We start from the raw sequence: 56656 nt of genomic DNA on the forward strand, positions 1-56656 counted from the left end.
GCTCAGCCCGAACGGATGGGGGAGGCGCCCAGGCTTCGACGGGCTCAGCCCGAACGGATGGGGAGGCGCCCCGGCTTCGACAGGCTCAGCCCGAACGGGTGGACAGGCGCCTGGCTTCGAGGTCGCCCCATCACCTCAGCCCGTGCCCAGCAGGGCGCGCGCCACCGCCTCCCCTACCTTGATCCCATCCACCCCGGCCGACAGAATCCCGCCCGCATAGCTGGCACCTTCGCCCGCCGGGTACAGACCCGGCGTGTTCACGCTTTGCAGGTTCTCGCCACGGCCGATCTTGAGCGGTGACGAAGTGCGCGTCTCCACACCCGTCAGCACCGCGTCGTGCATGTCAAAGCCCTTGATCTTGCGGCCGAAGGCGGGCAGGGCCTCGCGCAGGGCCTCGATGGCGTAGCCGGGCAGGGCGGCGTGCAAATCGCCCAGCGCCACGCCGGGCTTGTACGAGGGCTCCACGCTGCCCAGCTGGGTCGAAGGCTTGCCCGCGATGAACTCGCCCACCAGCTGGCCCGGTGCGCTGTAGTTGCGCCCGCCCAGCACGAAGGCGTTGGATTCGAGCTGGCGCTGCAGCACGCTGCCCGACAGCGGGTGGAACTGACCGGCGGGCAGGGCCTCCACGCCGAAGGTCTGGCCCAAGTGGGTTTCGAATGCCTGGGCGTCCTGCGGGTAGTCGCGCGGGTCGATGCCCACCACCATGCCGGCATTGGCATTGCGCTCGTTGCGCGAATACTGGCTCATGCCGTTGGTCACCACGCGGTGGGGCTCGCTGGTGGCGGCCACCACCGTGCCGCCGGGGCACATGCAAAAGCTGTAAACCGCGCGGCCATTGGCGGCGTGGTGCACCAGTTTGTAGTCGGCCGCACCCAGCAGCGGGTGGCCCGCGTGGCGGCCCCAGCGGGCGCGGTCGATCACGCCCTGCGGGTGCTCGATGCGAAAGCCGATGGAGAACGGCTTGGCCTCCATGGCCACGCCGCGCTGGTACAGCATGGCAAAGGTGTCGCGCGAGCTGTGGCCCAGCGCCATCACCACATGGTCGGCCCGCAGCTCGGTGGTCTCGCCCGTGGCCTGGTTCAGCACTTGCAGGCCGCGCAGGTGGCGCTGCTCGCCTGTGCCTTCGATGACCACATCCGTCACGCGCTGCTCGAAGCGGATCTCGCCACCCAGCGCAATGATTTGTTCGCGCAGGTTTTCCACCACCTTCACCAGCTTGAAGGTGCCGATGTGCGGGTGGGCCACGTACAGAATTTCTTCGGGCGCACCGGCCTTGACGAACTCGTGCATCACCTTGCGGCCCAGGTGGCGCGGGTCCTTGATCTGGCTGTAGAGCTTGCCGTCGCTGAAGGTGCCGGCCCCGCCTTCGCCGAACTGCACATTGCTTTCGGCATGCAGCTCGCGCCGGCGCCACAGGCCCCAGGTGTCCTTGGTGCGCTCGCGCACGGTCTTGCCGCGCTCCAGCACGATGGGCCTGAAGCCCATCTGCGCCAGCACCAGTGCCGCAAAGATGCCGCAGGGGCCAAAGCCCACCACCACGGGCCGCAGGGGCAATTCGGCAGGGGCCTGGCCCACCGGGTGCCAGGCCATGTCGGGGGTGGGCTGAACATGGGGCTTGCCAGCCAGGCGATCCAGCAGTGCGGCTTCGCGTTCGGGCTGGGCCAGCGTGATGTCCACGATGTACACGGCCAGCAGGTCTGCCTTGCGCGCGTCGAAACTTCGCTTGAAGACGTGCAGGTGGGCGATGTCGGCGTCGGTGATCCCCAGGATCTGCGTGGCAGCGGCGCGCAGGGGCACCTCGGGGGCTTCGGCGGCGGTGAACGGCAGCCGGATTTCAGAGAGTCGGATCATGTGCTTCGGGGCCCGTAGTGATCGGGCAGCAGGCAATGCGTGGGGCCCGCATGATACGGGGCGCCCGGTGCCCGTGAAAGCGGGTGGGGCTTCACGGGCTGCGCTCCTGCAAGCAAGATTGCACGGATTGCTAATAAATCAATAGCAAACAATCCTTATACAGTAAGCGGTAAAAGGCATTTTTATGCAGTTTTTTTGGCGCTGGACTGCTGGGGCACCCCGTCGGCGCCGGTCTGCTGGCGCCAGCGCAGCTCGGCCACGCCAAAGGCCATGGCAGCGAGCACCAGCGGGCCGAAGTAGTACAGCGCGCGGTAGGCCAGCAGTGCGGCCAGCACCTTTTCCTGGCCCAGCGCCTGCGTGGTCAGCAGCGCCACGCCCACCGACTCGAGCACGCCCAGGCCCGCGGGCACCCGCAGCACCAACCCGGCCACCGCGCCCAGCAGCACCGTCGCCAGGGCCGCAGGGTAGCTCGCCTGGCCCTGCAGCACCGTCCACAGCGCGGCGCCCATCAGCATCCAGTTGGTGGCCGACACCCCCACCTGCCACAGCGCCACCCGCCAGCGCGGCAGCGGAAACGCATGGCCCCGCAGCGTCAGCGCGCGGCCGCCGCGCACGGCGCACAGCGCGATATACACCACGGGCAGGCAGCCCAGCAGCGTGCCGCCCAGCCGCCACTGCCAGGGTTGCACCCCCCACCCTGCCACGGGCGGCGGCTGCCAGACCCACGCCAGCACCCCGGCCAGCAGCAGATAGCCCACCCAGTTGGTCAGGATGCTGGTACCCACCACCTGGACAATGGTGCCCGGATTCACGCCCTGCCGGTCATAGAGGCGGTAGCGCACGCCCACGCCGCCGATCAGCGAGCCCAGGTTCAGCGTGAAGGGGTAGCTGGTCATGGCGATGCGCAGCGTTCGCGCGCGCGAGAGCGGGTGGCCGGTGCAGTGGCGGCCGATCAGATCGAACGTGCCATAGGTGCAGTGGCTGGCCACGGCCAGCGCGCCCGCCACGGCGAGCACGCTGGCAGGCAGGGCCAGCAGCGCCTGCCACACGGCGGGCCAGTCCACCGTGCGGGCCTGCCGCACGATGAGCGTGGCCACCACGGCAAAGAACGCGGCGGCCAGGCCGCGCGTCAGCCACGGCCACCAGGGCCGCTGCGTGATCCCGCGCAGGCCCCGGGGGCCGCGAGGCCGGCGTTGTGCGCCCGATGCGCCCTGTCCACCCCGCGCTCGCCGGTGTTGTGACTGGGCGTGCTCGGCCGATGCAACCGGAGGGGAGTGGTGGGTGGCGGCCATGAAATCAAGGGCTGGGTTGGAGGCGAGGCTGGCGAGGGAGGGGGCACTGGATGCAGCGAAGGCTTCTGCGCTGCACTGCGCGGGCCCTTCGGGGAACGCTCCTCAGTTCAATTCAGGCCGCCACTCCTGACTCGCGCCGCTCCTGCTGGCGGTGACTGTCGCCGTCTGCGGAGCGCGAGGCCGGGGGCGGTGCATGGGCCCCCGTTTCTTGCTGCGACGGAGGTCTGACCACCGTGATGGCGGGCTCATGGCGGGGCAGCCAGCCGGCCCAGGTGGGGAACCAGCGCATCAGGTGAAACAGCACATAGCTGCGCACCAGGCGCAGGCCGTCAAACCAGCCGCGCGGCGTGGCGTCGATCTGGCGGCAGCTGTGCTCCATGAGATGCGCCAGCCGGGCATGCAGGTGCGCGTTGAAGTCCCGGTCGCGGATGATGACATTCGCCTCCAGGTTCAGCGACAGGCTCAGCGGGTCGAGGTTGCTGGAGCCCACGGTCGACCACTCATCGTCGACCAGCGCCACCTTGCCGTGCAGCGGACGGTCGCAGTATTCGTAAATGCGCACCCCGGCGCGCAGCAGGTGGTCGTACAGCATGCTTGCGGCGGTCTTCACGATCGGCATGTCGGGCTGGCCCTGCAGGATCAGGCGCACATCCACGCCGCGGCGCGCGGCGCGGCGCATCTCGCGGATGAAGCGGTAGCCCGGAAAGAAATACGCATTGGCCACCACCACGCGCTTGCGCGCCGCACGCAGGGCCACGCGATAGTGGCGCTCGATATCGTTCCTGTGGCCCTCGTTGTCGCGGGTCACGAAGATCGCGTCGGCACTGCCCGCGTGCGGGGCTTCCGGCGTCGGCATGTCGGCGGGCTGCTGGCGCCGGGCCTCGCGGGCCTGCTGCCTGCGCAGGCGCTGCTCGCGCTTGCGCTCGGTCGGGCTCAGCACGGCATCCAGCGCAAACTGGCGCATCTGCGCCACGATGGGCCCGCGCACCGCGACGGCATAGTCCTGCTTGGCCTCGGGGCCAAAGTCGGCCACATGGTCTGCCGAATAGTTGATGCCGCCGATAAACCCCAGCGTGCCATCGACCACCACGATCTTGCGGTGCATGCGCCGCAACACGTTCAGCCGCCGGCCCATGAAGCTGCTCCCCGGGTCGAAGATGCGGAACTGCACCCCGGCCTGTGCCAGCTGGCCCAGAAATTCATCGGACAGGTCGGGCGAGCCAAAGCCGTCGACCAGCACCTGCACCTGCGCGCCCTGGCGGGCCGCCTTGAGCAGCGCCTCGTGCAGCTGGCGGCCGATCTTGTCGTCAAACAGGATGAAGGTTTCGAGCAGCACTTCCGAGCGGGCCTGGGCGATGGCCTCGAACACCCGGGGGAAGAACTCCTCGCCGTTCTCCAGCAACTCGAAGTGATTGCCCGGAACCCAGCGCGAGGAGCGCGGCGGCAGTCGAAAGCCTCGCCTCATAGCAAGATCTCCGCCGCCAGGGGGGCGTGGTCCGAGAGCTTGTCCCAGGGCTTTCTGGGCAGGTTCAGCGGCGAATGCACGGAAGCATTGCGCACATAGATGCGGTCGAGCGCCAGCAAGGGCATGGATGCGGGGAACGTGCGCACCGCGCGCCCGCATGCCTGCACGAATACCTCGTGCAGGCCGACCTCGCGGCGCAGTACATCGTGCGCACGGTGGCGCCAGTCATTGAAGTCGCCGGCCAGCACCACAGGCTCGTGCGCCGGAAACGTCCGCACCAGGTCGCACACGCGGCGCACCTGCTGCGCTCGGTGCGACTCTTGCAGGCCCAGATGCACGCAGATGGCATGCACCGGCAGGTGGTGGCCGGGCGGCTGCACCACGCAGTGCAGCATGCCCCGACGCTCGGGGCCGCTGATGGAAATGTCGTGGTTCTCGTAGTGCGTGATCGGAAACTTCGACAGCAATGCATTGCCATGGTCGCCGTTGTCATACACGGCATTGCGCCCATAGGCATATTGCGACCAGATCGTGTCTGCCAAAAACTCGTAGTGCGGAACCTGCGGAAAATTGGCAAACCGGCTGGCATGCCGGTGGTGCGAGCCCAGCACCTCTTGCAGAAACACCAGGTCGGCGGCCACCTCGCGCACGGCATCGCGCAACTCGTGCAGCATGAATCTGCGGTTGAAGCTGGTAAAGCCTTTGTGCACGTTCACGGTGAGCACCTTGAACGCGATGGGCCCGGAACCCGCAACGGGCGCTGGGCCGGGCTGCGAGGCTGCGGCGGTGAAGGGAAGGTCGGTGGCAATGGCGGCCATGGGCAACATCTTTTGGTGTGGCGATGTGCGCCCCGGCGAAAGCGTGCCGTGCGGCAGTGTCGGCCACTGCGGCAGCAGCGGTGAGGGGCGCATGAGCCCATTGTTCTGACGCACGGGCGCGCTGGGTGTAGGACGTTTTGCCGTACTTCTGTGCTGTGCTGCGTGGCCCGGAATACAAAAAGGGGCCATTCGGCCCCTTTGCTGTGGATGGCAGCCGCCGCCCGCGGCGTGCCGCGCGCGGGGGGCGATGCCCCGCAGTGCCCCGTCTTCACGCGGGCAGGAAGCCTTCCACCGAGAGATAGCGCTCACCCGTGTCGTAGTTGAAGCCCAGCACCTTGGCACCCGCAGGCAGCTCGGGCAGCTTCTGCGCAATGGCGGCCAGCGTGGCGCCCGACGAGATGCCCACCAGCAGGCCTTCCTCGCGGGCGGCGCGCCGCGCATATTCGCGTGCGGGCTCGGCATCGACCTGGATCACGCCATCCAGCAGGCTGGTGTCCAGATTCTTGGGGACAAAGCCCGCGCCAATGCCCTGGATGGGGTGGGGCGAAGGCTGCCCGCCCGAGATCACCGGAGAGGCCGAGGGCTCCACCGCAAACACCTTGAGGCTCGGAAACCTCGGCTTGAGCACCCGGGCCACGCCCGTGATGTGGCCGCCCGTGCCCACACCGGTGATCAGCACGTCGATGCCATCGGGGAAGTCCGCCAATATCTCCTCTGCCGTGGTGCGCACGTGCACGTCGATGTTGGCGGGGTTCTCGAACTGCTGCGGAATCCACGCGCCGGGCGTTTGGGCCTGCAGCTCCTGCGCGCGGGCAATCGCGCCCTTCATGCCTTTTTCGCGCGGGGTCAGGTCGAACTGCGCGCCGTAGGCCAGCATCAGGCGGCGGCGCTCGATGCTCATGCTGTCGGGCATCACCAGAACGAGCTTGTAGCCCTTGACGGCCGCCACCAGCGCCAGGCCGATGCCGGTGTTGCCGCTGGTGGGCTCGATGATGGTGCCGCCGGGCTGGAGCGCGCCAGACCGTTCAGCGTCTTCCACCATCGACAACGCGATGCGGTCCTTGATGGAGCCGCCGGGGTTGCTGCGCTCGGATTTCACCCACACATTGGCGCCCGCGCCAAACAGGCGGTTGATGCGCACGTGGGGCGTGTTGCCAATGGTCTGCAGAATGTTTTCAACTTTCATGGCGTCTCCTGTGAGGGGAAGGGAAAAGAGAGGGGCGCAGCCCGTTCAATTGACATAAACCGTTCGGGCTGAGCCTGTCGAAGCCAGGGCGCGGACATCGCCGCGTGACGCGCATTCTGAACCACTTGATCTACGGCGCCGGCTATATGGATATAGGGCATGCCCCTCGCCACCGTCAGCTTTGGGAGTCTGCGCGGGCGAAGGGACATCGACGGCAAAGGAAGAAAAACCAGCCTTGCGCGGTACGACCCGCGGTGCCCAGGGGGCCACGCAGTGCCCCAGCGGTGGGATAATCCCGCCCGTGAAGCACGCCAGACCGCCGCTGGTGCAATCTGGGAAACCAGGCACTGGAGGAACGTCCGGACTGCACAGGACAGCGTAGCAGCTAACGGCTGCCCACCGTGAGGTGAGGATCAGAGCAACAGAGACGAGTCGGAGCGGGCACAGCAAGCCACCAAAGGTGTTCTATCGGTCGTCCGCGCAAGCGGACACGGCTGGCGCAAGCCAGACGGTTTGCGGCGCAAGCCGCAAAGACCCTAGCCACCCGAAGCGGGCGGCACGCCCGCTTCGGGTGAAACGGGCAATCTCTACGCGCAGCAATACCAAGTAGGCCAGCGTTGATGTGGTTCCGCAGAGCTGGCGGGTAGGTAGCACCGAGCCGGGTGGGCGACCCCCGGCCCAGATTAATGGCGGTCACACTGCGGGCAACCGTGGTGCACAGAATCCGGCTTATCGGTGTGCTTCACACTATTAGTGTCGTATTTGATGCGGCACGGTGCTTCGGTTCCCGGTCGCAAATTCTGCTGATGTTGTCGCGCTCTACATTGCTGCTGCCTGCTCCCGCAGCTTTGGCGTCAGGGCGTGATGACGCACTGCAGTGAAGACGCCCGCGCTTTTCCTGCACTGATGTTGAACGAAATGACCGCAGAGGCCACGTCTTCCCCCGCTGCGTGTTTGATCGAAACCGCGCATTGGGTGATGCTGCAACCGCCCTCGATCACATTGACACCCGCATACAGGTAGGCCATGCGCATCGCGAGAAGGTCCTTCACCTTGGCCTGGCCCGATGGGCCGAAGTTGCCATGGCAGGAGGATGCCGCCGGAATGGAATCGTTGGCGGCGGCGAACAAGGCCCGCAGTGCCTTCTGTGTGGACACGGGGTCGGCAGAGCTGCTGGCGACGGTGGATGTCGGCCCTCCGATAGCTGGGGCGATCAATGCACCACCCAGCAGGACGGTTGTGCCAAACGCGCGCAACGGCCGCATCATGGCACTACTCCAAAGTACAAAGAAATGTCGTTCCCGGCGTACGCGCTTCTGAACTTGCTGTGGAAGGCTTCCACCGAGTTGTCGGCCACCACCTTGCTTTGGCTGTTGGAGAAGTTGAACACCATGCCTCCATAGTGAATCCCCACGTGCTTTTGTGGAACGGGCGCCATGAGATTGTTGACCACGTTCTTGGCAGACAGGACAAAGATCAAAAGGCCGTCCGTCATCGCTGGTTTGTTTTCCCATTTGCCCCGCTGCGGCAGCCGGTTGTACAACTCATCGCAGCGGATGGATGCACCTGTTTTCTTCGTTTTGAACGCCATATCGCCACACAGCATTCCCAGCTTGATGCCGAGCGCGTGACTTACAAAATGTGCGCAATGATTTTGGCTTGAAGCGGCAAAACCATTGGAACAAATGCCGGAAATGGGCTTGCCTACATAGGCCTGAAGTGCTGTGAGTGTCGTGCTCATGGAGTTGGAGAGGTGAGGAGAGCTGTGATGAGAGGCAAAGAACAAGGGGCCTGTCTGTAGTGCCTGAGGACGTCTCGACATGGACTCCGTCCCGTCACAACAGCTGGTGGCCGCGAGCCGATAATTCTCTGTATGAAGAGGCCAATGGCCGTTACCTTGTGTCTATTGGGGTAACCAGATTTGACGCACTTTGGCCGAGCACTGTGGATGCCGCTGCAGCAGGCGTTGTTCAGCCTTTGCCGCAATGCGGCGCATGCCCCTGTTCCAGCTCGGTGGCTCGGTGCACGGTGTCGGGATGGCTGCTGAGCAGTGACCACACCGGGTGCGCTTGGGGCTCGGTGCGGTGATTGCTCTTGGAGCCGGGCTCACCGGCAGCGGTGGTGGCGCTGTGCTCCCCCTGGTCCTTCCCCCTCTTCATGCCTTTTTCTTTTTCTTTTCGTTCCTCCTCTTCCTCATCCCGCGCAATCGCCAGCAGCAGCCTCCCCATGGGCGCAGTGGGCAGCGCTGCATGGCGCATGACGGCGATGGCGTAGCAGTCGGCCTCGCGTTCGTGGCTGCGGCTGTAGGCCAGGCCGGTGAGCACCGAGGCGCCGGTGGAGACGATGGCCGAGACGTCGCCCAGCGCCAGGCCGAGGCCGATGTTCAGCACGCCTTGCTCCACCACCATGCGGGTGGTGTGGCGGTGCATCACGTGGCCGATCTCGTGGGCCAGCACGCCCACCAGCGCGGTGTCGTCCATGCCCTTGTCGGCGGCGGCCTTCACGATGCCGTCGGTCATCACGATCTTGCCGCCGGGCAGTGCGAACGCGTTGGCGCCCATGCCGGATCGGAACTCCAGCGACAGCGGCGGGCGGTAGTCGGGGTAGCGGTGCAAGGTCTTGGGCGCCTGCTGCACCAGCGTGTCGAAGCGGGCCTTGAGCTGGTCCTGGCGCTCCTTGGGCAGTTTGCTGGGCTTCAAGGTGCCGTCGTCCATCTGCTGGAGCGCGTTTTCGGCCATGGCGACTTCCCACGACAGCGGCACGAAGCGCGTGAGCTGCGTGGCTGCCCAGGGCGTGCCGTATCGGTAGAACAGCGTGAGGCCGATGGCGGCAGCGACGGTCACGCCCAGCAATACCGGCCAGCGGGTCTGCATGCGCTGGGCGATGCCGGGGCGCTCGCCCGCGGCGGCCAGGGCGGCACGCCATTCGGTCACGGCATCGATTTCCAGGCTGCCTTGATCGCGCAGGTCCACCACCACAAGGCGCTGAGCCTTGCGCTCGTTCCAGGCCTCGGGCCAGCCCACGTCCTTCCACGCAAACACGACAGGCTGGGCGCCCGGCTGCGAGAGCGGGTGCAGCGCGAGCGAGGGGCCCTGGGGCGTGGCCTGCAGGCTCACCATCACGGGGCGGGCCCTGCTGCTCTGGCCGTCGAACCAGCGGCCAGGAATGGGAGATGCTGCGTGTAGGGGGTCGTTCATCTCAGTCGTTCGTCACGTAGAAGGGAGCTCGGTGCCTTCGAAGCTCGCGCCATCCAGGCGAGCAGCCGCCGCGCAAGGTCCGCCCAGCTGCGAATGCAGCGTTGCACTTGCGTGCGCTGGCGGCCTCCCCCTTCCCGAATGGCGTAGCCCTGTGAGAGAGGGGGAAGGCGCGCGGCGCCTCCGGGGGGGATGCCTTACCCAATGAGGTCCAAACCGGCTGCATCGGCCAGTGCGTCGCCCAGCCCGCCCTGCTGCTGGCGCACCATGGCGCCGGCCACCTGCTCCACCCCGCCCTTGACGTGCAGGGTCACGGAATCGCACTTCATGCGGTACTCGCTCACGCGGGCGAAGGGGCGGTAAAAGCCCAGGGTCAGCAGGGTGAGCAGCATGTTCTTGATGCGCAACCACACAAAACTGCTGGTGCGCAGCTGGCACTTGAAGCGGGCCACGTGGCTCACGCCGATGTTGTCCCACATCAGCTGGAACATGCGCGCTTCGCGGTACGCGCGTGCGGGCGCCGAAGCGAGCAGCAGCAAAAAGAACACGCCCACGAAGGCCACGATGATCAGCACGAACAGCCACAGGCCCATGCGCGAGCTTTGCGATGCGATCAGCGCAAACGAGCCACCGGCCAGCGCACTCAGCACCACGCTCAGGCCCACCACGAACAGAATGAAGACGGCCACCGTGGCCAGCCAGACCTTCACAAAATCCATGTACACCGGCTTCCAGCGGCCGCGCTCGGCACCCACCTGGGCCTTGCGCACCAGCAGGCTCTTGTAGTTGAACTCCAGGCGGATGATGCACAACAGCGTGAGCACCACGCCCAGCGCCAGCAGGCCGCCCATGCCGGGCGTGAAGCCGGGCATGGGCGCTTTCTCGCCCTCGTCTTCCACCGCCTCCAGGGCCTGCGCCAGCTCGGGCGACAGCAGCTGCAGGCCATAGAACACGCCGAACCAGATCAGCGCGATGGCAAACACGGGCCAGCTGGCGGTGTAGACCTCCTTCCAGCTGGCGGCGAACTGCAGCCGCAGGCCGCGCCAGCGCGTGGCGCCCAGGCGAAAGCGCATGGCGCTGGCCCAGATGAAGGGCGCAAGCAACGCGCCGCCCAGCAGAAAAAGGCCCACCGCCAGGTCCTGCCCGGTGTTCACGGCAATGTTGTAGGCCAGGGTGATGAGCATCAGCAGCACAAAGCCCACCACCATGCGGCGTTGCTGCGCGGTGAATTCAAGCGGGCTGCCCGCGACCAGGGTGTGGCTGTAGAAATACTGTGCGGTACGGCGCCGGGCCCAGGGCGTGTAGATGCCCAGGGTGACGATGGACAGCAGCACGTTGACGATCCAGACCCGGAAGTATTCGCCCCCGCTGCCGGTGAACTCAAGCGGGTAGGCATCGATGTTCTGCGGCATGAAGGTCGACATTGGCCCGCCTGCGCTGTCTGATGGAACTTGGCTCATCCATTCCCTCCTGTGTGTTTGTTTGCCGCGCAGTGTAGCAGCGCACCGGGGAGCGGCGTTTTAAGCCAAAAATGCCTCTGGCGCTTGCTGGGTAAGCGCTAATAGCTATGTTTTTGGTAGCTTTTGGGCCAGGTGCAACGTAGCTCCGTCGCAGTCACCGAGGCCGCGCAGCGCAGGGCCGTCGGGGCCAACGCTGTCAGAACTTCTCCCACGGCTGCAGGTAGCGCCATTGCCCCTCGGGCACCTTGGCCAGCGGCACGCGGCCGATGCGGATGCGCTTGATGCCCACTACCGTCAGGCCCACGGCTTCGCACATGGCCGGGATTTGGCCGGGGCGGATGCCCTTGAGCGCAAAGCGCAGCTTGGTCTCGTTCTGCCAGCTCACCTTGATGGGCGGCAACGGGCGGGCGTTGAAGCTGAGGCCGTGGCACAGGCGCTGCAGGCCATTGGGTGCGATCTCGCCCTTCACCTCGACGATGCATTCCTGCTCCAGCACCTCGATGTCTTCGGCCAGCTTGCGCGCGATGCGCTTGTCCTGCGTGTACACCACCAGCCCGCTGGCCTCGGTGGGCAGGGGTGTGAAGCATTCGAGTTGCTTGAAGTGGCGCTGCAGCACCCGAATGCCCGAGGCGTCTTCGGGCAGGTGCGATGCCGTGTTGAGCAATGCCATGGCCTGAGGCGCGCCCTGGCTGCGGCTGGCGTGGGCTGCTTGCCCTGTGGGTGCGCCTGGCATGCCCAGGCCCGCGTCAAACCCTGCGGGTTTGTGCAGCAGCAAGGTCACCGGGGTCAGCTCCAGCAGGCTGGCATCGGGTGCCACCGCCACCGCCTGGTCGGGGCGCACGCGCGCGCCGGGAGCTTCCTCCACCCGGCCGTCCACGCTCACAAAACCGCCTTCGATGAATTGCTCGGCCGTGCTGCGCGAGCAGTTCAGTTGCTCGGCCACGCGTTTGGCCAGGCGGATGTGGGTGGGGTCAGGGTTCTTTTCGGTCATGGGGGAAATAGGTGAGCGTTCGCCAAGGCCGCAGATGCGCGGAGGGCTGAAAGCGCGGTGGCAAGCAAGGCGTGATTGTCTACCCTGACCTCAGCCGGCGCTGACCAAAGCCACTGCCACCGTGGAACTGGCTCTGTCGGGTGGGTCACCGGTGGCGGCCCCCTGACGGGGGAGGCGCGCAGCGCCTCAAGGGGGCTTCAGTTGTTCCCGGGCTGGAGCGCGCGGATGCGGTCGACATGCGCCAGCAGTGAGCGCTGGGCCACGGGCCACATGCGCGGGGGCACGTCGTCGTAGGCATGCTGCACCCAGTCCTCCATGGTGCCGTGTGGCAGCGCCTGCATGGCGGCCAGCACCTTGGCCTCGCGCGCCAGGCGGTGGGCCTTGAGTTTGGCGATGGCTCCCCGCGCATTGCCCAGCACGTAGCCGTGCGCGGGCAGGATGAACTCCACATCGTGTTCGGCACACACGGCGTCCAGGCGGTCCAGCGAATCGAGGTAGTCGGCCATGTTGCCGTCCGGTGGGTCCACCACGGTGGTGCTGCCATTCAGGATGTGGTCGCCGCTGAAGAGCAGGGCGTCTTCCACCAACCGCAGGCACAGGTGGTTGGCGGCATGGCCGGGGGTGTGGATGATCTGCAGGGTATGGGTGATATGGCCCTCTGGCGCTTGTCCTTCAAGTACCAGAAGCTCATTATTTTGTAGCGAACGGTCTGGCGTGAACTGGCTGGCGGCACGCGCCGTGGGGGCTGAAGGCAGGCCCAGGATGGGCGGGCGCGCCTTGCCCGCCTGCACGCACATCGCCTGCAGCGGCGCAGCGCCGGGGGAGTGGTCGGCGTGCGAATGTGTGCACACGATCATGCGGATGTCGCCGCCCGCAGCGCGCCAAAGCTTGTCCAGGTGCTCGGCATCGGCCGGGCCGGGGTCGATGGCGATGTAGCCGGTGGCCGGGTCGCCCACCAAATAGCTGTTGGTGCCGGGGCCGGTCATCACGCCCGGGTTGGGGGCCGTCAGGCGCTGCACGTTGCGCAGCAGCGGCACGGGGCGCTCGGTCTGCCAGTCCAGCGGGTGCACGATCTGGCCGTCGGGGCACACCAGCGCCAGCTCGCCAAAGGGCATGTCATCTTCCATGTAGCGCGCCTCCTTGCCGGCCAGCGTGCCGGCGCGGGGGCAACTGACCCACAGGGGCTGTTCGCTGGCCACGGCGTCCAGCACGGCCTGGGCATTGGCAAACTTTGCCAGCCGTTGCAGCGTGCGGATGGTGGGGAAGATCATGAAGAACTGACCCGCCTCGTGCCGCGCCAGCGCGTCGGCCGGGCGCACCCACACGGGCTCGAACTGCTCAGCCTCATCGGCCACGGGCTCCTGGCCCTCGGGCATGCGGGCGACCAGAAACTGCACGTCGAAGCGGCGCGCCAGATCGCGGTCGGCGGTCCAGTGCGCGAGCAGGTAGACGCCGTCGGCCGCCAGGCGCAGGCCGCGTGCATGGCACTGCGCGGCAAAGGGCTGGTGGCGGTCGATGGCGGCGATGTCGCTGGCGTCGGCCATCTGCCCTTTGCGAGGGTCATCGGCATGGCGGGCCAGCAAAATGCCCAGCTCTTCAAAACTCTCGCGAATGGCCGCGATGGCCTGCGTGAGGCGCAGGTCGCTTTGCTGGGGGCGGCGGTCAGCGGCCGCGTGGGTGGCGGGCGCGGCGTCAAGCGCGTCGATGCCGCCGCCGGGAAACACATAGGCGTTGGGCGCAAAGCTCGCCGTGGGCGAGCGCCGTGTCATCAGCACTTCCAGCCCGCCCTCGGCCGGGGCATCGCGCAGCAGCAGCACGGTGGCGGCCGGACGGGTGGCAACAGGTTCGCGGTGGGGGTGCAGTTGTTGGTTGGTGCGGGGCATCGGGCCATTATCCGGCGTTGCCCTGCAGCCTGCCGGCCGGCTGCTTTCGTCAAGGCGGCGCCTGTGGCCCCTGGTTGGAGCGGGGCACGATCTGCCCGCTGCGGTAGGTGCGTTGCATGGTGGGTGGCCTTTCAGGAAAAAATGGGCAAAGCGCTGCCCGCCCGGCGCACGGTGCGTCGGGAGAGGAGGTGCATAGGAGGGGCTGGAAGCGGGTCAGTCCGCCTTGATGCCGGGGGCCTTGATGGTCTTGGCGGTTTCGGTCTTCACCAGTAGGCGATGAATTCCCTGAGTTTGTTGGCTGGCACCGAGGGGTGAGCCGCAATCACGTTGGTGGCTCACGGTGAGCAGGGCCACGGGCGCGGAGTCCTTGGCCTCCCAGGGCTGGCTGGGTGTAAGGGCAGGGTTGCCCAGGTGGTAGGCCGAATGTGACCTTGGTGCCCTCGTCGCTGGGCACCTTGTTCGGACCGCGCGTGGTGTTCAAGGGCCTGGGCGCCAAGTCGCCCCGCGCGGATGTGCATGCGGTGCAACGGCGCGATGACCAACTGGGTGTGGTGCCCGCATTCGTGCGCGTGGTGGCAGGCGTCTGAGGCAGGCTTCCTTGCAGCTTCACGACACCATGTGTCGCTTGCTCCCAGGCCGAGAAATTGGCGCTGCCCATGCCAGGGCTGCCGCGCAAGGGCCGCCCCGCCGCGCTGGCAGTGTCCCCCTTCCCGAATGGCGCAGCAATTCGAGAGAAGGGGGAAGGCGCGAAGCGACTCAGGGGGATGTACCTAATCAATCCCAGGCGGGTGCGAGGCCTTCGGGGTCGACCATGCGGCCGCCCCGGTCCAGCGCAGCGATCTGCGCCATGTCTGTATCGCTCAGGCGCAGCTGCTGCGCCTTCAGGTTGCTCGCCAGGTTATCGCGCCGGGTGGAAGAGGGGATCACCGCGTAGCCCAGTTGCAGCGCCCAGGCCAGCGCCACCTGGGCCGGGGTGGCCGAGTGGGAGCGCGCAATGGCCTCGATCACCGGGTCTTTGAGCACCTTGCCGTAGGCCAGCGTCATGTACGAGGTGATCGGGATGCCCTGGCTCTGGGCGAACCCGGCCACGGTGCGGTTTTGCAGGTAGGGGTGCAGCTCGATCTGGTTCGTGGCGATGGCGCCTGCGCCCACGGCGGCAATGGCTTCGCGCATCAGCGCCACCGTGAAGTTGGAGACACCGATCTGCCGGGTGAGGCCCAGGTGCTTGGCTTCGGCCAAGGCGCCCATGAACTCGGCCACGGGCACCGCGCCGCCTGGCGAGGGCCAGTGGATCAGGGCCAGGTCCACATGGTCGGTGTGCAGCTTGTGCAGGCTGTCCTTCAGGCTGGCCACCAGCTTGTCTGCGGGCAGGTTGTCGGTCCAGACCTTGGTCGTGATGAACAGCTCGCTGCGCGGCACGCCGCTTTCGGCGACGGCCTGGCCGACTTCGGCCTCGTTGCCGTAGATCTGCGCGGTATCGATGGCGCGGTAGCCCAGGTCCAGCGCGTTGCGCACGGAGTCGATCACGACCTGGCCCTGAAGGCGGAAGGTGCCGACGCCGAAGGCGGGAAGAGAGCGGTGAGGGGATGTCATGGCGGTTCCTGTAGTGACGGAGAGTGACAAGGGAAAGATCAGAGGGAAAACGGAAACTAATGCCCCACGGGCACCGGGCCGGCGGAGCGCACGGGGATGCCGCTGCGCCGGTCCAGCACACCGCTCCACTGCGTGAGGGCCAGCGACACCAGCACCACCAGCGCACCGATCCATGGCGTGTGCTGCAGGCCCAGGCGCGTCACGATCAAGCCCCCGGCCCACGCGGCGCCGGCGATGCCCAGGTTGAACGCGGCGATGTTCAGGCCCGATGCCACGTCCACCGCCTGCGGCGTGAAGCGTTCGGCCTGCTTGACCACATACACCTGCAGCCCCGGCACATTGCCGAACGCCACGGCGCCCCACAGCAGCACGGTGCCCACAGCCAGCCAGGGGTGGGGCGCGGTGAACTGCAGCAGCAGCAACACGGCCGCCAGCAGCGCAAAGATGATGCGCAGCGCCGGGATGGGGCCCAGCCGGTCGGCCAGCTTGCCGCCCCAGAGGTTGCCCACGGCCACCGACACACCGTACACCAGCATCACCCAGCCCACGGCGCTGGCGCTGAAACCCGAGATGTCGGTGAGGATGGGTGCGAGAAAGGTAAACGGGATGAAGGTGCCGCCGTAGCCGATGGCCGTCTTGGCATACACCAGCAGCAGGCGCGGCTCGGCCAGCACCTTGGCCTGTTGCAACAGCGAGGCGGGCGGGGTATGCGCCAGGTTGCGCGGCACGAACAGAGCACTGCCGATGAAGGCAGCCACGCCCAACGCGGAGACGGCCAGGAAGGTTTCGCGCCAGCCGAAATGCTGGCCGATGAAAGTGCCCAGCGGCACGCCCGTGACCAGCGCCACCGTAAGGCCGGTGAACATGATGGCAATCGCACTCGCGGCCTTCTCGCGCGGCACCATGCCTGTGGCGATGGTCGAGCCGATCGAGAAAAACACACCATGCGCCAGCCCGGTGAGGATGCGCGCGGCCACCAGCGTCTCGTAGCTGGGGGCCTGCCAGGCCACCAGGTTGCCGGCGGTGAACAAGGCCATCAGCGCCAGCAGCAGCGCCTTGCGCGGCAGCTTGCCCGTGAGGGCGGTGAGCACGGGCGCGCCGATGGCAACCCCCAATGCGTAGAGGCTCACCAGCAGCCCGGCCGAGGGCAGGCTGATAGCAAGGTCCGTCACCACGGTGGGCAGCAGGCCAACGATCACGAACTCGGTCGTGCCGATGGCGAAGGCGCTGAGCGTCAGCGCAAACAGGGCAATGGGCATGGAAACACTCCTGTGGATGTGGGAAGGAGTGTGGGTTTTTCAGCCTTGCAGAAAAAGACGGTTACGCTCCATGGATAGTTGACTGTGAATCAACAATCGTTGGAGGGGTAGCCCATGAAAACCACGCTCGAAGAACTGCAGGCATTTGTGGCCGTGGTGGATGGCGGGTCGATCACGGCCGCTGCCGACGCGCTGGGCCAGACCGTCTCGGGCATCAGCCGCGCCCTGGGCCGGCTGGAGAAAAAGCTCGACACCACGCTGCTGCGCCGCACCACGCGCCGCACCGAGCTGACCGAGGAGGGGCAGGCCTTTTTGCTGCGCACACGCGCCATCCTCGCGTCCATCGACGATGCCGAGGAGCACATGGCCGCGCGGCGCCAGCAGCCCGCCGGCCGCCTGCGGGTGAATGCGGCCACACCCTTCATGCTGCACGCTGTGGTGCCGCTGGTGCCTGCGTTTCGCCAGGCCTATCCGCAGATCACGCTGCAGCTGGACACGGACGAACTCAACATCGATCTGCTGGAGCGGCGCACCGACGTGGCCATCCGCATCGGCCAGCTGCAGGACTCGACCCTGCACGCGCGCCCGCTGTGCACCAGCCGCCTGCGGGTGCTGGCCAGCCCCAAGTACCTGGCGCGGGCTGGCAAGCCCAGGGGCGTGGCCGACCTGGCCCGCCACACGCTGCTGGGCTTCAACCAGCCCGAGTCGCTCAACCACTGGCCGCTGCGGGGCGCGCATGGCGATGCCTGGCCCATCGTGCCCAGCCTGACCGCGTCCAGCGGTGAAACCCTGCGCCAGTTGGCGCTGCAGGGGGTGGGCATCGTGTGCCTGTCAGACTTCATGACCGCTGGTGACCGTGCGCGTGGCCACCTGGTGCAGGTGCTGGCCAAGGACACGGTGGAGGTGCGCCAGCCCGTCAGCGCCGTGTACTACCGCAACACGCAGTTGGCGGCGCGCATTGCGTGTTTTCTGGATTTTCTGCAGGAACGGTTGGGCTGACCCGGGCCGGGCGACCCTGGGCGAGCCTCGTCCAGAAAAGCCTCCTCACCGCAAGGCCCGCAGCTGCTGCAGCCGCTGAAGTACGGCGTCGATCACGGCATCGGCGCTGCGGGGCTCGCAGCTCCACAACATTTCCAGCAATTCGATCAAGGCGATTGCGCTGTTCTCGGCCAGCGCAGCCTGTGAGGCGGCCTGGAGGTCTTGCGCCTCCAGCCGGTCCAGAACGTCAACCATCAAACCCATGGGGCACTCCCTTTTTTTGTGGAGCCCATGGTAGGGGCTGCGGCCCCGTGCCCGGCGCCCGCAGGCTTGAGCGATGTCAAACCGGGGGCAGATAGGCCGCAGTGCCTTGCCTCCGGCGCTATTCAGGTGCGATTCAACCGCGCGCAGGAATGTTCAGTCCGCGGGCCACGGCCGGGCGCGTGACGAACGCGTCCAGCACGCGCTGCACTTCCTTGAACTGGCCGAACTCCACCAAATCGCCCGCGCCGTAAAAACCCACCAGGTTGCGCACCCACGGCAGGATGGCGATGTCGGCAATCGTGTAGCTATCGCCCATCACCCACTGGCGGCCCTGCAGGCGTTCGTCCAGCACCTTGAGCAGGCGTTTGGACTCGGCCACATAGCGGTCGCGCGGGCGCTTATCTTCATAGTCCTTACCCGCGAACTTGTGGAAGAACCCGAGCTGGCCGAACATGGGGCCCAGGCCGCCCATCTGCCACATCACCCACTGCAGCGTTTCGTAGCGCCCGGCGGTGTCGGAGGGCATCAGCTGGCCCGTCTTGCTGGCCAGGTAGACCAGGATGGCGCCGGATTCGAACAGGGCCAGCGGCTTCTTATCCGGGCCGTTCGGATCCAGGATCGCCGGGATCTTGTTGTTGGGGTTGAGCGACAGAAACTCGGGCGAGGTCTGGTCGTTGGTCTCGAAGCTGACCAGGTGCGGTTCGTACGGCAGCCCCAGTTCTTCCAGGGCGATCGACGCCTTCACGCCGTTGGGCGTGGGCAGCGAATACAGCTGGATGCGGTCGGGATGGAGGGCGGGCCACTTGCGGGTGATGGCAAAAGCGGAAAGATCGGTCATGCGAGGTTCCTGAAAAGCCGGTGGTTGGAAGAAGTCTGCCAAGCCTACGCTGGCTCGCGAAGCGGCGCAGGGCCGGGGCCATAATCCCTTCCCATGAAGATTCGCTTCACCAAAATGCAGGGCGCGGGCAACGATTTTGTGGTGCTCGACGAAACCCGGGGCCGCCTGGGGCTCAGCGCCGCCCAATATCGCTTTCTCGCTGACCGCCACTTCGGCGTAGGGGCCGACCAGATCCTTACGGTGCGGCCTTCCCCGGGCGAGGGGATCGACTTCGAATACGTGATCCACAACGCCGATGGCGGCGAGGTGGAGCAGTGCGGCAACGGCGCGCGCTGCTTTGCGCGCTTTGTGCACGACAAGGGCCTGACCGGCAAGGACACGATCCGCGTGCAGACGCAAAGCGGTGTGATTGCCCCGCACCTCACGGCCGACGGACGCGTCACGGTGGACATGGGCCAGCCCGTGCTGGAACCTGCCCAGGTGCCGTTCGATGCCACCGGCCTGATGCCCGTGGCGCAAGGATCAGGCCAAAAATGGCCACTAGCGCTTGCTGGTAAAGCGCTGGAGGCTACTGTTTTGGTAGCGGTGGTTTCCATGGGCAACCCCCATGCCGTGCAGCTGGTGGACAACGTGGACACCGCACCCGTGGCAGAAACCGGCCCCCTCATCGAAAACCACGTGCGCTTTCCGCAGCGGGTGAATGCGGGCTACCTGCAGATCGTGGACCGCGCCCATGTGCGCCTGCGCGTGTTCGAGCGCGGCGCTGGCGAGACGCTGGCCTGCGGCACCGGGGCCTGCGCCGCGGTGGTGTCCGGCATCCGCCTGGGGCTGCTCGACCGCGAAGTGCATGTGGACACGCGCGGCGGCCGGCTCACCATTGCCTGGAGCGGCCAGCCGGCCGACTCCGTTTTCATGACCGGCCCCGCCACCACGGTGTTCGAAGGCCAGATCGACATTCCAGACACCCTCGTATGAGCACCTCCCACATCCCTCCCATCACCGAAGACGACATCGCCCAGTTCCTCACCAACACGCCGGGCTTTTTCGAACGCCACGCCGAGGTACTGGCCAGTGTGCAGATCACCAGCCCCCACGGCGCGCGCGCCGTGAGCCTGCAGGAGCGCCAGGCCGAGATGCTGCGCGAGAAGATCAAGGGCCTGGAGCAGCGCGTGATGGAGATGGTGCGCAACAGCACAGAAAACGCAGCCATTGCCCACAAAGTGCACCAGTGGACGGCCAGCCTGCTGCAGGTGCGCGACCCGTTCGATCTGCCCCAGGCCGTGGTCGATGGCGTGCGCACCTTGTTCGACGTGCCGCAGGCCGCCGTGCGCGTGTGGGAAGTGGCCGCGCCGTACATCGATGCCGACTTTACCCAGGGCGCCAGCGAAGATGCGCGCGCGTTTGCCTCGTCGCTGACCATGCCGTTCTGCGGCCCCAACCTGGGCTTCGAGCCTGCGGGCTGGCTGGCGCAGGGAGAAGGCGGTGGCGCCGAGCCCGCGCAGTCGCTGGCCCTGCTGCCGCTGCGCGCGGGCGCCATCGACAGCGCCACGCCCGCGTTCGGCCTGCTGGTGCTGGGCTCGCCCGATCCGCAGCGCTTTGACGCCACCATGGGCACGGACTTTCTCTCGCGCATGTCCGAGCTGGCCAGCGCCGCGCTGCTGCGCTTGAAGTGAAACACCCCCCTGGGCGGCTGCGCCGCTATCCCCCGCTCTCTCAGCGCTGCGCACTGCGGGCAGGGGGACGACGCCAGCGCGGCGGGGCGGCCCTTGCGCGGCGTCCGCTGGCCTGGGCTGCGCCGGTTGCGTGTGCAGCGCTTCGGTTTTATTAAGGCGGCAGCGCCATGCCTGAGCCGCAACCCGACCCGCAAGCCGACCCCCACGTTCAGCGCTATCTGGAGCACGTGCGCGTCGAAAAGCGGCTGGCCGCGCGCACGCTCACGCTCTACACCCTGGACCTGGAGCGGCTCGCGCAGTGCGCGGCGGGCGTGAATGTGCCGCTGCTGCAGCTCACCAGCGCCCACATCCGCCGCTTTGTGGCGCAGATGCACAGCGGCGGTCGCAGCGGGCGCGGCATTGCGCTCATCCTCTCGGGCTGGCGCGGTTTCTTTGCCTGGGCCGGGCGGCAGGGGCTGGTTGCGCACAACCCGGTGCAGGACGTGCGCGCGCCCAAGGCGCCCAAGCCCTTGCCCAAGGCGCTGGGCGTGGACGACGCCGTGCGCCTGGCCGAGTTCGACAACACCGGCGCCGACCCGTGGCTGGAGGCACGCGACGCGGCCATGGTCGAGCTGCTGTACGGCTGCGGCCTGCGGGTGGGTGAACTGGCGGGGCTGGATGCCGTGCCCAGCGCCGACACCGAGCGCCAAGGGCGGGGCTGGGTGGACCTGCAGGCGGGCGAAGCGCACGTGTTTGGCAAGGGCAGCAAGCGCCGCAGCGTGCCGGTGGGCGCGGCGGCCACGGCGGCGCTGCAGGCCTGGCTGGCGCTGCGGGCCACGCCGTTTGGCGGCGGGGGCGCGGCGCGGCTGGATGCGGCGCTGTTCGTGGGCCAGCGCGGCAAGCGGCTCACGGCGCAGTCCATCTGGCTGCGCCTGCGCCAGCGCAGCCAGCAGGCCGGGCTGACCACGCCGGTGCACCCGCACATGCTGCGCCACTCGTTCGCCAGCCACCTGCTGCAAAGCAGCGGCGACCTGCGCGCGGTGCAGGAGCTGCTGGGCCACGCCAACATCACCACCACCCAGGTCTATACGCGGCTCGATTTTCAGCACCTGGCCAAGGTGTACGACGCCGCGCATCCCCGGGCCCGCAAGAAAAGCTGAAACGCGCGCCCTCCACGCGCCCGATGCGGACCGGTGCAGCCCGCTCCCGCCCACACGCACCCGCCAGCCCGCACAATCCTGCCCATGAAAACCATCCGCCTCCGCCCTGGCAAAGAGCGCTCGCTCCTGCGCCGCCACCCCTGGATCTTCGAATCGGCCATCGCCAAGGGCGGTGGCGACAGTGGAGAAACCGTGCGCGTGGAGTCGCACGAAGGCCAGTTCCTGGCATGGGCCGCGTTCAGCCCCACGTCGCGCATCCGGGCGCGGGTGTGGAGCTTTGACGAGGCGCAGCGCATTGATGCTCCGTTCTTCATAGCAGCCTGCGCAAGATCCATCATCGCCAGAGCCCGTTTCGACATACAGAGCGATGGCGTGCGGCTTGTGCATGGCGAATCCGACGGCCTGCCGGGGCTGATCGTGGACCGCTATGGCGACACCCTGGTGGCGCAGTTCACCAGCGCCGGCACCGAGCGCTGGAAGAGCGTGATTGCCGACGCGCTGCTGCGTGAGACCGGCTTGGCCAAGCTGTATGAGCGCTCGGACGCCAGCGTGCGTGCGCTCGAAGGCCTGCCGCCGGCCACGGGCTGGCTGCGGGGCGGCACGCCCGCCGAAGCCGGTGCGGCGCTTCCTCCGCTCGAGCTGACGATCCACGAGCACCAGTGGCACCTGACGCTCAACATCGCCGAAGGCCACAAGACCGGCTTCTACCTGGACCAGCGCGACAGCCGCAAGCGGTTTGCCGACTACGCGCGGCGGCTCGGGTTCCAGCACGTGCTCAACTGCTATTGCTATACCGGCGGCTTCAGCGTGGCGGCGCTCTCCGGCATGCGTGCCGCCGAGGCCGCAGGCGGCCCGGCTGTGGGGCAGGTGATTTCCATCGACTCGTCCGGCCCGGCGCTGGAGAGGGCGCGCGCGCATGTGGCGCTCAACGGGTTCGACCCGAACCGCGCGAGTTTTCTGGACGCCGACGTGAATGCCTCGCTGCGCCAGTTCCTGAAGGAAGGGCAGCGCTTTGACGCCATCGTGCTCGATCCGCCCAAGTTCGCGCCCACCGCCACCCATGCAGAGCGGGCGGCGCGGGCCTACAAGGACATCAACCGCCTGGCCCTGCAGCTGCTGTCGCCGGGCGGGGTGCTGTTCACGTTTTCGTGCTCGGGCGGCATCAGCGCCGACCTGTTCCACAAGATCGTGGCGTCGGCCGGGGCCGACGCCGGGGTGGACGGCTACATCGTGGAGCGCCTGGGCGGCGCGCCCGACCACCCGATGACGCTGGAGTTTCCGGAAGGGGAGTACCTCAAGGGCCTGGTCGTGATGCGCAAGGGCTAGGAGCGGCTAAAAAAACTCTTCTGGCGTCGTTGCCGCGTCTTGTCGTACTACTCGTACTGCCTGCGACGCTGCGCCTAGCCAGAACCGCTGCGCTGAGTTTTGTTCGCCGCTCCAAACCCCTCCGGCCTCAGGCCTGCAAGGGGTTGACAGCCTCGGTACACTGAAAAATCCGCCCCTTGCCGGGGCGCCGGGCGCCGTGGCAAGGGGCTGCGCGCACGGTTGGACGCACTGAAAGACAGATATATGGCATTGATCCCCGTCACCATCCTCACCGGCTTTCTGGGCTCGGGCAAAACGACGCTGCTCAAGCGCCTGCTCACCGAGGCCCACGGCCAGAAGATCGCCGTGATCGAGAACGAGTTCGGCGAAGAAAACATTGACAACGACATCCTGGTGACCGAATCCAAGGAGCAGATCGTGCAGATGAGCAACGGCTGCATCTGCTGCACCATCCGCGAAGACCTGCGCGAGACCCTGCAGTTGCTGGCCGCCAAGAAACGCAAGAACCTGCTGGAGTTCGACCGCATCGTGATCGAGACCACCGGCGTGGCCGACCCCGGCCCCGTGGCGCAGACCTTCTTCATGGACGAGGAGATCGCCGAAACCTACCTCATCGACTCCATCATCACGCTGGTGGACGCCAAGCATGCGCCCCAGCAGCTCAATGACCGGCAGGAGGCGCGCCGCCAGGTGGGCTTTGCCGACCAGATCTTCCTGTCCAAGACCGATCTGGTTTCCAAGGACGAGACCGAAGCGCTGATCCACCGCCTCAAGCACATGAATCCACGCGCGCCCATCAAGGCCGTGCATTTTGGCGATGTGCCCCTGAACGAAGTCCTGGACCTGCGGGGCTTCAACCTGAGCGCCAAGCTCGACATCGACCCCGAGTTCCTGCAGGAGGGCGGCCATGGGCATGACCACCATGACCATGACCATGATCACGAACATGGCGAGCACTGCGACCATCCCTCGCACCAGCATGGGCACGGCCATGGCCACCACCATCACCATGACGACGATGTCAAGAGCTTTGTCTACCGCTCGGACCGGCCCTTCGACCCTGCCAAGCTGGAGGACTTCCTCGGCGCGATCGTCAACATCTACGGCCCGCGCATGCTGCGCTACAAGGGCGTGCTGTACATGAAGGGCACCGAGCGCAAGGTCATCTTCCAGGGCGTGCACCAGCTCATGGGCAGCGATTTGGGGCCCCAGTGGGCCGACGGCGAGGCGCGCACCAGCAAGATGGTCTTCATCGGCATCGACCTGCCCAAGGACATCTTCCTGCAGGGGCTGGAGCAGAGCCTCGCGTGAGCAAAGCTTGCACAGCCTGACGGCATGCGGGTTTGCGCGGGTTTGTGTTGTATCTGCAACGTTTCCGTTGCCGTCAGTCCAGGTCGATACAATCGCGCCCCGGTAAGAACCTGTTGAATGCCTTTTTGGGGGTCATCCCAGCAGCCGCTGGGTGGCTGGCACGTCCCACGCGTGCCCCCCCAAGTTCGTCCAACAGCCTTAGCCCCGAAGGCGTGCCACCCGCCCCGGCTCCACATGCGGCCGGGGCCTGCCCGTATTGCGAGGAGACCAGGAAGTGAAAGCCGAGACCAGCAAAACCAAGGGAACCTCCAAGGCAACGCCCGCTGCAGCCAAGAAAGTCGCTTCTGCGGCGCCGCCCGCCAGCAAGGCGGCGGTCCCGGCTGCAAAGGCCGCTCCGGCAGCCAAGGTAGCCGCCAAGCCGGTGGCCAAGCCGGCCGCCAAAACTACGGCGGCGCCCAAGGCCGCAGCGCCGGTGCCCAAGGCGCCGGCCGCAGCGCCTGCTCCCGCTGCGGCGCCCGCGCCGCAGGCCGGTTCCGAGGTACCCGTGCGCACAACCCGGCCTTCTTCCCGATTGGCCCAATTGACCGTACCATCCATGGCACAGTCAGTGGCTTCAACCGCTGCCAAAGCCAGTTATCTACACACCATGCCCACGACCGTGCAAGCGCAGCCCACCTTTGCTGCTGCCAAAAAAGACCCCAAGCTGGCGAACAACTGGAAGACCAAGTCCGCCGCCGAGCTGACCGACGCTGAAGTCATGGCCATGCCCGACAGCGAGTACATGAACGACAAGCAGATGGCGTTTTTCCGCCTGAAGCTCGTGCAGCTCAAGCAGGACATCCACAACAGCGCCGGTGAAACCACCGAGCACCTGCGCGAAGACACCGTGGTCGTGCCCGACCCGGCGGACCGCGCCACCATCGAAGAAGAGCACGCGCTGGAGCTGCGCACCCGCGACCGCGAGCGCAAGCTGCTCAAGAAGATCGAGCAATCCATTGCCCGCATCGATGCCGGCGACTATGGCTATTGCGACGAAACCGGCGAGCCCATCGGTGTGGGCCGTCTCATCGCACGCCCCACGGCCACCTTGTCGCTCGAAGCGCAGCAGCGTCGCGAACTCAAGCAGAAGATGTTCGGGGACTGATCCTGCCCCTGGCCGGATCCATCCCTAGAGCGTCCCCTGAACCATGAGCAAGGAAGAAACCACCCCCGCCGGCCTGCTGTCGAAGGTGGTGCGGTTCGTGAAGAACCCGACGGTGAACTGGACCGAACTCGACTCCCTGCAGGACGACCGGGAGAGCCAGTACAGCAAGCAGATGCTCAAGGAGATGATCGAGCGCAAGCGCCGCAACGATTTTGTTCGGCGCCGCGAGTTCGATCAGCTGCGCAAGCTGCGCCAGCGCGAGGTGCTGCAGGGTCACCGGGTAGAGGATGCTGCGGGCCGCCCTTCGTTCTTCCAGAGCAGCATGGCCTCGCCCGACGAGCGCGCCGTGACGCTCAAGAAGATCGACGAGATCGAGGCGCAGATGTCGCAGCAGTGGTGGAAGAGCAAGCAGGGCGCCGACGCCCCCACCCAGCCCGGCGTCATGCCCGATTCGAGCAAGGATGTCAGCGAGTCGCAGCACGCCCGTGCCTACGCTCCCACGGCGCCGGGCAGCCTGCCGGCACCGCTGGAGTCCAAGGCCGCCGTGCAGCCGCTGTTTGCCGACGACAGCATGGCCATCGGGCGGTTTGGAGGCACCGACGCGCAAATGAATGCGAGCGCGAGCGGGCAGGCGGCGGGGCCGGACGCTGAGGGGCTGGGCGCCGCGCCGGAGCAGGCGTCCTTCAGCCCGGCACCGGCGGCAGCCAGCCCCGCGCCCGCCTTCGAACCGGAGGAATTCGTGCACGAACCCGATCTAGAAGAAGCCGCCATCCGGTTTGCCAACGGTGACCATGAGGGCGCTGAAGCCGGGTTGCTCGATGTGCTGGCACAGCACCGGCAGGACGACCCCGCCCAGCAGCTCGAAATCTGGATGACCCTGTTCGACCTGTACCGCGCCACGGGGCAGCACGACCGTTTCGACACCCTGGCCATCGATTTTGCGGCGCAGTACAGCCGCTCGGCGCCTTTGTGGTTTTCGATGCCCGAGCAGCTGGGCATGGCGGCCCCGTCGAGTGCGCCGGACACCCCCGCGGCTGCGGTGCGCAAGGATTTCAGCTGGAACGCCCCGCCCACCGTGGCGGTGTCGTCCGTCGCGGCGCTGCAGGCGTCGCTGGCACGCGCTGCCGCTCCCTGGACCTTGTCCTGGGCCCGGCTGACCGGCATGGAAGACGGGGCGGTTCCGCTGCTGGCAGACCAGTTCACCGCGTGGGCCGACCGTGACGGCCAGATCGTCTTTTCGGGGGTTGAGAAGCTCAACGCCTTGCTGGAGGCGCAAACGCCCTCGGGCGATCGCTCTGCGCTGCCGGACTGGTGGCGCCTGCGCATGGCCGCGCTGCGCCTGATGGGCAAGCCCGATGAATTCGAGATGGTGGCACTCGATTACTGCGTGACCTATGAAGTCTCGCCGCCATCGTGGGTGTCGCCGCGTTGCGGCTATTCAGACAACGAGGGCGCCACCTCAGGGTCCGCGCCGCTCGCGGCCGACAGCGATTTCGGTCCCTCCGACCTGGGGGATTCCGTGCCTGCGGGGCTGGACGCGGCGCCCGTGGCGCAGCTCAGCGGCCACATCGATGGCGATGCCGCACCGCTGCTGGAGCCTTTCCAGGCGTTTGCGCGGCCGGGTGTCCCGCTGACCATCGCCTGCGACCGGCTGATCCGCGTCGATTTTGCCGCTGCGGGCTCGGTGCTGAACTGGGCCGCAGAGCAGCAGGCCCAGGGCCATGTGATCCAGTTCCACAACCTGCAGCGCCTGGTGGCGATCTTCTTCAACGTGATAGGCATCAACGAACACGCCTGGGTGGTGCCCCGCAAGAACTGAGCGCGGGCGCGTGTACCCGGGCGCATCGCCGCAGCGGCGTCGCGCGTGCGCCTGGGGGCTGACAACTTGCAAAGCCGGCGGCTGCCCCCATCTGCCGCTGCTATGGACTCCACTCAAAACTCCCCGGTCTTTCACGGCACCACCATCCTGAGCGTGCGCCGCCAGACGCCCTCCGGCGTGCAGGTCGCCATCGGCGGCGATGGCCAGGTCACGCTGGGCAACATCGTGGTCAAGGGCTCGGCGCGCAAGGTGCGCAAGCTCTACCACGGCAAGGTGCTGGCGGGCTTTGCGGGCGCCACCGCCGACGCATTCACGCTGTTCGAGCGCTTCGAGGCCAAGCTGGAAAAGCACCAGGGCCACCTGACCCGCGCCGCCATCGAGCTGACCAAGGACTGGCGCACCGACCGCGTGTTGCGCCGCCTCGAAGCCATGCTGGCCGTGGCCGATGCGAGCGCCTCGCTCATCATCACCGGCAACGGCGACGTGCTGGAGCCCGAGCAGGGCATCGTGGCGATCGGCTCGGGCGGCGCCTACGCGCATTCGGCGGCCAAGGCCCTGCTCAATCACACCGAGCTCTCGGCGGAGGACGTCGTGAAGAAGTCGCTCGAAATTGCGGGCGAGCTGTGCATCTACACCAACATGCACCACACCATCGAGACGCTGTAAGCGCCGATGCACCGGCGCAGCAGACACTATAAATTTAATAGCTATCAACGCTTGTCCAATAAGCGCTGAGGGCTGTTTTCATTCAGATTTTGACGGCAGGCCCCACCATGTCCTCCATGACCCCCCAGGAAATCGTCTCCGAACTCGACCACCACATCGTGGGCCAGGCCAGCGCCAAGCGCGCCGTGGCCATCGCGCTGCGCAACCGCTGGCGCCGCCAGCAGGTCGAAGGCAGCCTGCGCCACGAGATCACCCCCAAGAACATCCTCATGATCGGCCCCACCGGCGTGGGCAAGACCGAGATTGCGCGCCGCCTGGCCCGCCTGGCCGACGCGCCTTTCATCAAGGTCGAGGCCACCAAGTTCACCGAGGTGGGCTATGTTGGGAAGGACGTGGATTCCATCATCCGCGACCTCGCGGAGATGGCCGTCAAGCAGACGCGCGAGGCTGAGATGAAGAAGGTGCGCACCCGCGCCGAAGACGCGGCCGAGGAGCGCATCCTGGACGTGCTGATCCCGCCCGCGCGCGCCGCGCAAGGCGCCGAGCCCGCGGCCGACAACACCGCGCGCCAGGTGTTTCGCAAAAAGCTGCGCGAGGGCGCGCTCGACGACAAGGAGATCGAGATCGACGTGGCAGAAAGCCGCCCCCAGCTCGAGATCATGGGACCGCAGGGCATGGAAGAGATGACCGAGCAGTTGCGCGGCATGTTCAGCCAGCTCGGCCAGGACAAGCGCAAGCTGCGCAAGCTGAAGATCGCCGAGGCACTCAGGCTCATCGCCGAGGAGGAAGCCGGCAAGCTGGTGAACGAAGAAGAGATCAAGACCCGCGCGGTGCAGAACGCCGAGCAGAACGGCATCGTCTTCATCGACGAGATCGACAAGGTGGCCACGCGCCAGGACGCCAGTGGCGCCGATGTGTCGCGCCAGGGCGTGCAGCGCGACCTGCTGCCGCTGGTGGAGGGCACGACCGTGACCACCAAGTACGGCCTCATCAAGACGGACCACATCCTGTTCATCGCGTCGGGCGCGTTCCATCTCAGCAAGCCCAGCGACCTGATTCCCGAGCTGCAGGGGCGCTTTCCGATCCGTGTCGAGCTGGAATCGCTGTCCGTGAAGGACTTCGAGGCCATCCTCACCCAGACGCATGCCTCCCTCGTCAAGCAGTACCAGGCCTTGCTGGCCACCGAAGGGGTCACGCTCGTCTTTGCGCCGGAAGGGATCACGCGCCTGGCGCACATTGCCTTCGAGGTGAACGAGCGCACCGAAAACATCGGTGCGCGGCGCCTTTCCACCGTGATGGAGCGCCTGCTGGACGAAGTGAGCTTTGACGCCACGCGGCTGTCCGGCCAGACGATCACCGTCGATGCGGCCTATGTCGATGCCCGGCTGCAAAGCCTGAGCCAGGACGAAGACCTGTCCCGCTACATCCTGTGACCACTCGGAGCCGCCTTGAGAGGTCACTTTCATAGGGCTCTGTAAGTTCTTCTTTTTCAACGACTTTTGCGGCTTTCCAGGCTACGAAACCGCACCTAAGTCGTTGATTTCATTCACAAAGTTTGTTGGGCACCCCCTTGCTCGGCCTGCTTTTCCTGCTACAGTGCAAAAAAGTGCAATTTAGTGGTGAAAAGTGCCTTTGGAGCCTTCTTCCAGGCTCCAAAGTTCCAAACCAAGCTGGGAATCTCCTCCGTGTTTCAAGGTGCCTCGTCGCTGAGTCTCGATGCGAAGGGTCGGCTGTCCGTGCCGACCCGGCACCGTGACGTGCTCGCGGCCACCGCTTCGGGCCAGCTCACGATCACCAAGCACCCCCACGGCTGCCTGATGGTGTTTCCCCGCCCCGAGTGGGAGAAGTTCCGCGAGCGCATCGCCGAGCTGCCCATGTCCGCCCAGTGGTGGAAGCGCATCTTTCTGGGCAACGCCATGGACGTGGAGATGGACGCCACCGGGCGCGTGCTGATCTCGCCCGAGCTGCGCGAGGCCGCCGGCATCTCCAAGGACACCATGCTGCTGGGCATGGGCAACCATTTCGAGCTGTGGGACAAGGCCACCTACGACGAGCAGGAAGCCAAGGCCATGCAGGGCGACATGCCCGATGTCTTCAAGGACTTCTCCTTCTGACCATGGCATCCACCCCCTTGCAACACACCACCGTTCTGCTCGACGAGGCCGTGGACGCCCTGCTGGGCGGCGCGGGCGCTGCACCCGCGGGCACCTGGGTGGACGGCACCTTCGGGCGCGGAGGGCATTCGCGGCGCATCCTGCTGCGGCTGGGCCCCCAAGGGAATCTTGTCGCGTTTGACAAGGACCCCGAGGCCATCGCCGAAGCAACGCGCATCACCGATGCGCGTTTTTCCATTCGGCACGAGGGTTTTCGCCACCTGGCCGACCTGCCGCCCGCCAGTGCTGCGGGCGTGCTGCTGGACCTGGGCGTGAGCTCGCCCCAGATCGACAGCCCCGAGAGGGGCTTCAGTTTCCGTTTTGACGGCCCGCTGGACATGCGCATGGACACCACGCGCGGCGAAAGCGTGGCCGATTGGCTGGCCACGGCCGAAGTCGGTCAGATTGCGGAGGTGATACGTGACTACGGTGAAGAACGGTTTGCTGGCGCCATTGCAAAGGCGATTGTTGCTCGGCGCGAAGAACGGGGCCCTCTTGCAACCACCGCCGAACTGGCCGACCTCGTGGCTGGCGCGGTCAAAACCCGCGAGCCGGGCCAGAACCCTGCAACGCGCACATTTCAAGCTCTACGGATTTTCATCAACGCTGAGCTTGAAGAGCTGCAACAGGCGCTAGAGGCCAGTCTCTCGGTGTTGCAGCCGGGCGGGCGGCTGGTGGTGATCAGCTTCCATTCGCTCGAAGACCGCATCGTCAAGCAGTTCATCACCAAGCATTCCAAGGAGGTCTACGACCGCCGCGCCCCCTTTGCCGCGCCGCAGGCCATGAAGCTCGTGGCACTGGAGCGCATCAAGCCCAGCGCTGCCGAGGTGGAGGCCAACCCCCGCGCACGCAGCGCGATCATGCGCGTGGCCGAACGCACGGCCGTGGCCTGACATGACACGACTGAACATTGTCCTGCTGGTTGCCGTGCTGGCGAGCGCCATCTATCTGGTGCATACCCAGTACGCGTCGCGCCGCCTGTTCACCGAGCTGGACCGCGCCACGGCCGAGGCGCGCCGCCTGGAGACCGAGCACCAGCGCCTGCAGGTGGAAAAGCGCGCCCAGGCCACGCCCCTGCGGGTGGAAAAGATTGCGCGCGCCCAGCTGCAGATGCGCACGGCCACACCCGCCATCACCCAGTATGTGGCCGACCCTGCGGGTGCAGGTGCAGGGGCCGCGCGCACGCCCGCGCCCGGAGGCCAGCCATGAGCCGCAGCGTGGTCTACACCGCCAGCCCGCTGCTGGCCAGCAAGACGCCCGTGTGGCGCAGCAAATTCATCGTGGCGGCGATTGCCCTGGGTTTTGTGGGCCTGGGCACGCGCGCGGCCTATGTGCAGGTGATCGGCAACGACTTCTTCCAGCGCCAGGGCGAGGTGCGCTTTGCGCGCACGCTCGAACTGCCGGCCAACCGCGGCAGGATCCTGGACCGCAACGGCCTGATCCTCGCCTCCAGCGTGCCTGCCGCCAGCATCTGGGCCATCCCCGAAGACGTGGAGCAGGACAAGCCCGAGGTGCGCGCCAAGCTCAAGCAACTGGCCAAGCTGCTCGAGATGTCGCAGGCCGACCTGAACAAGAAGCTGGCCGACGAGGACAAGACCTTCGTCTGGATCAAGCGCCAGCTCGACTGGGATGTGGGCCAGCAGATCGCCAAGCTGGAGATCAAGGGCATCTACCAGCGCAAGGAATACAAGCGCCAGTACCCCGAGGGCGAGGCCGCTGCCCACGTGGTGGGTTTCACGAATGTCGAAGACCACGGCCAGGAAGGCATGGAGCTGGCCTTCAACGACCAGCTGGCGGGCAAGGCGGGCTCGCGCCGCGTGATCAAGGACCGCCTGGGCCGAGTGGTCGAAGGCGTGGGCGAGACTGTGCCGCCGGTGGACGGCAAGGACATGCAGCTGTCCATCGACAGCAAGGTGCAGTTCTTCGCCTACCAGAAGCTGCGCGACCAGGTCACTGCACACAAGGCCAAGGCGGGCAGCGTGGTGGTGCTGGACGCCCACACGGGCGAACTGCTGGCCCTGGCCAACTACCCCAGCTACGTGCCCGACAAGCGCCAGAACCTCACGGGCGAGCAATTGCGCAACCGCGCACTCACCGACGTGTTCGAGCCCGGCTCGACCATGAAGCCCTTCACCATCGGCCTGGCGCTGGAGACGGGCCGCGTGCGCCCCGAGACGGCGGTGGACACCACGCCCGGCCGCATCAACATCACCGGCTCCACCATTTCGGACACGCACAACTACGGCCTGCTCACGGTGGAAGGCGTGATCCAGAAATCCAGCAACGTGGGCACCACCAAGCTGGCCATGCAGATGCCCGCACGCGAAATGTGGGAGACGTTCTCGGCGGCAGGTTTCGGGCAGAAGCCGCAGATCAGCTTCCCTGGCGCGGTCAGCGGCCGGCTGCGCCCCTACAAGACCTGGCGGCCGGTGGAGCAGGCGACCATGTCGTATGGCTACGGCCTGTCTGCCAGCCTGTTCCAGATGGCGCGCTCGTACACGGTGTTCGCCAACGGCGGGCGCGTGATCCCGGCCACGATGCTCAAGAGCGACGAAACCGCCGTGGGCGTGCCGGTGTTCTCCGAGCGCACGGCCGACCAGGTGCGCAAGATGCTGCAGATGGCCGCCGGGCCGGGCGGCACGGGCCAGAAGGCGCAGACCCTGGGCTACTCGGTGGGGGGCAAGTCGGGCACGGCGCGCAAGCAGGTCGGCAAGAACTACGCTTCGGGCAAATACCGCGCCTGGTTCACCGGCATGGCGCCCATCGACAAGCCCCGCATCATCGTCGCGGTGATGATCGACGAGCCCAGCAACGGCGTGTTCTATGGCGGCGCCGTGGCGGCCCCCGTGTTCAGCGAGGTGGTGCAGCAGACGCTGCGCATGATGGGCGTGCAGCCCGACATGGCCGTCAAGCCGCAGATCGTGGCCAACGCGGTGGAGGAGTCGCTGTGACGGCCAGCACGCTGCCCCTGCTCGCCTCGGTGCACGACGCCGTGGCCTGGCTGCGCGAACGTGTCACCGGCACGCTGCAGACCGACAGCCGCCAGGTGCGCGCGGGCGACGGCTTCATTGCCTGGCCCGGTGCCGCCACCGATGGCCGCGCCCATGTGGGCGACGCGCTGGCGCGGGGCGCTGCGGCCTGCCTGGTGGAGCACGAGGGCGCCGGCGCCTTCCCGCTCGAAGGCCTGCCCGTGGCGGCGCTGCACGGCCTGAAAGCCGCCACCGGCCTGATCGCGGCCGAATGGTTCGAGCAGCCCACCCGCCACATCGACGTGCTGGCCGTGACCGGCACGAATGGCAAGACCAGCACCACCTGGTGGCTGGCCGAAGCGCTGAATCTGCTATCAAATCAAGAGCTGATTGAGCATGGTGGATGCGCGCTGGTGGGCACTTTGGGCATGGGTGTTCCCCCCGCGCTCGCCAGCACCGGCATGACCACCCCGGACCCGGTGCGCCTGCAGCGGGCCTTCCGGCAGTTTGCCGACGCAGGCCGCACCGCCTGCGCCATCGAGGCCTCTTCCATCGGTCTGGCTGAGCACCGCATGGCCGGCACGCGCGTGCGTGTGGCCCTGTTCACCAACTTCACGCAGGACCACCTCGACTACCACTCCAACATGGCGGCCTACTGGCAGGCCAAGGCCGTGCTGTTCGACTGGCCGGGTCTCAAGGCAGCGGTGGTCAACATCGACGATGCGCGCGGTGCCGAACTGCACGCGTCGCTGTCCGGCCGCATGCTGGACCTGTGGAGCATCTCGATCACCGGCCCCGCCCGGCTGACGGCGCGTGACATCGGCATGGGTGATGGCGGCCTGCGCTTCACCGTGGCTGAAGGCGCACACACGCATGTGCTGCAAAGCCGGGTGGTCGGCCTCTACAACGTGTCCAACCTGCTGGGCGTGCTGGCCGGGCTTCGCGCAATGGGCGTACCGCTCGAACATGCACTGTTCGCCTGCGCCCAGCTGTCGCCCGTGCCGGGCCGCATGGAGCAGATCCACACGCCCGGCCAGCCGCTGGTGGCGGTGGACTACGCCCACACGCCGGACGCGCTCGACAAGGCGCTGCAGGCCCTGCGCCCCATCGCCGCAGAGCGCGGCGGCCAGCTGTGGTGCGTGTTCGGCTGTGGTGGCAACCGCGACGCCGCCAAGCGCCCGCTGATGGGCGCCGTCGCGCAGCAGCACGCCGACCAGGTGGTGGTGACCAGCGACAACCCGCGCAGCGAAGACCCCGCCGCCATCCTGCACCAGATCCTGCAAGGCACCATCGCCAGCCGCACCGTGCGCGCCGAGGTGGACCGTGCCGCCGCCATCCGACTGGCGCTGCAGGAAGCCGCGCCCGCCGACGTGGTGCTGATTGCGGGCAAGGGCCACGAAGACACCCAGGAGACGGCGGGCGTGCGCGTGCCGTTTTCCGACATGGCACACGCGCAGCGCGCGCTGGACGACCGAGGAGCCCGACCATGATGACCCTGCAGCAGGCCCATGCGCTGGTGCAGGCGCGCATTCCAGCCGCCCGCCTGGTGGGCGACGGCGCCATACCGCTGGCGCGGGTGCACACCGACACGCGCACGCTGCAGGCGGGCGACCTGTTTGTGGCTTTGAAGGGCGAACGCTTTGATGCCAACGCCTTTCTGGCCGACGCGCGCGCCGGTGGCGCGGCGGCGGCTGTGGCCCACGGAGGGCTTGAAGCCGCAGGCCTGCCCGGCATCGAAGTGCCGGGCAGCCTCGCCGCGCTCGGTGCGCTGGCCACGGGCTGGCGTGCGCAGGTGCACCTGCCGCTGATCGGTGTGACCGGCAGCAACGGCAAGACCACGGTGACGCAGATGATCGCGTCCATCCTGCGCGCCTGGCAGGGCGAGGCCGCATTTGCCACGCAGGGCAATTTCAACAACGACATCGGCGTGCCGCTGATGCTGCTGCGCCTCACGCCGGCGCACCGCGCCGCCGTGATCGAAATGGGCATGAACCACCCGGGCGAGATCGCCCAGCTGGCCGCCATGGCGCAGCCCACGGTGGCACTGGTCAACAACGCGCAGCGCGAGCACCTGGAGTTCATGCACACGGTGGAGGCCGTGGCGCGCGAGAACGGCTCGGTGTATGCCAGCCTGCCCGCCGATGGTGTGGCCGTGTTCCCCGCGGGCGATGCCTACACCGCGCTGTGGCACGGACTGGCCCAGGGCCGCCGCACGCTCACGTTTGGGGACGGCGGCGATGTGGCCTGCCGCAGCGCGGCCTGGGAGGGCGGTGCGTGGGCCGTGGTCATGGCCACGCCGCAGGGCGACTGCGCCACCCGCCTGCACATCGCCGGGCGCCACAACGTGGCCAATGCCCTGGCCGCCGCCGCCTGCGCGCTGGCCGCAGGGGCGCCGCTGTCTGCGGTGGCGCTGGGGCTGACGGATTTCGTGCCGGTGAAGGGCCGCTCGCGCGCCTTCAGCGTGCAGGTGGCGGGCCGCGCCATTTCGGTGGTGGACGACACCTACAACGCCAACCCCGACTCCATGCGCGCTGCCATCGACGTGCTGGCCGAGCTGCCCGCGCCGCAACTGATGGTGATGGGCGACATGGGCGAGGTGGGCGACCAGGGGCCGCAGTTCCACGCCGAAGCCGGGGCGCACGCGCGCGAGCGCGGCATTGCCCGGCTGTTCGTGCTGGGCGCGCAAGGCGCCCACGCTGCGCAGGCCTACGGGCCGGGGGCGCGGCATTTTGAGGACATGGCATCGCTGCTGGCGGCGGTGCACGAGGCACTGCCCACGGTGGGCAGCGTGCTGGTGAAGGGATCGCGATTCATGAAGATGGAACAGGTGGTGCAGGCCATCGAACACGCAGGGAAGGAGGCCGCATGCTCCTGATGTTGTCGCAATGGCTGCAGGGCCTGTCGCCCGAGCTGGGCTTTTTCCGCGTCTTCCAGTACCTCACGTTCCGCGCCGTGATGGCGGCCATGACGGCGTTGCTGATCGGCCTGGTGGCGGGCCCCAAGGTGATCCGCGTGCTCACCTCGCTCAAGATCGGCCAGCCCATCCGGGGCTACGCCATGCAGACGCACCTGTCCAAGAGCGGCACGCCCACCATGGGCGGCGTGCTGATTTTGCTGTCCATCGCGATCTCCACGTTGCTGTGGTTCGATCTGTCCAACCGCTTTGTCTGGATCGTGCTCATCGTCACGCTGGGCTTTGGCGCCATCGGCTGGGTGGACGACTGGCGCAAGGTGGTCAACAAGGACCCCGAGGGCATGCGCTCGCGCGAGAAGTATTTCTGGCAGTCCGTCATCGGCCTCATGGCCGCGCTGTACCTGGTGTTCAGCATTTCCGAAAGCTCCAACGCCAAGGTGTGGGAGCTGTTCGTGGGCTGGGTGCAGTCGGGCTTCTCGCTCGATTTGCCGCCCAAGGCGGGGCTGCAGCTGCCGTTCTTCAAGGAAGTCAGCTACCCGCTGGGCGTGCTGGGCTTCGTCATCCTGACCTACCTCGTCATCGTGGGCTCCAGCAATGCGGTGAACCTGACCGACGGCCTGGACGGCCTGGCCATCATGCCGGTGGTGATGGTGGGCTCGGCCCTGGGCGTGTTTGCCTATGTGACGGGCAGCTCGGTGTACTCCAAATACCTGTTCTTTCCGCACATCCCGGGCTCGGGCGAGCTGCTGATCTTCTGCGCGGCCATGGCCGGTGCGGGGCTGGCGTTTCTGTGGTTCAACGCGCACCCCGCGCAGGTCTTCATGGGCGATGTGGGCGCGCTGGCGCTGGGCGGCGCGCTGGGCACCATCGCCGTCATCGTGCGCCAGGAGATCGTGCTGGCCATCATGGGCGGCATCTTCGTGGTCGAGGCCCTGTCGGTGATGCTGCAGGTGACCTGGTTCAAGTACACCAAGAAGCGCTACGGCGAAGGGCGGCGTCTGCTGAAGATGGCGCCCCTGCACCACCACTTTGAAAAGAGCGGCTGGAAGGAGACCCAGGTGGTCGTGCGCTTCTGGATCATCACCATGCTGCTGTGCCTGATCGGGCTGTCCACCCTGAAACTGCGATGAACCCCCACGACCCCCAGGTTCCTGCCGACGCCGCAGCGGCCGGTGCGCCCACCGCCCCGGTGGGCGTGGCTGCGCCTGCGCCTGCGCCGGCGGCCGATCAGGGGGCGGACGTGCAGCGCACCGACCGCGTGACCGAGCAGACCGTGGAGGCTGCGCAGGATGCGCAACCCGCGCAAGACGCCGAACGCGCTGCCGACGCCGCTGGTGCTGCCGATACCCCTACGGCCCCCGCTGAACCCACTGCCCCCGCCAAGCCCGCAGGGCCCGCCGCGTGGGACCCCGAGGCCGTGCCCGCCGTCTCGGCCGCCAAGGCCGCCGCCGACTTCGTGGCCCAGATCTTTGCCGACGTGTCTGCCGCCGATGCTGCAGACGACGCCGGGCCCGTGGGGGCCGCCGACGCCAACCCTGCGGACGCCGAGCATGCCGATGACGCCGCCGCGCCCGCGCCCGCAACGCCACCACGCGAGGCCGTGGCAGGGCTGCTGCACGGCCAGAACATCCTCATCCTGGGCCTGGGCGCTTCGGGCCTGGCCATGGTGCGCTGGTGCGTGCGCTGCGGCGCGAATGTGACCGTGGCCGACACCCGCGCCGAGCCGCCGCAGCGGGCCGTGCTGCAGCAGGAGCTGCCGCAGGTGCGCTTTGTGTCCGGCCCGTTCGATGCAGCCCTCGTCGAGGGGCAGGGCCTGCACGCGGTCTACCGCTCGCCGGGTTTGAGTCCTGCGGCGGTTGCTCCTGTATTTGTAGCTGCAAGCGCTTGTGGAATAAGCGCTGGGGGCGAATTGAGCTTGTATTCTGCAGCGCTGGGCGCGCTGCGCGCATCGCACGGCTATGCCCCTGCGGTGCTCGCCATCACGGGCACCAACGGCAAGACCACGGTGACGTCGCTCACCGGCCAGCTGGTGGAGCGCGCGGGCCAGCGCGTGGCGGTGGCCGGCAACATCGGCCCCACCCTGCTCGACACGCTGGCCGGCCACCTCGATGCCGACACGCTGCCCGACGCCTGGGTGCTGGAGCTGTCGAGCTTCCAGCTCGATGGCGTGACAGGCTTCGAGCCCACGGCCGCCACCGTGCTCAACATCACGCAAGACCACCTCGATTGGCATGGATCGAGCGTCGCCGGGCCGCCCCAAGACGCGAGCGCCCCCTCGGGGGGCAGCGAAACACGCGAAGCGGTGAGCGTGGGGGCCGCGATGGCGGCCTATGCAGCCGCCAAGGCCCGCATCTTCGGCCAGGGCGCGCTCATGGTGCTGAACCGGGAAGACCCGGTCGTGATGGGCATGCTGCCGCCCCCCGTCAAGGTGAAACTGCAGAAGCCCCAGGTGCGCGCGCACACCACGTTCGGCGGCGACATGCCGCGCCGCCCGGGCGATTTCGGCATCGAGGTGGTCAACGGCATGCCCTGGCTGGTGCGCGCCATGGACGCCGACGAAACCCGCAAGCGCGGCAAGAGCGAGGTGGAAGAAGACCTGCACATCCAGCGCCTCATGCCGGCCGACGCGCTGCGCATTCGCGGGCGCCACAACGCCACCAACGCACTGGCCGCGCTGGCGCTGGCATCGGCCGCAGGCTGCCCGCTGGCGCCCATGCTGTACGGCTTGCGCGAATACCGGGGCGAACCGCACCGGGTGGAGCCCGTGGCCATCGTCAACGGGGTCGAGTATTTCGACGACAGCAAGGGCACGAACGTGGGGGCCACGGTGGCCGCGCTGGCAGGGCTGGGGGCCGATCGCCGCCTGGTGGTCATTCTGGGCGGCGACGGCAAGGGGCAGGACTTTGCGCCCCTGGCCGCACCCGTGGCGCGCCATGCGCGCGCCGTCGTGCTGATCGGCCGCGACGCGCCGCTGATCCGCGCGGCGCTGCAGGACACCGGCGTGGCCCTGCTGGACGCCGACAGCCTGCCGCACGCCGTGTCGCTGGCCACCCAGCGCGCCCATGCGGGCGACGCCGTGCTGATGTCGCCGGCCTGCGCCAGCTTCGACATGTTCAAGGACTACGAACACCGCGCAGCGGTGTTCTGCGACACCGTGCGCGCCCTGGCCGACGAGGCGGGCCAGCTGGCCGATGGAGGCATGGCATGACCGCGCCCGCAAGCTCCACCAGCATGCTGCAGCGGCTGACGGGCCTGTTTGGCGGGCTGTTCGGCGGCCTGTCGAACAAGGCGGCCGACGTGTTGCCCGTGCGCGTGGGCGGAGTGGAATACCGCCGCGCATCGAGCACCCCGGCCAGCGTGCTGGGCTTTGACCAGGCCCTGCTGGGCGTGGTGGTGGCTTTGCTGGCCTGGGGCCTCGTCATGGTGTATTCGGCCTCCATCGCCATGCCCGACAACCCCCGCTTTGCCAACTACGCGCCCACCCATTTCCTGGTGCGCCATGCCATGTACCTGGTGGTGGGCTTTGTTGCGGCACTGCTGGCGTTTCAGGTGCCGATGGCGCTGTGGGAGCGGGCGGCGCCCTGGCTGTTTGTGGTGGCGCTGCTGCTGCTGATCGCGGTGCTGATTCCCGGCGTGGGCAAGGTGGTCAACGGCGCACGGCGCTGGCTGTCGTTCGGGCCCATCGGCTTTCAGCCGTCCGAGGTGGCCAAGTTCGCCGTGCTCATCTATGCGGCCGACTACATGGTGCGCAAGATGGAAGTGAAGGAGCGGTTCTTTCGCGCCGTGCTGCCCATGGGCGCGGCCGTGGCCATCGTGGGCGTGCTGCTGCTGGCCGAGCCCGACATGGGCGCCTTCATGGTCGTGGCCGTCATTGCCATGGGCATCCTCTTCCTGGGCGGGGTCAACGCCCGCATGTTCTTCCTGATCGGCGCCATCCTGGTCAGCGCGTTCGCGCTGATGATCGCGAGCTCGCCCTGGCGCCGCGAACGCGTGTTTGCCTACCTTGACCCGTTCAGCGAAGAGCATGCGCTGGGCAAGGGCTACCAGCTCTCGCACGCGCTGATCGCCATCGGCCGGGGCGAGGTGTTTGGCGTGGGCCTGGGCGGCAGCGTGGAAAAGCTGCACTGGCTGCCCGAGGCCCACACCGACTTCCTGATGGCCGTGATCGGCGAGGAGTTCGGGCTGGTGGGCGTGCTCACCCTGATCGTGCTGTTCTTCTGGATGATCCGCCGCATCATGCACATAGGCCGTCAGGCCATTGCGCTCGACCGTGTGTTTGCGGGTCTCGTCGCCCAGGGTGTGGCGATCTGGATCGGTTTTCAGGCCTTCATCAACATGGGCGTGAACCTGGGCGCCTTGCCCACCAAGGGGCTTACGCTGCCGCTGATGAGCTTTGGCGGGTCGGCGATTCTGATGAACCTTGTTGCGCTTGCGGTGGTGTTACGCGTTGATTATGAGAACAAGCTCCTGATGAGAGGAGGGCGCGTATGAGCAAGCAAAAGACCGCCCTCATCATGGCCGGCGGCACCGGCGGCCACATCTTCCCTGGCCTGGCCGTGGCCGAAGAGTTGCGCGCACGCGGCTGGCGCGTGCACTGGCTGGGCGCGCCGGGCAGCATGGAGTCGCGCATCGTGCCCACCCACGGTTTTCCGCTCGAACTCATCGACTTTTCAGGCGTGCGCGGCAAGGGCATCGTCACCCTGGCCCTGCTGCCACTGCGCCTGCTGCGCGCTTTCTGGCAGGCGCTGGCCGTGGTGCGCCGCGTCAAGCCCGACGTGGTGGTGGGCCTGGGCGGCTACATCACCTTTCCTGGCGGAATGATGGGCGTGCTGGCGGGCAAGCCGCTGGTGCTGCACGAGCAGAACTCGGTGGCCGGCATGGCGAACAAGGTGCTGGCCGGTGTGGCCGACCGCGTGTTCACCGCCTTCCCCGATGTGTTCAAAAAGGGCCAGTGGGTGGGCAACCCGCTGCGCACCGCGTTCACGCAGCAGCCCGGTCCTGCCGAGCGCTTTGCAGGCCGCACCGGCCCGCTGCGTCTGCTGGTGGTGGGAGGCAGCCTGGGCGCGCGCTCGCTCAACGAGATCGTGCCGCAGGCCGTGGCGCTGATGCCCGCAGACCGGCGCCCGGTCATCGTGCACCAGAGCGGCGCCACACAGATCGACGCCCTGCGGGCCCACTACGCGGCGGCGGGTGTCGAGGCCGAATGCACGCCCTTCATCGACGACACCGCCAGCGCGTTCGCGGCGGCCGACATCATCGTCTGCCGCGCCGGGGCCAGCACCGTGACCGAAATTGCCGCCGTGGGCGCTGCTGCGCTGTTCGTGCCCTTCCCTGCGGCGGTGGACGACCACCAGACCACCAATGCGCAGTTCCTGGTGGACGAGGGCGGCGGCTGGTTGATCCAGCAGCGCGACCTGACGGCCGAGGGGTTGTCGCAGATGCTACTGAATTTAGAGCGCTCAGCCCTTATGGATAAAGCGCTCAAGGCCAAAAAAATGCAAAAGATCAACGCCACCCAAGAGGTGGTGACCGCCTGCGAGGAGCTTGCAACACCATGAAGCACGCCATTCGCCATATCCATTTCGTAGGCCTGGGCGGCGCGGGCATGAGCGGCATCGCCGAGGTGCTGTTCAACCTGGGCTACCGCATCTCGGGCTCGGACCTGGCCGACAGCGCCACGCTGCGCCGCCTGGAGGGCCTGGGCATCAAGACCTGCCTGGGCCATGCCGCAGCGCACATCGACGGCGCGGATGCCGTGGTGACGTCCACCGCCGTCACGGCCGACAACCCCGAGGTGCTGGCCGCGCGCGCCAAGAAAATTCCCGTGGTGCCGCGCGCGCTGATGCTGGCCGAGCTGATGCGCCTCAAGCAGGGCATTGCCATTGCGGGCACGCACGGCAAGACCACCACCACCAGCCTCGTGACCAGCGTGCTGGCCGAGGCGGGGCTCGACCCCACCTTCGTGATCGGTGGGCGGCTGAACAGCGCGGGCGCCAACGCCAAGCTGGGCGGCGGCGACTACATCGTGGTCGAGGCCGACGAGTCCGACGCGTCGTTCTTGAACCTGCTGCCCGTGATGGCCGTGGTAACCAACATCGACGCCGACCACATGGAGACCTACGGCCACGACTTCGGCCGGCTCAAGGGCGCGTTTGTCGATTTCCTGCACCGCATGCCGTTCTACGGCACGGCCATCCTGTGTGTGGACAGCCCGGCCGTGCGCGACATCCTGCAGAGCGTGACCTGCCCGGTCACCAGCTACGGATTCTCGGAAGACGCCCAGGTGCGCGCCGTCAACGTGCGCGCCGAGGCGGGCCAGATGCGCTTCACGGTGCAGCGGCGCAATGGCGTTACCTTGCCCGACCTGGACATCGTGCTCAATCTCGCGGGCGAGCACAACGTGCTCAACGCGCTGTCGGCCATTGCCGTGGCGGTGGAGCTGAACATTCCGGACGAGGCCGTGCAGCGCGCGCTGGCGGGCTTCAAGGGCGTGGGACGGCGCTTCCAGCGCTATGGCGATCTGCCCGCCAAGGATGGCGGCCAGTTCGCCGTGATCGACGACTACGGCCACCACCCGGTGGAGATGGCCGCGACGCTCGCGGCGGCGCGCGGCGCCTTCCCCGGGCGGCGGCTGGTGCTGGCCTTCCAGCCGCACCGCTACAGCCGCACGCGCGACTGCTTTGAAGATTTCGTCAAGGTCATCGGCAACGCGGACGCCGTGCTGCTGACCGAGGTGTACGCGGCGGGCGAGGCGCCCGTGGTGGCGGCCGATGGCCGCTCGCTGGCCCGCGCCCTGCGCGTGGCCGGCCGGGTGGAGCCGGTGTTCATCGACAACGTGGCCGACCTGCCCCAGGCCATTGCCGACAACGCCCGAGACGGTGACGTGGTGATGTGCATGGGCGCGGGCTCCATCGGCGCCGTGCCGGGCAAGGTGGTCGATATGCTGCAAAAAAGTGAGCTGGCAGAGCTTGCCAGTAAAGCGCAATGAGCCAATTTGATTCAAATATTAATGTGAAGGCCCTGGGCAAGGTGGCCGTGCTGATGGGCGGCGACTCGGCCGAGCGCGAGGTGTCGCTGATGTCGGGTAGCGGCGTGCTGCAGGCGCTGCGCGCGCGCGGCGTGGATGCGCACGCGTTCGACCCCGCACAGAACGCACTGGGCGACCTGAAGCGCGACGGCTATGCGCGCTGCTTCATCGCACTGCATGGCCGCCATGGCGAAGACGGCACGGTGCAGGGCGCGCTGGAGCTGCTGGGCATTCCCTACACCGGCCCGGGCGTGATGGCGTCCAGCATTGCCATGGACAAGGTCATGACCAAGCGCGTGTGGCTGGCCGAGGGCCTGCCCACGCCGCGCTACGTGTGGCTGGCACCCGACCGCCAGCGGCGCGAGGTGGTGCGCACCGTGCCGGACGAGCTGGGCCTGCCCCTCATCGTGAAGCCGCCGCGCGAGGGGTCGTCGATTGGCGTGACCAAGGTGCGCGGCTATTCGGACATGCAAGAGGCCGTGGAGCTGTCGGCAAAGTACGACCCCGACGTGCTGTGCGAAGAGTTCATCGATGGCGAAGAAGTGACCTGCCCCGTGCTGGGCCAAGGCGCCGACGCCCGCGCGCTGCCGGTGATCCGCATCGTGGCGCCCGATGGTGCCTACGACTACCAGAACAAATACTTCACCGACGACGTGAAGTACCAATGCCCGAGCGGCCTGCCCGACGCCGAGGAGCGCGAGATCCAGCGCATCGTGCTGGAGGCGTACCGCACGCTGGGCTGCCGGGGCTGGGGCCGCGCCGACCTGATGATCCGCGCAAGCGACCGCAAGCCCTTTCTGCTGGAGATGAACACATCACCCGGCATGACGGGCCACTCGCTCGTGCCCATGTCGGCGCGGGCGCAGGGTATCAGCTACGAAGAGCTGTGCCTGCGCATCCTGGCGAGCGCGGCGCTCGACACGCCGCCCAGGTCGAAGGGGGACTGATGACCACTGCCCTGCCTGCACCGCTGGACGTCAAGCTCATGAATTGGACCGCTTCGGCCCTGTTCGTGGGCTGCGCCCTGGCCGTGCTGGCAGCGGGGGCCTGGTGGGTGCTGCGCTACCCGGGCTTTGCGATCGCGCGCATCGTGGTGCAGGGGGAGCTGGTGCACAACAACGCGGTGACCCTGCGCGCCAACGTGGGCCCGCACATCGTGGGTAACTTTTTCTCGGTGGACCTGCGCGCTGCGCGCGATGCGTTCGAGCAGGTGCCCTGGGTGCGCCGCGCCCAGGTGCGACGCGTGTACCCCGCCAGCCTGCGCGTGGATCTGCAGGAGCACACGGCGGTGGCGTTCTGGGGGGCGGAGTCCGGCTCGGCCATGGTCAACAGCCAGGGCGAGGTGTTTGAGGCCAACGTGGGCGATGTGGAGCAGGAAGGCCTGCCGCGCCTGCTGGGGCCACGCGGCACGTCGGCCGAAGCGCTGCGCATGCACGGGCTGCTGCAGCCCGTGTTTCGCCCGCTGGGGCTGGAGGTGGAGGAGCTGGAGCTGACCGGGCGCGGGGGCTGGCGCGCACGGCTGGACAGCGATGCCGTGGTGGAGCTGGGCGGCGGCACCCCCGAGGAGGTGGTGCAGCGCACGCAGCGGTTTGCGCGCACGCTGACCCAGGTGGCGGCGCAGTACGGGCGGCGCGTGGACGCACTGGAGTCGGCCGACCTGCGGCACGCAGGGGGCTATGCGCTGCGGCTGCGCGGCGTGACCACCGTGGTTCCGGACGCTGCCGGTGTGGCGGCCGGGGCCACCGGCGGCGTGCGCAGGAGGTGACGCGATGCACGGGCGCAATGAACGGGATGGCCGGCAGGGCAGAACAGAAAAGGGCAGAGGCTGATATGGCAAGAGAGTACAAAGACGTGGTGGTGGGGCTGGACATCGGCACGGCCAAGGTCATGGCCGTGGTGGCCGAGGTGCTGCCCGGCGGCGCGCTGAAGCTCGCGGGGTTGGGGGTTTCGCCCAGCAACGGCCTCAAGCGCGGCGTGGTGGTCAATATCGACGCCACGGTGCAGAGCATCCAGCAGGCGTTGAAAGAAGCCGAGCTGATGGCCGACTGCAAGATCCAGCGCGTGTACACCGGCATCACCGGCAGCCACATCCGCGGCCTCAATTCCAGCGGCATGGTGGCCGTCAAAGACAAGGAAGTCACGTCCGCCGACGTGGCGCGCGTGGTGGAGACGGCCAAGGCCATCAACATCAGCAGCGACCAGCGCCTGTTGCTGGTGGAGCCGCAGGAGTTTGTGATCGACGGGCAGGATGTGAAGGAGCCCATCGGCATGAGCGGCATCCGCCTGGAGGCCAAGATCCACATCGTGACCGGCGCGCAGAGCGCGGCCGAGAACATCATCAAGTGCGTGCGCCGCTGCGGCCTGGAGGTGGAGCAGCTGATGCTGAACCCGCTGGCCAGCAGCCAGGCCGTGCTGACCGACGACGAGCGCGAGCTGGGCGTGGTGGTGGTGGACATCGGCGCGGGCACGACCGACGTGGCCATCTTCACCGGCGGCGCGATCCGCCACACGGCCGTCATTCCCATCGCGGGCGACCTCATCACCAGTGACATCGCCATGGCGCTGCGCACGCCCACGAAGGACGCCGAAGACATCAAGGTGGAGAGCGGCTACGCCAAGCAGCTGCTGGCCGACCCCGAGGCGCAGGTGGAAGTGCCCGGCCTCGGTGACCGCAGCCCGCGCATGCTGAGCAAGCAGGCGCTGGCGGGTGTGATCGAGCCACGCGTGGAAGAAATCTTCTCGCTCGTGCAGCAGGTGGTGCGCGAGTCGGGCTATGAAGAAGTGCTGTCTTCGGGCATCGTGCTCACGGGCGGCAGCTCGGTCATGCCCGGGATGATCGAGCTGGGCGAGGACATCTTCCTCAAGCCCGTGCGCCGCGGCATTCCCAAGTATTCCAGCGCCTTGTCTGACATGGTGGCCCAGCCCCGTGCTGCTACCGTCATGGGTTTGCTGGAAGAGGCGCGCATGGCGCGGCTGCGCGGCTTCAAGGTGGCCCAGAAGAGCGGGTCGATGAAGACCGCATTCGGCCGCTTCAAGGACTTCATCGTGGGGAACTTCTGACCATGAAACACCCCCTCTGGCTTGCGCGCGGCAGCCCCCATAAAGCACCGCGAGAGCGATGGCGATGCACAGGTCCGCCACGCTGTCGAACGACCGAATTCCCCCTCATTCCCATTTGGCAATTGCACACGAATCTAGAACCAGGAGCTCCAACATGACCATCGAAATGATCGAAGCCGAAGAATTCAACCAGGGCACCCAGATCAAGGTGATCGGTGTGGGCGGCGGCGGCAGCAATGCCGTCGAGCACATGATTGCCCGCAGCGTGCAGGGCGTGGAATTTGTCTGCGCCAACACCGATGCGCAGGCCCTGACCCGCAGCTCGGCCCACCGCGTCATCCAGCTGGGTGGCAGCGGCCTGGGCGCCGGCAGCAAGCCCGACAAGGGCCGCGATGCTGCCGAAGCCGCGGTGGAAGACATCCGCAGCGCCATCACCGGCGCGCACATGCTGTTCATCACGGCCGGCATGGGTGGCGGCACGGGCACGGGCGCCGCGCCCGTGATCGCGCGCGTGGCCAAGGAAATGGGCATCCTCACCGTCGGCGTAGTCACCAAGCCTTTCGACTGGGAAGGCGGCCGCCGCATGCAGAACGCCGACAACGGCCTGACCGAGCTGGAAGCCAATGTCGATTCGCTGATCGTGGTGTTGAACGAAAAGCTGCTGGAAGTGCTGGGCGACGACATCACCCAGGACGAAGCCTTTGCCCATGCCAACGACGTGCTCAAGAACGCCGTGGGCGGCATCGCCGAAATCATCAATGAATACGGCCATGTGAACGTCGACTTCGAAGACGTGCGCACCGTGATGGGCGAGCCTGGCAAGGCCATGATGGGCACGGCCACCGCCAGCGGCCCCGACCGCGCGCGCATTGCCGCCGAGCAGGCCGTGGCCTGCCCGCTGCTCGAAGGCATCGATCTGTCGGGCGCCAAGGGCGTGCTGGTGCTGGTCACGGCCGCCAAGGGCAGCCTCAAGCTGTCGGAGTCGCGCCTGGCGATGAGCACCATCAATGCCTACGCGTCTCCCGACGCGCACGTCATCTACGGCGCCGCCTACGACGACAGCCTGGGCGACGAGATCCGCGTCACGGTGGTGGCCACAGGCCTGTCGCGCCCCAACGCGCGCCGCCAGCCCATTTCGGTGGTGCAGGGCGGCCTGCGCACCGGCACGGACAACATGGCTTACCAGGTGCCGGTGATGGGAGGCGCTGGCACCCTGGGCGCTGCGGTGGGCGTGCAAGGCGGCCACGCCGCTGGCGCGCAGGCCGACTACGGCAGCATGTCGGTGCCCAGCGTGTGGCGCACCAACCGCACGCAGGCCGCAGCCCGCGTGGATGCACTGTCCTCCGGCGGCATGGACGACCTGGAGATCCCAGCGTTCCTGCGCAAGCAGGCCGACTGACAAGGCCCGGCGCGCCCCGAGGGGCGCCGATGGAAGGCTTCGGCCGCTCCAAGAAAAAGCCCCCGGTCCATGCGGCCGGGGGCTTTTTCATTCATTGCGGCCTGCGGGCCGCTGCAAAGCTCAGAAGCTTTCCCACTCATCGTTGTCGCCGGCCGGTGCGGCCTTGGGCGCCGGCGCCGGGGCTGCGCTGCCGCCCTTGGCGGGCAGGGCCGGGGAGGGCTTGGCCGGGGACTTGGCGGCGGGCAGCTTGCCCTTGGGGCCTGGGGCAGCAGGCTTGCTGCCCGCCAGGGTGGCCGCCGGGCGCGCCGCAGCCGCAGGGCTTGCAGCTGCCCGATAGGCCGCGGGTGCGGGTGCGGGTGCGGCGCTGTTGCTGCCGTTCACCCGGAACAGCGCCACCACCTGCGTCAGACGCAGCGCCTGCTCCCGCAGGCTGTCGGCGGCGGCGGTGGATTGTTCCACCAGCGCAGAGTTCTGCTGCGTCATCTGGTCGAGCTGGTTCATGGCGGTGTTGACCTGCGCGATGCCCTGGCTCTGCTCAGAGGTGGCCGAGCGGATTTCGCCAATGATGTCCGTCACGCGCTGCACGCTGTCGACGATCTCGGTCATGGTGGCGCCCGCGTTGCCCACCAGCGCCGTGCCGGATTCGACCTTCTCCACCGACGCGCCGATCAGCGTCTTGATCTCCTTGGCCGCCTCGGCGCTGCGCTGGGCCAGGCTGCGCACCTCGCTGGCCACCACGGCAAAGCCCCGGCCCTGCTCGCCCGCACGGGCGGCCTCCACGGCCGCATTCAGTGCCAGGATGTTGGTCTGGAAGGCGATGCCGTCGATCACGCCGATGATGTCGCTGATCTTGTTGCTGCTGGCGTTGATGTCCTGCATGGTGGCCACCACGCGCGACACCACCTCGCCTCCGCGCGCGGCCACCGAGGCGGCCGAGGTGGCCATCTGGTTGGCGGTCTGGGCCGAGTCGGAGGTCTGCTTCACCGTGCTGGTCAGCTCCTCCATGCTGCTGGCCGTGCTCTGCAGGTTGCTGGCCGTGTCTTCGGTGCGGTGGGCAAGGTCGTTATTGCCTTGTGCAATTTCGCTCGATGCGGTGGCGATGCTGTCGGACGCTGTGCGCACCTCGGTCACCAGCTTGCGCAACGCGCCCACCATGTGGGACAGGCCCGCCAGCATCGAGCCGGGCGGAGCGGGCGGAATGCTCGCATCCAGGTTGCCGTCGGCCACCTCGGACATGATGGCGATGGCTTCCGTGGGCTCGCCGCCAATCTGGCGCAGCACCGAGCGCGACACCACCACGCCGATGGCGCCCACCACCAGAAACACCACCAAGACCACGCCCAACCCCGACAGCAGCGCCTTGCGCACGAGGACGTCCACGTCATCCGTGTAAATGCCCGAGCCGACCATCCAGTTCCAGCCATCCACCCGCACGATGTACTGCAGCTTGGGCACGGGTGTCTGCTGGCCCGGGCGGGCAAACATGGTGGGCACGAAGGCCTTGCCGTCCTTGCTGCTGCGCAAGCCGTTCACCAGCAGGCCGATGATGTCCACGCCCGACGCGTCCTTCACCTTGCCCAGCATGTCCTGCCCGTCCCATTCCTTGCGGAACGGGTGCATCACGCCCACGCCCTCGGTGGTCCAGATGTAGAAATATTCCGTCTTGCCGTCGGCGCCGCCATAGCGGGACAGCCTGAGGGCCTCCTTCGCGGCTTTCTGGGCGTCCTCCACGCTCATGGCCCCGCTGGCCGCCTGGGCCTGGTAGCCCGTCACGATGCTGTGGGCCGACTGCACGGCGGTGGTCAGCAGTTCCTGCCGCGACTCGATGATGAGCCGCCGTTCTTGCAGCAGCGAGGCGATGGCCATGACCAGCAGCGCGGCCAGCGCGGTGCCGATCAGCAGCAGGATCTTCATTTTGAAGCTGAGCTTGCTCATGGGGTGTCTCCGGAGGGGGGGCTTTCAGCGGCGATGCAAAGTCAATACGCGCCGAAGGCATTGTGGGGCGAACCGCAGGGTGAGCGCAGTAGGTGAAAACGTGGCGGTGCCCCCAGCGGCCGCAGGGCAAGCCACCGGAAACTAAAATGCCGCATGCTCCAGCAACGCACCCTCAAGACTCTGACACGCGCCGTGGGCGTCGGACTGCACAGTGGCCAGCGGGTCGAGCTGACGCTGCGGCCGGCGCAGCCTGATACCGGCATCGTGTTCCGGCGCGTGGACCTGCCCCAGCCTGTGGACATTCCCATCCGCGCCGAGGCCGTCACCGACACGCGCCTGGCCTCCACCATTGCCGTGGGCAATGCCAAGGTGCACACGGTGGAGCACCTCATGTCGGCCTGCGCGGGGCTGGGCATCGACAACCTCTATGTGGACATCACGGCCGAAGAGGTCCCCATTCTGGACGGCTCCTCCGCCTCCTTTGTCTTTCTGCTGCAAAGCGCCGGGGTCGAACTGCAGAAGGTGCCCAAGCGCTTCATCCGCGTCAACCGCCCGGTCGAGGTGCGCGAAGGCGAGGGCGCCAATGCCAAATGGGCGCGCCTGACGCCCTATCACGGCTACAAGCTCAGCTTCGAGATCGACTTCGACCACCCCGCCGTCGATTCCACTGGCCAGCGCGTGGAGTTCGACCTGGGCAGCGGCAATTACAGCCGCGACATCGCGCGCGCCCGCACGTTTGGCTTCACGCGCGACGTGGAGATGATGCGCGCGAGCGGCCTGGCGCTGGGCGGCGGGCTCGACAACGCCATCGTCATGGACGACTACAAGGTCCTCAACAGCGACGGCCTGCGCTATGACGACGAGTTCGTGAAGCACAAGATCCTGGACGCCATGGGCGACCTGTACCTCATCGGCAAGCCGCTCCTGGCCGCCTACAGCGCCTTCCGCTCGGGCCATGCCATGAACAACCTGCTGCTGCGCGAGCTGCTGGCCCAGCGCGACGCCTGGGACGTGGTGACCTTCGAGGACGAGCGCCAGGCCCCCACCGGGTTTGCGCAACCGGCGCGCGCCTGGTAGACAGGGCGTTATCGCGTTTTCGCCCACTCCCGCAGTCATCCCAGAGCCCGCCCGCCATGCTCATCTTCCGCTGGATCGTCATGGCGCTGCTGCTGGTGGCCGCCGTATCTTTCGCGTTCTATGCCGGCACCGGCCAGCCGCGCTACAAGCGCCTGGGTTTGGTGGTGCTCAAGTGGGTGGTCATTGCCACCACTTTCTTTTTCGCGGTGCTGCTGATAACACGGTTGGGATAGGCTAAACGTCTGAGCCATCCGTAGAAGTCCGAAATGGCATACAACGGACACGAACCGGAACTGCTGATCTGGTACTTCCCGATCCCGATCGGCGCTGCCGCGATGGCTGGGACGCCGACCGCGGTAGCGCCACCCATCGGACGCTGCACCCCTGACGTCCGCAACACGCCCAGCCAACCGGCTTTCAACCGGTAATTGTTCGGCGCAGCGTGTGGCAGGCTTCAGTCTATGCGCTGGTCACGAGAGATGGCGGCGGAGTTGCCATCCAGCGATACCCATGATGCTCAGCCCAAGAAGGATTTGTGCCCATTCGGACAGCGACGGGACGGCCTGTACCCCGCTTGCGCAACTGCCACTGTTGTTGAATATGACCGTACCTGGTCCGTCCATTGTCAGTGTATTGGTGTATGGGTAGCTTCCTGCGGTTGTCTGATTGTAGGCAATTAGCACTGAATATTGTTGGCCGGCGACCAAATTCATTCCGGAGAACGTCGATGTATTAGTGCCGCTGAAATTGGAAACGAAAAAATTGGAGATAGGCGTGGGCGGAGGGAATGTATCTGAGGGGGTAAAGGTGCCGTTCAGGAAGAACGTCGTATTCACCACATGAGTCGTCGTGGAAGATGCTGAATAGGCCCCGGATTGGCACACTCTGAAGGAGTGCAGCGTGTAGATCCACCTAAAACTGTTGCTGTACGTAGTTAAATTGGTATTTGTTCCTGCCTGAATGGTGGGGGCATAAGTCAGAGTCGACGAAGATCCTTGGTTAATGGTTGACGTGACCGCCATAGCGGTCCCGCAGTAAAGCGGTAGCAGAAAAACAGCCGCCCGTAGTAGATATTTTGCTGTGTATGGAGTTGCCATTTTGTCTTCGGAAGTTAATGGAAAATAATCTTTAATAGTTTGCATCTAGTTGTGGAGGCTCTTGGCCCACCAGTAGATGTATCGAAGTGTGCCACGCATGCCACGGCCACTCGGGAAGTCCGCGCTGCCAAACTGCTGCAAATCGCGCAGCCTCCGCACATTCCAGCTCCCTCCCGCGCTGACGTATGCGCTCTGACCCTATACTCGCGCCTGCTCCGGGGTGCACGTAGAGGCCTTTTGATTGGGTTTCTGGGCGTGCTGAGACGGCGGACCCAACCGCCGGAACCGCGAACTTGATCTGGTTAGTACCAGCGTAAGAAGAGCTGCAGCCACTGGCGCACCCGCGTCCCTGCCATTCACCACGTGACCTGCAGGGGCCGGCCCGCGCGCAGGGCCGATGGCGGAGCACTTTTCCATCCTACCGACAGGAGAGTGCCCACCATGAACGCCCCCGACAAGTTCGCCCATCTGCTTGCGCTCACGCGCGAACCCTTCCCCGCCTCCACCAAAAGCTACATGGCCGGCAGCCGCGCCGACCTGCGCGTGCCGGTGCGCGACATTGCGCTTACCAACGGCGAGTTGGTGAGCGTGTACGACACCTCCGGCCCCTACACCGATCCCACCGCCAAGATCGACGTGCGCCAAGGGCTGGCCAGCGTGCGGGGTGCGTGGATTGCCGAACGCGCCGACACCGAAAGCTATGAAGGCCGCGTGCGCAAGGCGCTGGACGACGGCCAGAAGGCGGAGGACGGCGACCGCCTGGCGCAGCTGCGCGCCGAAGCCGCAGCGCTGCAGCGCCAACCCCTGAGGGCCAAAAGCGGCGCCAATGTGACCCAGATGCACTACGCCAAGAAGGGCATCATCACCCCCGAAATGGAGTACGTGGCCCTGCGCGAGAACGGCAAGCGCGAATGGATGGCGCAGTACCAGCAGGACGCCGCGCGCGAGCAGCGCCTGGTGGGCAACCCGATGGGCGCGAGCATCCCCAAGATCATCACCCCCGAGTTCGTGCGCGACGAGGTGGCCCGCGGCCGCGCCATCATCCCGGCCAACATCAACCACCCCGAGGTCGAGCCCATGGCCATCGGGCGCAATTTCAAGGTCAAGATCAACGCCAACATCGGCAACTCGGCCGTCACGTCCAGCATCGAAGAAGAAGTGGAAAAGCTCGTGTGGGCGATCCGCTGGGGCGCCGACAACGTGATGGACCTGTCCACCGGCAAGGCCATCCACACCACGCGCGACTGGATCGTGCGCAACTCGCCCGTGCCGATTGGCACCGTGCCGATCTACCAGGCGCTGGAAAAGGTGGGCGGCGTGGCCGAAGACCTGACCTGGGCGATTTTCCGCGACACGCTGATCGAGCAGGCCGAGCAGGGCGTGGACTACTTCACCATCCACGCGGGCGTGCGCCTGGCCTACATCCACCTCACGGCGCAGCGCCGCACGGGCATCGTCTCGCGCGGTGGTTCCATCATGGCCAAGTGGTGCATGGCGCACCACCGCGAGAGCTTTTTGTACGAGCACTTCGAGGACATCTGCGACATCATGAAGGCGTACGACGTGTCGTTCAGCCTGGGCGATGGCCTGCGCCCGGGCTGCGCCTCGGACGCCAACGACGAGGCGCAGTTTGCCGAGCTGCACACCCTGGGCGAGCTGACCCAGGTAGCCTGGAAGCACGACGTGCAGACCATGATCGAAGGCCCCGGCCATGTGCCCATGCACATGATCCAGGCCAACATGACCGAGCAGCTCAAGACCTGCCACGAGGCGCCGTTCTACACCCTGGGCCCGCTGACCATCGACATCGCCCCCGGCTACGACCACATCGCCAGCGCCATCGGCGCGGCCATGATCGGCTGGATGGGCACGGCCATGCTGTGCTATGTCACGCCCAAGGAGCACCTGGGCCTGCCCGACCGCGACGACGTGAAGCAGGGGATCATTGCCTACAAGATCGCCGCGCACGCTGCCGATGTGGCCAAGGGGCACCCCGGCGCCCGGGCGCGCGACGATGCACTCAGCCAGGCGCGGTTCGACTTTCGCTGGCAGGACCAGTTCAACCTGGGCCTCGACCCCGACACGGCCAAGGAATACCACGACGAGACGCTGCCCAAGGACTCGGCCAAGGTGGCGCATTTCTGCTCGATGTGCGGGCCCAAGTTCTGCTCGATGAAGATCACGCAGGAGGTGCGCGAATTTGCGGCGCAGAAGGGCCTGAGCGAAACGGCCGCGCTGGCCCAGGGCATGGAATCCAAAGCCGAGGAGTTCCAACGCCAGGGCGGCCAGCTCTACGTGCCGCTGCACCGCGCGTAGCGTGGGGCGGGCGCCTGCCGCCCGCTGACTCCCGGCATAAGCCGTGCTACTGCCCCCGAGGATTCCCTATACGCGCCTCGGGGGGCCGTGCTTTCCCTGTGGATGGGCAGCCTTCCTCAGCCCTATAGTCGCGCCCACACCCGGTTCAGAAGACCGGGTGGTGGCGTGGCACCAAATTTGCTAAGCTGGGTTGTCTGTTAAAAAATGTAAGGAAGAGCTATGAATGCTCTCGGCCGCTTCTCCATCCGCACGCGTCTCTACTTCGGAACCGTCTTTTCCCTGATTTTGTTGGTCGTCATTGGCGCGATGGGTTACGTGGCCCTGGACCGCACCCGGGACACGCTGAAAGAACTCTTCGCGCAGCGTGTGCAGACCCTCACCGACATGTCTGACCTGCGCACCACTTTGGGGGACCTGCGCCGGACCGAGAAGGACATCATCATCAACTTCAACAACTCCGTGGAAGTGTCGAACCTGCGTGAATCGTGGGCCAAGACGCTGGCCGCGCTGCGCAAGAGCCTGAACGATGTGCGGCAGGTGCAGTCGGGCGACGCGGAGTTTGTCGCCTCCATCGACAAGTCGCTGGAGGAAATCAAGGCCTACGAAACCGGCATCTCGCCCATCTTCGAAAAGATCGAAGGCGCGCAGCTGGACGGCGCGGGCGGCGGCGCCTATGCCGACCGCCTCAAGGTGCACATGGAGGCCACCGACAAGCTGTTTTCCAGCCTGGCCAGCGCGGCACGCACGCAGATGGACGAGGCGCGCGCGGCGGTCGAAACGCGCACCTCCACCATGTCGGCGCTCATCGGCTTCGGGCTGGTGCTGGCGCTGGCCGTGCTGATTCCGCTCACGTTCTTCAGCGTGCGCTCCATCACCCGGTCGCTCGGTCAGGCGCAGGAGCTGGCCGACCGCATCGCCAGCGGCGACCTGTCGCGCGACGTGGTGCCGACCAACCAGGACGAAGTCGGACAGCTGGTGGCGTCGATGGGCCGCATGCAGGAAGCGCTGCGCGGCCTGGTGCGGCAGGTGCAGGATGCCGCGGGCAACATCTCCACCGCCAGCAGCGAAATCGCCAGCGGCAACCATGACCTGAGCCACCGCACCGAGCAGACGGCCGCCAACCTGGAAGAAACCGCGTCTTCGATGGAAGTGCTGACCAGCACGGTGCAGCAAAGCGCCCGGTCCTCGCGCCAGGCCAGCGACTTCGCGTCCTCGGCGGCCGAGGTGGCGGCCCGTGGCGGCGCCGTGGTGTCGCAGGTGGTGACGACCATGGACCAGATCACCACCAGCTCGCGCAAGATTGCCGACATCACCGGCGTGATCGATTCCATCGCCTTTCAGACCAACATCCTGGCGCTGAACGCCGCCGTGGAAGCCGCGCGCGCCGGAGAGCAGGGCCGGGGCTTTGCCGTGGTGGCGGGCGAGGTGCGCAGCCTGGCCGGGCGCAGTGCCTCCGCCGCGCGCGAGATCAAGGCCCTCATCAGCGCCAGCGTGGAGCGCGTGGAGCAGGGCACGGCCTTGGTGGACCGTGCAGGCAGCACCATGACCGAGGTGGTGGCGTCCATCCGCCGCGTGACCGACATCGTGGGCGAGATCAGCGCCGCCAGCCATGAGCAGTCGCTGGGCGTGGCCCAGGTGGGCGAGGCCGTGACGCAGATGGACCAGGTCACGCAGCAAAATGCCGCGCTGGTCGAAGAAATGGCCGCCGCCGCCAGCAGCCTGCAGAACCAGGCCGAGGACCTGGTGCAGGTGGTGTCGGTGTTCCGCCTGGGGGGCGATGGCGCCGGAATGCTACGACTTCAATAGCTGCAAAGGCATGCTGGCAAAGCGCAAACGGCCATTTTTACTTGAACAAATTGCACTCCGTAGATGGGTCGCCAGCCCGCGCACCCGCAACAGTGCCTGGGCTTGACTCCCTCTCCCCTCGCGCGAGAAGGTGGGGGAGAGGGGGCCTGTGCCGTGGGCGATGCCTCATCACCCCCTCTCCCCATCCCTCTCCCGCGAGGGGAGAGGGAGTGAGAGCCAGCGAAGGGTTCGACCTGATCCAGCCCTGTGGGCCCGAATTCTTCAGCCCACCCCAGGCGCAGCGATGCCCAGCGCATCCAGCTCCGCCGCCGTGAACACGCGCGAGCGGGTGTGGAAGGCCTTGCCCTCGGGCCCTTCGAGCGACAGGGTGCCTCCCGTGCCGCCTTCGATCACATCGATGATGAGCTGCGTGTGCTTCCAGGTCTCGTACTGCGCACGCCCGATGTAGAACGGGCAGCCGCCGATGTCGCCCAGGTACACGTCGCCCGCGCCCATGGTGATCTCGCCGGGCAGGTAGCAGTTGGCCGCGCTGTTGTCGCAGCAGCCGCCTGATTGGTGAAACATCAGGTCAGGGCCGTGTTTGGATTGCAGGAAAGCCACCAGCTCCAGTGCGGCGGGGGTGGCGATGACTTTTTCGACCATGGGTGTCTCCTCGTTTTTCTCCAAAGCAAAGGGGCCGTTGCCAGCCCGCCCCCTCGCACCGATGGCATGGATCTGCGCCCACCCATCCGTTCACGCTGAGCCTGTCGAAGC

The 56656-nt window shown here is 67.0% G+C and carries 48 protein-coding genes, 1 other RNA gene and 1 pseudogene; 31 read left to right on the forward strand and 19 right to left on the reverse strand.

The window, feature by feature from the left end:
- Positions 1-135: 135 nt before the first annotated feature.
- The 5 genes from ACOQFS_RS19080 to cysK form a co-directional block, all read right to left on the reverse strand.
- Positions 136-1851: an NAD(P)/FAD-dependent oxidoreductase gene (locus tag ACOQFS_RS19080; protein WP_421564397.1), complete on the reverse strand. Its 1716-nt coding sequence runs from the start codon at positions 1849-1851 to the stop codon at positions 136-138.
- A 182-nt stretch (positions 1852-2033) separates the two neighbouring features.
- Positions 2034-3143 carry a lysylphosphatidylglycerol synthase transmembrane domain-containing protein gene (locus ACOQFS_RS19085; protein ID WP_421564398.1) on the reverse strand — a complete coding sequence of 370 codons (1110 nt, stop codon included), beginning with the start codon at positions 3141-3143 and terminating at the stop codon, positions 2034-2036.
- 112 nt (positions 3144-3255) lie between these two features.
- Entirely contained in the window at positions 3256-4608 is a 1353-nt protein-coding gene (clsB, locus tag ACOQFS_RS19090; RefSeq protein ID WP_421564399.1) for a cardiolipin synthase ClsB, read from the reverse strand.
- Positions 4605-5426 carry an endonuclease/exonuclease/phosphatase family protein gene (locus tag ACOQFS_RS19095; protein WP_421564400.1) on the reverse strand — a complete coding sequence of 274 codons (822 nt, stop codon included), beginning with the start codon at positions 5424-5426 and terminating at the stop codon, positions 4605-4607. The genes clsB and ACOQFS_RS19095 overlap by 4 nt, the downstream gene beginning before the upstream one ends.
- 268 nt (positions 5427-5694) lie before the next feature.
- On the reverse strand, positions 5695-6612 hold the full coding sequence (gene cysK, locus ACOQFS_RS19100) for a cysteine synthase A (protein ID WP_421564401.1): 918 nt from the start codon (positions 6610-6612) through the stop codon (positions 5695-5697).
- A gap of 303 nt (positions 6613-6915) precedes the next feature.
- Here cysK and rnpB point away from each other — a divergent pair.
- Positions 6916-7360: RNase P RNA component class A (gene rnpB / locus ACOQFS_RS19105), an RNA gene on the forward strand.
- 106 nt (positions 7361-7466) lie between these two features.
- On the opposite strand, the gene ACOQFS_RS19110 is transcribed toward rnpB, so the two are convergent.
- From ACOQFS_RS19110 to ACOQFS_RS19140, 7 genes and pseudogenes are all read right to left on the reverse strand, one after another.
- Positions 7467-7880 (reverse strand): hypothetical protein, encoded by a 414-nt coding sequence (locus tag ACOQFS_RS19110; RefSeq protein WP_421564402.1) that lies wholly within the window; start codon positions 7878-7880, stop codon positions 7467-7469.
- Positions 7877-8353 (reverse strand): hypothetical protein, encoded by a 477-nt coding sequence (locus tag ACOQFS_RS19115; RefSeq protein WP_421564403.1) that lies wholly within the window; start codon positions 8351-8353, stop codon positions 7877-7879. Before ACOQFS_RS19115 ends, ACOQFS_RS19110 begins: the two co-directional genes overlap by 4 nt.
- 229 nt (positions 8354-8582) lie before the next feature.
- Entirely contained in the window at positions 8583-9809 is a 1227-nt protein-coding gene (locus ACOQFS_RS19120; RefSeq protein ID WP_421564404.1) for a M48 family metallopeptidase, read from the reverse strand.
- Positions 9810-10003: 194 nt separating this feature from the next.
- Positions 10004-11266 carry a YjgN family protein gene (locus tag ACOQFS_RS19125; protein ID WP_421564405.1) on the reverse strand — a complete coding sequence of 421 codons (1263 nt, stop codon included), beginning with the start codon at positions 11264-11266 and terminating at the stop codon, positions 10004-10006.
- A gap of 196 nt (positions 11267-11462) precedes the next feature.
- Positions 11463-12257 carry an rRNA pseudouridine synthase gene (locus ACOQFS_RS19130; RefSeq protein ID WP_421564406.1) on the reverse strand — a complete coding sequence of 265 codons (795 nt, stop codon included), beginning with the start codon at positions 12255-12257 and terminating at the stop codon, positions 11463-11465.
- 197 nt (positions 12258-12454) lie between these two features.
- Positions 12455-14140, reverse strand: a complete 1686-nt coding sequence (locus ACOQFS_RS19135) for an MBL fold metallo-hydrolase (protein ID WP_421564407.1) — start codon at positions 14138-14140, stop codon at positions 12455-12457.
- Positions 14141-14409: 269 nt separating this feature from the next.
- Positions 14410-14569, reverse strand: a pseudogene (locus ACOQFS_RS19140) (tripartite tricarboxylate transporter substrate binding protein); the annotation flags it as partial.
- Here ACOQFS_RS19140 and ACOQFS_RS19145 point away from each other — a divergent pair.
- Positions 14566-14727, forward strand: coding sequence for a hypothetical protein (locus ACOQFS_RS19145; RefSeq protein WP_421564408.1), 162 nt, complete (start codon positions 14566-14568; stop codon positions 14725-14727). The pseudogene ACOQFS_RS19140 and the gene ACOQFS_RS19145 overlap by 4 nt on opposite strands.
- A gap of 187 nt (positions 14728-14914) precedes the next feature.
- Here the strand turns inward: ACOQFS_RS19145 and dkgB are convergent, their stop codons facing one another.
- Both dkgB and ACOQFS_RS19155 read right to left on the reverse strand, forming a co-directional pair.
- Complete coding sequence (gene dkgB / locus ACOQFS_RS19150) at positions 14915-15733, reverse strand: 2,5-didehydrogluconate reductase DkgB (protein ID WP_421564409.1); 819 nt, start codon at positions 15731-15733, stop codon at positions 14915-14917.
- A gap of 56 nt (positions 15734-15789) precedes the next feature.
- A complete protein-coding gene (locus tag ACOQFS_RS19155; RefSeq protein ID WP_421564410.1) occupies positions 15790-16992 on the reverse strand; it encodes an MFS transporter in 1203 nt (400 codons plus the stop codon).
- Between the two features lie 114 nt (positions 16993-17106).
- Between ACOQFS_RS19155 and ACOQFS_RS19160 the strand changes: the two genes are divergently transcribed.
- Positions 17107-17991: a LysR substrate-binding domain-containing protein gene (locus ACOQFS_RS19160; protein WP_421564411.1), complete on the forward strand. Its 885-nt coding sequence runs from the start codon at positions 17107-17109 to the stop codon at positions 17989-17991.
- A gap of 45 nt (positions 17992-18036) precedes the next feature.
- On the opposite strand, the gene ACOQFS_RS19165 is transcribed toward ACOQFS_RS19160, so the two are convergent.
- Together ACOQFS_RS19165 and ACOQFS_RS19170 are read right to left on the reverse strand one after the other, a co-directional pair.
- The gene (locus ACOQFS_RS19165) at positions 18037-18234 is read right to left on the reverse strand and encodes a hypothetical protein (RefSeq protein ID WP_421564412.1); all 198 of its coding nucleotides are present in this window, start codon (positions 18232-18234) and stop codon (positions 18037-18039) included.
- 133 nt (positions 18235-18367) lie between these two features.
- Positions 18368-19072 carry a glutathione S-transferase N-terminal domain-containing protein gene (locus tag ACOQFS_RS19170; protein WP_421564413.1) on the reverse strand — a complete coding sequence of 235 codons (705 nt, stop codon included), beginning with the start codon at positions 19070-19072 and terminating at the stop codon, positions 18368-18370.
- Between the two features lie 93 nt (positions 19073-19165).
- On the opposite strand from ACOQFS_RS19170, the gene dapF reads away from it, so the two are divergent.
- The 24 genes from dapF to ftsZ all read left to right on the forward strand — a co-directional run bounded on the left by dapF (position 19166) and on the right by ftsZ (position 47672).
- Complete coding sequence (dapF, locus tag ACOQFS_RS19175) at positions 19166-20047, forward strand: diaminopimelate epimerase (protein WP_421564414.1); 882 nt, start codon at positions 19166-19168, stop codon at positions 20045-20047.
- Positions 20044-20745 (forward strand): DUF484 family protein, encoded by a 702-nt coding sequence (locus ACOQFS_RS19180; protein ID WP_421564415.1) that lies wholly within the window; start codon positions 20044-20046, stop codon positions 20743-20745. Before dapF ends, ACOQFS_RS19180 begins: the two co-directional genes overlap by 4 nt.
- A 167-nt stretch (positions 20746-20912) precedes the next feature.
- Complete coding sequence (locus tag ACOQFS_RS19185; protein WP_421564416.1) at positions 20913-21884, forward strand: tyrosine-type recombinase/integrase; 972 nt, start codon at positions 20913-20915, stop codon at positions 21882-21884.
- 84 nt (positions 21885-21968) lie between these two features.
- Positions 21969-23210, forward strand: coding sequence for a class I SAM-dependent rRNA methyltransferase (locus tag ACOQFS_RS19190; protein ID WP_421564417.1), 1242 nt, complete (start codon positions 21969-21971; stop codon positions 23208-23210).
- A 243-nt stretch (positions 23211-23453) separates the two neighbouring features.
- Entirely contained in the window at positions 23454-24521 is a 1068-nt protein-coding gene (locus tag ACOQFS_RS19195) for a CobW family GTP-binding protein (protein WP_421564418.1), read from the forward strand.
- 274 nt (positions 24522-24795) lie between these two features.
- Positions 24796-25665, forward strand: coding sequence for an RNA polymerase-binding protein DksA (gene dksA, locus ACOQFS_RS19200; RefSeq protein WP_421564419.1), 870 nt, complete (start codon positions 24796-24798; stop codon positions 25663-25665).
- Between the two features lie 43 nt (positions 25666-25708).
- Complete coding sequence (locus ACOQFS_RS19205) at positions 25709-27484, forward strand: STAS domain-containing protein (protein WP_421564420.1); 1776 nt, start codon at positions 25709-25711, stop codon at positions 27482-27484.
- Positions 27485-27586: 102 nt separating this feature from the next.
- Entirely contained in the window at positions 27587-28150 is a 564-nt protein-coding gene (hslV, locus tag ACOQFS_RS19210) for an ATP-dependent protease subunit HslV (RefSeq protein ID WP_421564421.1), read from the forward strand.
- Between the two features lie 107 nt (positions 28151-28257).
- On the forward strand, positions 28258-29583 hold the full coding sequence (gene hslU, locus ACOQFS_RS19215; protein WP_421564422.1) for an ATP-dependent protease ATPase subunit HslU: 1326 nt from the start codon (positions 28258-28260) through the stop codon (positions 29581-29583).
- A 252-nt stretch (positions 29584-29835) separates the two neighbouring features.
- On the forward strand, positions 29836-30264 hold the full coding sequence (gene mraZ / locus ACOQFS_RS19220; protein WP_421564423.1) for a division/cell wall cluster transcriptional repressor MraZ: 429 nt from the start codon (positions 29836-29838) through the stop codon (positions 30262-30264).
- A gap of 2 nt (positions 30265-30266) precedes the next feature.
- The gene (gene rsmH, locus ACOQFS_RS19225) at positions 30267-31196 is read left to right on the forward strand and encodes a 16S rRNA (cytosine(1402)-N(4))-methyltransferase RsmH (RefSeq protein ID WP_421564424.1); all 930 of its coding nucleotides are present in this window, start codon (positions 30267-30269) and stop codon (positions 31194-31196) included.
- Between the two features lies 1 nt (position 31197).
- Positions 31198-31512, forward strand: a complete 315-nt coding sequence (gene ftsL, locus ACOQFS_RS19230) for a cell division protein FtsL (protein ID WP_421564425.1) — start codon at positions 31198-31200, stop codon at positions 31510-31512.
- Positions 31509-33254, forward strand: a complete 1746-nt coding sequence (locus ACOQFS_RS19235; protein WP_421564426.1) for a peptidoglycan D,D-transpeptidase FtsI family protein — start codon at positions 31509-31511, stop codon at positions 33252-33254. Before ftsL ends, ACOQFS_RS19235 begins: the two co-directional genes overlap by 4 nt.
- Positions 33251-34762, forward strand: a complete 1512-nt coding sequence (locus ACOQFS_RS19240) for a UDP-N-acetylmuramoyl-L-alanyl-D-glutamate--2,6-diaminopimelate ligase (RefSeq protein WP_421564427.1) — start codon at positions 33251-33253, stop codon at positions 34760-34762. The genes ACOQFS_RS19235 and ACOQFS_RS19240 overlap by 4 nt, the downstream gene beginning before the upstream one ends.
- Entirely contained in the window at positions 34759-36147 is a 1389-nt protein-coding gene (locus tag ACOQFS_RS19245; RefSeq protein WP_421564428.1) for a UDP-N-acetylmuramoyl-tripeptide--D-alanyl-D-alanine ligase, read from the forward strand. The genes ACOQFS_RS19240 and ACOQFS_RS19245 overlap by 4 nt, the downstream gene beginning before the upstream one ends.
- Positions 36138-37316: a phospho-N-acetylmuramoyl-pentapeptide-transferase gene (gene mraY / locus ACOQFS_RS19250; RefSeq protein WP_421564429.1), complete on the forward strand. Its 1179-nt coding sequence runs from the start codon at positions 36138-36140 to the stop codon at positions 37314-37316. The genes ACOQFS_RS19245 and mraY overlap by 10 nt, the downstream gene beginning before the upstream one ends.
- Positions 37313-39394, forward strand: coding sequence for a Mur ligase family protein (locus tag ACOQFS_RS19255; RefSeq protein WP_421564430.1), 2082 nt, complete (start codon positions 37313-37315; stop codon positions 39392-39394). The genes mraY and ACOQFS_RS19255 overlap by 4 nt, the downstream gene beginning before the upstream one ends.
- Positions 39391-40677 (forward strand): putative lipid II flippase FtsW, encoded by a 1287-nt coding sequence (gene ftsW, locus ACOQFS_RS19260; RefSeq protein WP_421564431.1) that lies wholly within the window; start codon positions 39391-39393, stop codon positions 40675-40677. Before ACOQFS_RS19255 ends, ftsW begins: the two co-directional genes overlap by 4 nt.
- The gene (murG, locus tag ACOQFS_RS19265; RefSeq protein WP_421564432.1) at positions 40674-41744 is read left to right on the forward strand and encodes an undecaprenyldiphospho-muramoylpentapeptide beta-N-acetylglucosaminyltransferase; all 1071 of its coding nucleotides are present in this window, start codon (positions 40674-40676) and stop codon (positions 41742-41744) included. Before ftsW ends, murG begins: the two co-directional genes overlap by 4 nt.
- Positions 41741-43174: a UDP-N-acetylmuramate--L-alanine ligase gene (gene murC, locus ACOQFS_RS19270; protein ID WP_421564433.1), complete on the forward strand. Its 1434-nt coding sequence runs from the start codon at positions 41741-41743 to the stop codon at positions 43172-43174. Before murG ends, murC begins: the two co-directional genes overlap by 4 nt.
- Positions 43171-44160 (forward strand): D-alanine--D-alanine ligase, encoded by a 990-nt coding sequence (locus ACOQFS_RS19275; protein WP_421564434.1) that lies wholly within the window; start codon positions 43171-43173, stop codon positions 44158-44160. The genes murC and ACOQFS_RS19275 overlap by 4 nt, the downstream gene beginning before the upstream one ends.
- Positions 44160-44978, forward strand: a complete 819-nt coding sequence (locus tag ACOQFS_RS19280; RefSeq protein ID WP_421564435.1) for a cell division protein FtsQ/DivIB — start codon at positions 44160-44162, stop codon at positions 44976-44978. Before ACOQFS_RS19275 ends, ACOQFS_RS19280 begins: the two co-directional genes overlap by 1 nt.
- Before the next feature lie 65 nt (positions 44979-45043).
- A complete protein-coding gene (gene ftsA, locus ACOQFS_RS19285; RefSeq protein WP_421564436.1) occupies positions 45044-46273 on the forward strand; it encodes a cell division protein FtsA in 1230 nt (409 codons plus the stop codon).
- 154 nt (positions 46274-46427) lie between these two features.
- A complete protein-coding gene (gene ftsZ / locus ACOQFS_RS19290) occupies positions 46428-47672 on the forward strand; it encodes a cell division protein FtsZ (RefSeq protein WP_421564437.1) in 1245 nt (414 codons plus the stop codon).
- Positions 47673-47792: 120 nt separating this feature from the next.
- Here the strand turns inward: ftsZ and ACOQFS_RS19295 are convergent, their stop codons facing one another.
- Complete coding sequence (locus ACOQFS_RS19295) at positions 47793-49607, reverse strand: methyl-accepting chemotaxis protein (RefSeq protein WP_421564438.1); 1815 nt, start codon at positions 49605-49607, stop codon at positions 47793-47795.
- Between the two features lie 153 nt (positions 49608-49760).
- On the opposite strand from ACOQFS_RS19295, the gene lpxC reads away from it, so the two are divergent.
- The gene (gene lpxC / locus ACOQFS_RS19300) at positions 49761-50684 is read left to right on the forward strand and encodes a UDP-3-O-acyl-N-acetylglucosamine deacetylase (protein WP_421564439.1); all 924 of its coding nucleotides are present in this window, start codon (positions 49761-49763) and stop codon (positions 50682-50684) included.
- 56 nt (positions 50685-50740) lie between these two features.
- On the forward strand, positions 50741-50917 hold the full coding sequence (locus tag ACOQFS_RS19305) for a hypothetical protein (RefSeq protein WP_421564440.1): 177 nt from the start codon (positions 50741-50743) through the stop codon (positions 50915-50917).
- Positions 50918-51154: 237 nt separating this feature from the next.
- Here the strand turns inward: ACOQFS_RS19305 and ACOQFS_RS19310 are convergent, their stop codons facing one another.
- Positions 51155-51826: an IPTL-CTERM sorting domain-containing protein gene (locus tag ACOQFS_RS19310; protein ID WP_421564441.1), complete on the reverse strand. Its 672-nt coding sequence runs from the start codon at positions 51824-51826 to the stop codon at positions 51155-51157.
- A gap of 396 nt (positions 51827-52222) precedes the next feature.
- Between ACOQFS_RS19310 and thiC the strand changes: the two genes are divergently transcribed.
- Positions 52223-54097: a phosphomethylpyrimidine synthase ThiC gene (gene thiC / locus ACOQFS_RS19315; protein ID WP_421564442.1), complete on the forward strand. Its 1875-nt coding sequence runs from the start codon at positions 52223-52225 to the stop codon at positions 54095-54097.
- A gap of 219 nt (positions 54098-54316) precedes the next feature.
- Entirely contained in the window at positions 54317-55903 is a 1587-nt protein-coding gene (locus ACOQFS_RS19320) for a methyl-accepting chemotaxis protein (RefSeq protein WP_421564443.1), read from the forward strand.
- 261 nt (positions 55904-56164) lie between these two features.
- On the opposite strand, the gene ACOQFS_RS19325 is transcribed toward ACOQFS_RS19320, so the two are convergent.
- Positions 56165-56545 (reverse strand): DUF779 domain-containing protein, encoded by a 381-nt coding sequence (locus ACOQFS_RS19325; protein ID WP_421564444.1) that lies wholly within the window; start codon positions 56543-56545, stop codon positions 56165-56167.
- Between the last annotated feature and the right edge of the window lie 111 nt (positions 56546-56656).

The sequence above is a fragment of the Paracidovorax sp. MALMAid1276 genome, assembly GCF_049198005.1.
In the GTDB taxonomy this organism is placed as follows: domain Bacteria; phylum Pseudomonadota; class Gammaproteobacteria; order Burkholderiales; family Burkholderiaceae_C; genus Acidovorax.

Bases quoted from the DNA above. Each gene is read 5' to 3' on its own strand.
- ACOQFS_RS19080 (WP_421564397.1), bottom strand. From the start codon at position 1,851: ATGATCCGACTCTCTGAAATCCGGCTGCCGTTCACCGCCGCCGAAGCC.
- ACOQFS_RS19085 (WP_421564398.1), bottom strand. From the start codon at position 3,143: ATGGCCGCCACCCACCACTCCCCTCCGGTTGCATCGGCCGAGCACGCC.
- clsB (WP_421564399.1), bottom strand. From the start codon at position 4,608: ATGAGGCGAGGCTTTCGACTGCCGCCGCGCTCCTCGCGCTGGGTTCCG.
- ACOQFS_RS19095 (WP_421564400.1), bottom strand. From the start codon at position 5,426: ATGGCCGCCATTGCCACCGACCTTCCCTTCACCGCCGCAGCCTCGCAG.
- cysK (WP_421564401.1), bottom strand. From the start codon at position 6,612: ATGAAAGTTGAAAACATTCTGCAGACCATTGGCAACACGCCCCACGTG.
- ACOQFS_RS19110 (WP_421564402.1), bottom strand. From the start codon at position 7,880: ATGATGCGGCCGTTGCGCGCGTTTGGCACAACCGTCCTGCTGGGTGGT.
- ACOQFS_RS19115 (WP_421564403.1), bottom strand. From the start codon at position 8,353: ATGAGCACGACACTCACAGCACTTCAGGCCTATGTAGGCAAGCCCATT.
- ACOQFS_RS19120 (WP_421564404.1), bottom strand. From the start codon at position 9,809: ATGAACGACCCCCTACACGCAGCATCTCCCATTCCTGGCCGCTGGTTC.
- ACOQFS_RS19125 (WP_421564405.1), bottom strand. From the start codon at position 11,266: ATGAGCCAAGTTCCATCAGACAGCGCAGGCGGGCCAATGTCGACCTTC.
- ACOQFS_RS19130 (WP_421564406.1), bottom strand. From the start codon at position 12,257: ATGACCGAAAAGAACCCTGACCCCACCCACATCCGCCTGGCCAAACGC.
- ACOQFS_RS19135 (WP_421564407.1), bottom strand. From the start codon at position 14,140: ATGCCCCGCACCAACCAACAACTGCACCCCCACCGCGAACCTGTTGCC.
- dkgB (WP_421564409.1), bottom strand. From the start codon at position 15,733: ATGACATCCCCTCACCGCTCTCTTCCCGCCTTCGGCGTCGGCACCTTC.
- ACOQFS_RS19155 (WP_421564410.1), bottom strand. From the start codon at position 16,992: ATGCCCATTGCCCTGTTTGCGCTGACGCTCAGCGCCTTCGCCATCGGC.
- ACOQFS_RS19160 (WP_421564411.1), top strand. From the start codon at position 17,107: ATGAAAACCACGCTCGAAGAACTGCAGGCATTTGTGGCCGTGGTGGAT.
- ACOQFS_RS19165 (WP_421564412.1), bottom strand. From the start codon at position 18,234: ATGGGTTTGATGGTTGACGTTCTGGACCGGCTGGAGGCGCAAGACCTC.
- ACOQFS_RS19170 (WP_421564413.1), bottom strand. From the start codon at position 19,072: ATGACCGATCTTTCCGCTTTTGCCATCACCCGCAAGTGGCCCGCCCTC.
- dapF (WP_421564414.1), top strand. From the start codon at position 19,166: ATGAAGATTCGCTTCACCAAAATGCAGGGCGCGGGCAACGATTTTGTG.
- ACOQFS_RS19180 (WP_421564415.1), top strand. From the start codon at position 20,044: ATGAGCACCTCCCACATCCCTCCCATCACCGAAGACGACATCGCCCAG.
- ACOQFS_RS19185 (WP_421564416.1), top strand. From the start codon at position 20,913: ATGCCTGAGCCGCAACCCGACCCGCAAGCCGACCCCCACGTTCAGCGC.
- ACOQFS_RS19190 (WP_421564417.1), top strand. From the start codon at position 21,969: ATGAAAACCATCCGCCTCCGCCCTGGCAAAGAGCGCTCGCTCCTGCGC.
- ACOQFS_RS19195 (WP_421564418.1), top strand. From the start codon at position 23,454: ATGGCATTGATCCCCGTCACCATCCTCACCGGCTTTCTGGGCTCGGGC.
- ACOQFS_RS19205 (WP_421564420.1), top strand. From the start codon at position 25,709: ATGAGCAAGGAAGAAACCACCCCCGCCGGCCTGCTGTCGAAGGTGGTG.
- hslV (WP_421564421.1), top strand. From the start codon at position 27,587: ATGGACTCCACTCAAAACTCCCCGGTCTTTCACGGCACCACCATCCTG.
- hslU (WP_421564422.1), top strand. From the start codon at position 28,258: ATGTCCTCCATGACCCCCCAGGAAATCGTCTCCGAACTCGACCACCAC.
- rsmH (WP_421564424.1), top strand. From the start codon at position 30,267: ATGGCATCCACCCCCTTGCAACACACCACCGTTCTGCTCGACGAGGCC.
- ftsL (WP_421564425.1), top strand. From the start codon at position 31,198: ATGACACGACTGAACATTGTCCTGCTGGTTGCCGTGCTGGCGAGCGCC.
- ACOQFS_RS19235 (WP_421564426.1), top strand. From the start codon at position 31,509: ATGAGCCGCAGCGTGGTCTACACCGCCAGCCCGCTGCTGGCCAGCAAG.
- ACOQFS_RS19245 (WP_421564428.1), top strand. From the start codon at position 34,759: ATGATGACCCTGCAGCAGGCCCATGCGCTGGTGCAGGCGCGCATTCCA.
- mraY (WP_421564429.1), top strand. From the start codon at position 36,138: ATGCTCCTGATGTTGTCGCAATGGCTGCAGGGCCTGTCGCCCGAGCTG.
- ACOQFS_RS19255 (WP_421564430.1), top strand. From the start codon at position 37,313: ATGAACCCCCACGACCCCCAGGTTCCTGCCGACGCCGCAGCGGCCGGT.
- ftsW (WP_421564431.1), top strand. From the start codon at position 39,391: ATGACCGCGCCCGCAAGCTCCACCAGCATGCTGCAGCGGCTGACGGGC.
- murG (WP_421564432.1), top strand. From the start codon at position 40,674: ATGAGCAAGCAAAAGACCGCCCTCATCATGGCCGGCGGCACCGGCGGC.
- murC (WP_421564433.1), top strand. From the start codon at position 41,741: ATGAAGCACGCCATTCGCCATATCCATTTCGTAGGCCTGGGCGGCGCG.
- ACOQFS_RS19275 (WP_421564434.1), top strand. From the start codon at position 43,171: ATGAGCCAATTTGATTCAAATATTAATGTGAAGGCCCTGGGCAAGGTG.
- ACOQFS_RS19280 (WP_421564435.1), top strand. From the start codon at position 44,160: ATGACCACTGCCCTGCCTGCACCGCTGGACGTCAAGCTCATGAATTGG.
- ftsA (WP_421564436.1), top strand. From the start codon at position 45,044: ATGGCAAGAGAGTACAAAGACGTGGTGGTGGGGCTGGACATCGGCACG.
- ftsZ (WP_421564437.1), top strand. From the start codon at position 46,428: ATGACCATCGAAATGATCGAAGCCGAAGAATTCAACCAGGGCACCCAG.
- ACOQFS_RS19295 (WP_421564438.1), bottom strand. From the start codon at position 49,607: ATGAGCAAGCTCAGCTTCAAAATGAAGATCCTGCTGCTGATCGGCACC.
- lpxC (WP_421564439.1), top strand. From the start codon at position 49,761: ATGCTCCAGCAACGCACCCTCAAGACTCTGACACGCGCCGTGGGCGTC.
- ACOQFS_RS19305 (WP_421564440.1), top strand. From the start codon at position 50,741: ATGCTCATCTTCCGCTGGATCGTCATGGCGCTGCTGCTGGTGGCCGCC.
- ACOQFS_RS19310 (WP_421564441.1), bottom strand. From the start codon at position 51,826: ATGCAAACTATTAAAGATTATTTTCCATTAACTTCCGAAGACAAAATG.
- thiC (WP_421564442.1), top strand. From the start codon at position 52,223: ATGAACGCCCCCGACAAGTTCGCCCATCTGCTTGCGCTCACGCGCGAA.
- ACOQFS_RS19320 (WP_421564443.1), top strand. From the start codon at position 54,317: ATGAATGCTCTCGGCCGCTTCTCCATCCGCACGCGTCTCTACTTCGGA.
- ACOQFS_RS19325 (WP_421564444.1), bottom strand. From the start codon at position 56,545: ATGGTCGAAAAAGTCATCGCCACCCCCGCCGCACTGGAGCTGGTGGCT.